The organism is Nocardiopsis mwathae (genome assembly GCF_014201195.1).
Lineage (GTDB): Bacteria > Actinomycetota > Actinomycetes > Streptosporangiales > Streptosporangiaceae > Nocardiopsis_C > Nocardiopsis_C mwathae.
Map to the genome: position 1 here is coordinate 921,058 of NZ_JACHDS010000001.1, position 57,671 is coordinate 978,728.

Annotated in this window: 50 protein-coding genes and 1 tRNA gene (2 of these 51 only partly in view); 16 read left to right on the top strand and 35 right to left on the bottom strand. The window is 69.6% G+C overall.

The features are described 5' to 3' along the window. Positions 1-403 carry the 5' portion of a hypothetical protein gene (locus HNR23_RS03575; protein ID WP_184073427.1) on the bottom strand. The gene continues 50 nt to the left of window position 1, outside the view, so 403 of the gene's 453 nt are visible here — the first part of the coding sequence; its start codon is at positions 401-403; its stop codon lies off the left edge, out of view. 188 nt (positions 404-591) lie between these two features. Between HNR23_RS03575 and HNR23_RS03580 the strand changes: the two genes are divergently transcribed. After that, positions 592-1,434, top strand: coding sequence for a helix-turn-helix domain-containing protein (locus HNR23_RS03580; protein ID WP_184073429.1), 843 nt, complete (start codon positions 592-594; stop codon positions 1,432-1,434). Between the two features lie 2 nt (positions 1,435-1,436). After that, positions 1,437-1,634, top strand: coding sequence for a DUF397 domain-containing protein (locus HNR23_RS03585; protein WP_184073431.1), 198 nt, complete (start codon positions 1,437-1,439; stop codon positions 1,632-1,634). Between the two features lie 730 nt (positions 1,635-2,364). Here HNR23_RS03585 and HNR23_RS03590 read toward each other — a convergent pair. The 18 genes from HNR23_RS03590 to HNR23_RS03675 form a co-directional block, all read right to left on the bottom strand. Continuing rightward, complete coding sequence (locus tag HNR23_RS03590) at positions 2,365-2,988, bottom strand: hypothetical protein (protein ID WP_184073433.1); 624 nt, start codon at positions 2,986-2,988, stop codon at positions 2,365-2,367. Positions 2,989-3,039: 51 nt separating this feature from the next. Further along, positions 3,040-4,515: a hypothetical protein gene (locus HNR23_RS03595; RefSeq protein ID WP_184073435.1), complete on the bottom strand. Its 1,476-nt coding sequence runs from the start codon at positions 4,513-4,515 to the stop codon at positions 3,040-3,042. Positions 4,516-4,538: 23 nt separating this feature from the next. After that, positions 4,539-5,210, bottom strand: a complete 672-nt coding sequence (locus tag HNR23_RS03600) for a hypothetical protein (protein WP_184073437.1) — start codon at positions 5,208-5,210, stop codon at positions 4,539-4,541. 305 nt (positions 5,211-5,515) lie between these two features. Beyond that, positions 5,516-6,190, bottom strand: coding sequence for a C40 family peptidase (locus HNR23_RS03605; RefSeq protein WP_343070410.1), 675 nt, complete (start codon positions 6,188-6,190; stop codon positions 5,516-5,518). A gap of 163 nt (positions 6,191-6,353) precedes the next feature. After that, the gene (locus HNR23_RS03610; protein WP_184073439.1) at positions 6,354-6,998 is read right to left on the bottom strand and encodes a M23 family metallopeptidase; all 645 of its coding nucleotides are present in this window, start codon (positions 6,996-6,998) and stop codon (positions 6,354-6,356) included. Positions 6,999-7,138: 140 nt separating this feature from the next. Next, positions 7,139-7,696 (bottom strand): hypothetical protein, encoded by a 558-nt coding sequence (locus HNR23_RS03615; RefSeq protein WP_184073440.1) that lies wholly within the window; start codon positions 7,694-7,696, stop codon positions 7,139-7,141. Positions 7,697-7,708: 12 nt separating this feature from the next. Further along, positions 7,709-8,758, bottom strand: a complete 1,050-nt coding sequence (locus tag HNR23_RS26545; protein WP_246421573.1) for an OmpA family protein — start codon at positions 8,756-8,758, stop codon at positions 7,709-7,711. A gap of 104 nt (positions 8,759-8,862) precedes the next feature. Continuing rightward, on the bottom strand, positions 8,863-9,549 hold the full coding sequence (locus HNR23_RS03625; RefSeq protein ID WP_184073442.1) for a pilus assembly protein TadG-related protein: 687 nt from the start codon (positions 9,547-9,549) through the stop codon (positions 8,863-8,865). Between the two features lie 40 nt (positions 9,550-9,589). Beyond that, the gene (locus HNR23_RS03630) at positions 9,590-9,823 is read right to left on the bottom strand and encodes a hypothetical protein (RefSeq protein ID WP_184073444.1); all 234 of its coding nucleotides are present in this window, start codon (positions 9,821-9,823) and stop codon (positions 9,590-9,592) included. 152 nt (positions 9,824-9,975) lie between these two features. Continuing rightward, the gene (locus HNR23_RS03635) at positions 9,976-10,683 is read right to left on the bottom strand and encodes a response regulator transcription factor (protein ID WP_343070411.1); all 708 of its coding nucleotides are present in this window, start codon (positions 10,681-10,683) and stop codon (positions 9,976-9,978) included. Continuing rightward, positions 10,680-12,002, bottom strand: a complete 1,323-nt coding sequence (locus tag HNR23_RS03640) for a sensor histidine kinase (RefSeq protein WP_246421577.1) — start codon at positions 12,000-12,002, stop codon at positions 10,680-10,682. The genes HNR23_RS03635 and HNR23_RS03640 overlap by 4 nt, the downstream gene beginning before the upstream one ends. After that, complete coding sequence (locus HNR23_RS03645) at positions 11,999-12,895, bottom strand: type II secretion system F family protein (protein WP_343070412.1); 897 nt, start codon at positions 12,893-12,895, stop codon at positions 11,999-12,001. The genes HNR23_RS03640 and HNR23_RS03645 overlap by 4 nt, the downstream gene beginning before the upstream one ends. Positions 12,896-12,914: 19 nt before the next feature. Beyond that, positions 12,915-13,835, bottom strand: a complete 921-nt coding sequence (locus tag HNR23_RS03650; RefSeq protein ID WP_184073446.1) for a type II secretion system F family protein — start codon at positions 13,833-13,835, stop codon at positions 12,915-12,917. Between the two features lie 16 nt (positions 13,836-13,851). Next, complete coding sequence (locus HNR23_RS03655; RefSeq protein ID WP_184073448.1) at positions 13,852-15,174, bottom strand: CpaF family protein; 1,323 nt, start codon at positions 15,172-15,174, stop codon at positions 13,852-13,854. Between the two features lie 74 nt (positions 15,175-15,248). Beyond that, positions 15,249-15,656 carry a TadE/TadG family type IV pilus assembly protein gene (locus HNR23_RS03660; protein ID WP_184073450.1) on the bottom strand — a complete coding sequence of 136 codons (408 nt, stop codon included), beginning with the start codon at positions 15,654-15,656 and terminating at the stop codon, positions 15,249-15,251. A 4-nt stretch (positions 15,657-15,660) separates the two neighbouring features. Then, positions 15,661-17,292, bottom strand: coding sequence for an AAA family ATPase (locus HNR23_RS03665; RefSeq protein ID WP_394353738.1), 1,632 nt, complete (start codon positions 17,290-17,292; stop codon positions 15,661-15,663). Beyond that, complete coding sequence (gene cpaB / locus HNR23_RS03670) at positions 17,292-18,086, bottom strand: Flp pilus assembly protein CpaB (RefSeq protein ID WP_184073453.1); 795 nt, start codon at positions 18,084-18,086, stop codon at positions 17,292-17,294. Before cpaB ends, HNR23_RS03665 begins: the two co-directional genes overlap by 1 nt. Before the next feature lie 115 nt (positions 18,087-18,201). After that, complete coding sequence (locus HNR23_RS03675) at positions 18,202-19,458, bottom strand: zinc ribbon domain-containing protein (RefSeq protein ID WP_184073455.1); 1,257 nt, start codon at positions 19,456-19,458, stop codon at positions 18,202-18,204. Positions 19,459-19,577: 119 nt separating this feature from the next. Here HNR23_RS03675 and HNR23_RS03680 point away from each other — a divergent pair, with 119 nt between their 5' ends. Then, entirely contained in the window at positions 19,578-19,742 is a 165-nt protein-coding gene (locus HNR23_RS03680) for a hypothetical protein (protein ID WP_184073457.1), read from the top strand. On the opposite strand, the gene HNR23_RS03685 is transcribed toward HNR23_RS03680, so the two are convergent. From HNR23_RS03685 to HNR23_RS03725, 9 genes are all read right to left on the bottom strand, one after another. Further along, a complete protein-coding gene (locus tag HNR23_RS03685) occupies positions 19,729-21,162 on the bottom strand; it encodes a hypothetical protein (RefSeq protein WP_184073460.1) in 1,434 nt (477 codons plus the stop codon). The two genes, HNR23_RS03680 and HNR23_RS03685, sit on opposite strands and share 14 nt — an antisense overlap. A 240-nt stretch (positions 21,163-21,402) precedes the next feature. Then, positions 21,403-22,029: a LysE family transporter gene (locus HNR23_RS03690; RefSeq protein ID WP_184073462.1), complete on the bottom strand. Its 627-nt coding sequence runs from the start codon at positions 22,027-22,029 to the stop codon at positions 21,403-21,405. A gap of 1 nt (position 22,030) precedes the next feature. After that, a complete protein-coding gene (locus HNR23_RS03695) occupies positions 22,031-23,236 on the bottom strand; it encodes a tryptophan 2,3-dioxygenase family protein (RefSeq protein ID WP_184073464.1) in 1,206 nt (401 codons plus the stop codon). Between the two features lie 645 nt (positions 23,237-23,881). Beyond that, positions 23,882-23,957, bottom strand: a tRNA-His gene (locus tag HNR23_RS03700). Positions 23,958-24,032: 75 nt separating this feature from the next. Further along, positions 24,033-24,683: an oligoribonuclease gene (orn, locus tag HNR23_RS03705; protein ID WP_184073466.1), complete on the bottom strand. Its 651-nt coding sequence runs from the start codon at positions 24,681-24,683 to the stop codon at positions 24,033-24,035. 148 nt (positions 24,684-24,831) lie between these two features. Next, positions 24,832-26,841: a DUF2510 domain-containing protein gene (locus HNR23_RS27125; RefSeq protein ID WP_184073468.1), complete on the bottom strand. Its 2,010-nt coding sequence runs from the start codon at positions 26,839-26,841 to the stop codon at positions 24,832-24,834. Positions 26,842-27,008: 167 nt separating this feature from the next. Continuing rightward, positions 27,009-27,671 (bottom strand): hypothetical protein, encoded by a 663-nt coding sequence (locus HNR23_RS03715; protein ID WP_343070413.1) that lies wholly within the window; start codon positions 27,669-27,671, stop codon positions 27,009-27,011. 313 nt (positions 27,672-27,984) lie between these two features. Continuing rightward, entirely contained in the window at positions 27,985-29,781 is a 1,797-nt protein-coding gene (locus tag HNR23_RS03720; protein WP_184073472.1) for a VWA domain-containing protein, read from the bottom strand. Between the two features lie 311 nt (positions 29,782-30,092). After that, the gene (locus HNR23_RS03725) at positions 30,093-31,823 is read right to left on the bottom strand and encodes a substrate-binding domain-containing protein (protein WP_394353739.1); all 1,731 of its coding nucleotides are present in this window, start codon (positions 31,821-31,823) and stop codon (positions 30,093-30,095) included. Between the two features lie 310 nt (positions 31,824-32,133). Here HNR23_RS03725 and HNR23_RS03730 point away from each other — a divergent pair, with 310 nt between their 5' ends. Beyond that, positions 32,134-32,652, top strand: a complete 519-nt coding sequence (locus HNR23_RS03730) for a hypothetical protein (protein ID WP_184073474.1) — start codon at positions 32,134-32,136, stop codon at positions 32,650-32,652. 125 nt (positions 32,653-32,777) lie between these two features. Continuing rightward, positions 32,778-33,596 (top strand): TrmH family RNA methyltransferase, encoded by an 819-nt coding sequence (locus HNR23_RS03735; protein WP_184073476.1) that lies wholly within the window; start codon positions 32,778-32,780, stop codon positions 33,594-33,596. Positions 33,597-33,639: 43 nt separating this feature from the next. Here HNR23_RS03735 and HNR23_RS03740 read toward each other — a convergent pair whose 3' ends face one another. After that, a complete protein-coding gene (locus HNR23_RS03740; protein WP_184073478.1) occupies positions 33,640-34,233 on the bottom strand; it encodes a PadR family transcriptional regulator in 594 nt (197 codons plus the stop codon). Between the two features lie 178 nt (positions 34,234-34,411). On the opposite strand from HNR23_RS03740, the gene HNR23_RS03745 reads away from it, so the two are divergent. The 3 genes from HNR23_RS03745 (at position 34,412) to HNR23_RS03755 (ending at position 38,466) form a co-directional block, all read left to right on the top strand. Continuing rightward, positions 34,412-35,317, top strand: a complete 906-nt coding sequence (locus HNR23_RS03745; RefSeq protein WP_184073480.1) for a 2-hydroxyacid dehydrogenase — start codon at positions 34,412-34,414, stop codon at positions 35,315-35,317. A gap of 38 nt (positions 35,318-35,355) precedes the next feature. Continuing rightward, positions 35,356-37,071: a bifunctional 3'-5' exonuclease/DNA polymerase gene (locus HNR23_RS03750; RefSeq protein WP_184073482.1), complete on the top strand. Its 1,716-nt coding sequence runs from the start codon at positions 35,356-35,358 to the stop codon at positions 37,069-37,071. A 213-nt stretch (positions 37,072-37,284) separates the two neighbouring features. Next, positions 37,285-38,466 (top strand): NlpC/P60 family protein, encoded by a 1,182-nt coding sequence (locus tag HNR23_RS03755; RefSeq protein ID WP_184073484.1) that lies wholly within the window; start codon positions 37,285-37,287, stop codon positions 38,464-38,466. 297 nt (positions 38,467-38,763) lie between these two features. Here the strand turns inward: HNR23_RS03755 and HNR23_RS03760 are convergent, their stop codons facing one another. Then, on the bottom strand, positions 38,764-39,486 hold the full coding sequence (locus HNR23_RS03760) for an IclR family transcriptional regulator (protein WP_184073486.1): 723 nt from the start codon (positions 39,484-39,486) through the stop codon (positions 38,764-38,766). Positions 39,487-39,623: 137 nt separating this feature from the next. After that, entirely contained in the window at positions 39,624-41,492 is a 1,869-nt protein-coding gene (locus HNR23_RS03765; RefSeq protein WP_184073488.1) for a gamma-glutamyltransferase family protein, read from the bottom strand. Between the two features lie 250 nt (positions 41,493-41,742). On the opposite strand from HNR23_RS03765, the gene HNR23_RS03770 reads away from it, so the two are divergent. The 5 genes from HNR23_RS03770 to fahA all read left to right on the top strand — a co-directional run bounded on the left by HNR23_RS03770 (position 41,743) and on the right by fahA (position 48,025). Beyond that, entirely contained in the window at positions 41,743-42,702 is a 960-nt protein-coding gene (locus HNR23_RS03770; protein ID WP_184073490.1) for an MBL fold metallo-hydrolase, read from the top strand. Between the two features lie 210 nt (positions 42,703-42,912). After that, positions 42,913-44,610 carry an FAD-dependent monooxygenase gene (locus HNR23_RS03775; protein ID WP_184073492.1) on the top strand — a complete coding sequence of 566 codons (1,698 nt, stop codon included), beginning with the start codon at positions 42,913-42,915 and terminating at the stop codon, positions 44,608-44,610. A 70-nt stretch (positions 44,611-44,680) separates the two neighbouring features. Continuing rightward, the gene (locus HNR23_RS03780) at positions 44,681-45,850 is read left to right on the top strand and encodes a homogentisate 1,2-dioxygenase (RefSeq protein ID WP_184073494.1); all 1,170 of its coding nucleotides are present in this window, start codon (positions 44,681-44,683) and stop codon (positions 45,848-45,850) included. Further along, complete coding sequence (locus HNR23_RS03785) at positions 45,850-46,782, top strand: hypothetical protein (protein ID WP_184073496.1); 933 nt, start codon at positions 45,850-45,852, stop codon at positions 46,780-46,782. The genes HNR23_RS03780 and HNR23_RS03785 overlap by 1 nt, the downstream gene beginning before the upstream one ends. Before the next feature lie 46 nt (positions 46,783-46,828). Beyond that, positions 46,829-48,025, top strand: a complete 1,197-nt coding sequence (gene fahA / locus HNR23_RS03790) for a fumarylacetoacetase (protein ID WP_184073498.1) — start codon at positions 46,829-46,831, stop codon at positions 48,023-48,025. Positions 48,026-48,092: 67 nt separating this feature from the next. Here fahA and HNR23_RS03795 read toward each other — a convergent pair whose 3' ends face one another. Then, a complete protein-coding gene (locus HNR23_RS03795) occupies positions 48,093-49,424 on the bottom strand; it encodes a hypothetical protein (protein WP_184073501.1) in 1,332 nt (443 codons plus the stop codon). A gap of 263 nt (positions 49,425-49,687) precedes the next feature. On the opposite strand from HNR23_RS03795, the gene HNR23_RS03800 reads away from it, so the two are divergent. Both HNR23_RS03800 and HNR23_RS03805 read left to right on the top strand, forming a co-directional pair. Next, entirely contained in the window at positions 49,688-50,626 is a 939-nt protein-coding gene (locus HNR23_RS03800) for a glycerophosphodiester phosphodiesterase (protein WP_184073503.1), read from the top strand. A 145-nt stretch (positions 50,627-50,771) separates the two neighbouring features. Beyond that, the gene (locus HNR23_RS03805; protein ID WP_184073505.1) at positions 50,772-52,028 is read left to right on the top strand and encodes a type III PLP-dependent enzyme domain-containing protein; all 1,257 of its coding nucleotides are present in this window, start codon (positions 50,772-50,774) and stop codon (positions 52,026-52,028) included. Positions 52,029-52,089: 61 nt separating this feature from the next. Here the strand turns inward: HNR23_RS03805 and HNR23_RS03810 are convergent, their stop codons facing one another. From HNR23_RS03810 to HNR23_RS03820, 3 genes are all read right to left on the bottom strand, one after another. After that, the gene (locus HNR23_RS03810; protein ID WP_394353740.1) at positions 52,090-53,679 is read right to left on the bottom strand and encodes a beta-N-acetylhexosaminidase; all 1,590 of its coding nucleotides are present in this window, start codon (positions 53,677-53,679) and stop codon (positions 52,090-52,092) included. Between the two features lie 99 nt (positions 53,680-53,778). Further along, on the bottom strand, positions 53,779-55,662 hold the full coding sequence (locus tag HNR23_RS03815) for an asparagine synthetase B family protein (protein WP_184073509.1): 1,884 nt from the start codon (positions 55,660-55,662) through the stop codon (positions 53,779-53,781). A gap of 176 nt (positions 55,663-55,838) precedes the next feature. Continuing rightward, positions 55,839-56,747 (bottom strand): Lrp/AsnC family transcriptional regulator, encoded by a 909-nt coding sequence (locus HNR23_RS03820; protein ID WP_184073511.1) that lies wholly within the window; start codon positions 56,745-56,747, stop codon positions 55,839-55,841. Between the two features lie 639 nt (positions 56,748-57,386). Here HNR23_RS03820 and HNR23_RS03825 point away from each other — a divergent pair. Further along, on the top strand, positions 57,387-57,671 hold the start of the coding sequence (locus HNR23_RS03825) for a DMT family transporter (protein ID WP_394353741.1). It continues 699 nt past the right edge of the window; the window shows 285 of its 984 coding nt (coding positions 1-285); its start codon is at positions 57,387-57,389; its stop codon lies beyond the right edge, outside the window.

Sequence of the window (57,671 nt, forward strand, 5' to 3'; positions counted from 1 at the left end):
CTCCAGCGCTCAGTGCGGGGGCTGGTGCGCGGGCCTGGTCCAGTGCGGTGTCGAAGACGGTCAGGTCGGCGCAGGTGACTACGAGGTCGTGGTGGATCCGGTGCCGCGCCTCGTAGGGGTGGTCGGCGCCGGGGTGGTAGGTGATCTCCCAGTCGGCCTCATGGCGCACGGCGACCTCGCAGAAGTCGACGTAGTCGGGAACCCGCGGGCGGGGTGCGTAGGGGCGGGTACGGGAGGCTCCGGCGGGGAGCGGAATGCGGAGGCGCCGCTGGGGGCTGAGGGTGCGGATCTCCCACGGCTCAGGCGCCGGCGGGCAGAGCCGGGCCAGCCGCAGCTGCTGCGGCGAGGGCGAGCGGCGCCGCTTGCGGCGGGACGGGATCAGGGACGAGAAGAGCTGACGCATAGGAACCCCTCCCGGAGGGGGTCTCGGGCCGGCGCAGGATGGCCGACTTCGGGTGGTGCGCTTCTAAGTATGGAACGTAGCGGCTACGTTTACAAGTGCAAGAACGTAGTCTGCTAGATGTAGAGGGTGAAATGTCCAAGTCTGAGTTGCCCCGGTACGATGAGCCAGCTCACGGGGAGGGGGTAAACATGCCGGACAGTCCGACGATCAAGCGTCGCCAGCTCTCTGACGAGCTACGCCGACTCCGGAACAGCACTGGCATGACCGTGGAGCAGGCTGCTGAACGCCTCGAATGGTCTCGGGCACGCCTCGGACATATCGAGACCGGACGTCGTAAGAAACCACTGATCACCGACATCAAGGCGCTGCTCGACCTTTACAAGGTCACTGATCCGCGTGAGCGGGAAGCGATCCTCAACCTGACCCGCCAAGCCCGCGAGACCGCTTGGTGGACCAGCTACGATGACGTGTTCACAGGACGCTTTCCAGGGTTCGAAGCCGCCGCTGCCACGATTAGCACCTACGAGCCTTCGCTCATCCCCGGCCTGCTGCAGACCTCGGAATACATCGCCGCGATCACCAAGGCCACATTGATCTACAGCGGGGACGACATCCAGCGCGTCATCGATGCTCGCCTGAAGCGGCAAGAGATCCTCACCTCCCCTGATCAGCCGGAGTTGCGGGCAGTTATCGACGAGGCCGCTCTCCTCAGGTTGGGGGACGGTCAGCTCATGGCTGGACAGGTCCAGCATTTGATCAAAGTCGCCGAAGACACCGGAAACTCCGTCACGATCCAGGTCTTGGAGATCGGAGCTGGACTACACCCAGGTGGTGAGAGCGCCTTCGTCCTCATGGATTTCGATGAGGAGACCTCCCCGGTCGTCTATCTGGAGACCAGCACAGACGGGCTCTACCTAGAGGACGCAGGCGAGGTCGAGCGCTACCGAAAACTCTTCCGGAACATTCAGGAGGCGGCGTTGACGCCCGACCGTACTCTTGCCTACCTGAAGAACATGCTCGTCAAGAGGTAACCATGGATCCGACAGCCATCTCCGGCGAGCTGGTGTTCCGTACATCCAGCTACTCGAAGACCAACAACTGTGTTGAAGTCGCGAGCTCTCCGCTCGAAACGGCCCTGCGCGATTCCAAGCACCAGGAGAAGGGTCACCTCTCCCTCTCCAGGTCCGAGTGGGCCGCGTTCCTCGGCGCTGCCAGAACCCACTCACTGTAGAAACCGGGTAGGAGTCAGGGGCGCCCTGGCTCCAACCACACCACCGAACATCCGAGTCCGCCACCGGCGGTTCGTCAGGCTGCTTGCGAGAAACGACGCCACACCTCACTTGGTCCAGCAAACCACCCGGGTCAGCCCAAGCCTCGGGAAATTGGGCATCACTGGGTGTCGCCGCCAGCTTCACGATGGTCATGCAGATTCCAAGGAAACTTCGCAAACCGCATCGAGTTCTGGATCTCCTGAGGGGTGACGCTGGGCGTCACCCCTCAGGAGAAGCTTTTGTGAAGCGCCTCCTCCGGTAGGGACTCCACTTTTGGCGGGTTCAGGAGGTGCGAGGCCGCGGAGGCCGAACCAGGAGGGAGATCCATCCGCCAAGGGCGCATCCTGCAGCTAGCGCAATGAGGATGGATACAAAGGGGATCAGATGCCGAGGGTCGTTGAGTGGGCCGGCGTAGACGAACTCGAGGATAATACCGATGAACGGAATACCTGACACCGCGAGGAGATAGCGGCCTCGGACTCGTCTCTTCGGATACGGGTGAACGAATCCGGCTGTGAATGCCACCAGGGTGTATCCGAGGAACGCCAAGGGGGTCAACCATACGAGTTGGCCCATGAGGGTGTCAGCTGCCCCCAGGGGGGCATGGGAGCTGAAGAAGCGAGCCTCAACAAAAGCCCAAGACAGCCAGGTGATAGCCCCGACGCTCCAGGACTTTGCTAGATCCACCGGTTATTCCTCTTCGACTTTCACGCTGTTGACGATGTGGTCAAGTTCCGAGGGGCGCGCTTCGTTGCTATCGACGATCATCTGAGCCCGTACATTGAGAGCTCGGAGCTCAGACGTAACTATCCCGATGTCTGTGGCATAGACGATTTCTCTATTCTCATCGTCGTTTGGCAGGGTGTAGTTCACCGCGAACGCAGACTTCGCGCCGGAGATGTCGACTTCCTCCTTGGACTTGACCTCGTATCCCCTGGTAAGGCGTAGGTCTCTGAGTGTTCCTACGGTGATCAGCTCGCCCGTAAGATTGGGGTCGTTTTCTTCTGTTAGACTTGTATAAATTCCGACCCAGCCCACAGGCTCATCACCCTCGTAGAGTATGAACCCGGGTTCCCAGCCTTCATCGGCCTGATCTTCACTCTGGGCATCCCACTCACTGGGGACTTCAAATGAGACGCCAGCTCGCTCGGCTTCGACGAACCCGGACTCTTGGGATGAATTCTCCGCGGCCTCTTGTCCGTTGTCGGTGTCTTGAGTACCGTTTTCGGTCCCACACGCGCTGAGGGACAACGCGAGTAGCAGGGATGCGGTGGCTGCTCCGGCCGATTTTGAGTAATGACTGACAATTGGCATCTGATTCCCTCGTCCTTCTGGAGGCTTATGATTGATGAGACTTGGATCTGCCTAGGACGTGCAGTCTTCGTACTCAATAAGTTCGCGCTTGCCATCTTCGTTGGGGGCGCCGAGGTAGCGTGCGTCACTAACCTCCAGTGATTCCGAGTCCCATCCAGTGCTGAGCCCAACATCCTGGCCGAACAGCGTCACACTGCCATCCCAGTCTTCACCGCCTGACTCACGGTCATATCCAACAGTACTATACGTGCCCTCTTCATGGAGAAGGCGGTCGAAGTCCGAGATTCTAGGATCATCGTCTGGATGGGAGGCGACGTCCTTCGGCTGCCCGGTCGTTGACATGAACTCCAGCACCATGAGCGGCTCGCCTTGTTCCATCCACTCCATTACGGTGTCACGATTTTCGTCCGTGACTTGGAGATCGGTGGTATTGACTCTGTAATCGTCATTGTCTTCATCAACGGCAACGATTTGGATTTCGAGGCCAACGAGCTCTTCGGTGTCTCGGTCATAGGTGGTCTTGATCTGGGTGCTGTCCAAAGTATTGGCTGCGGCATCCTCACTGATGATGGATTCCGGCATATGCTCACCGACCTCGCCGGACTGCTCAAACTTGAATCCGACGGTGTCACTTACTGTGTTGTTCTCGTTGTCGACTTCTTGGGAAGCGGTGACTTTGCCTTTGGCGTCGCCAGAAAGGAGTTCCACCAGATCGATTCCTGTGCTCGCCTTCTTTCTCGCAGCATGATCTTCTTTGCTCTCTCCTATTTTCCGTTGTGTGTTTCCGAGGCTGACTCCTGCCCCTCCCTCGACCTTACCGCCGACCTCGATGACACCGGCCTCCCGATCTGCTTTGGGAAGATCGATCTCCTCATCTTCAAAGATGCCTTTGGCAGCGCCGGACAGCTGTGAGCCGAGGCCACCGAATGCCCCACTGTCTTCGCTGATGCCTTCCATGTTCATAGCCCTGCTGACGTCGTCCTTGAAGGCGGCAGCATCGCTGGCATTATCGAACGTCCACGTTTGCTGGTACCCGCCCTCGCCTTCAAGGCCAGCCCCAATTGACGCCTCAACGTCAACCAACCCCTTGAAGTTGACGCCCCAATCAGTTGGGAGAGGAGCGTCCGCGCCAACCCCCACAGAGCGGACCAATGAGACCTCCACGGTTCCATCGGACTTCTCTTTCTCGATAATGGTGAAACCGCCGTCCACATTTACTGCGACAGCTCCGCCATGGGTGGTGGAAACCGCATTTGAACCGGTCATGCAGTGCTCAGGCTGGTAGTCTTTGTCGGCCACTTTTATGTTGTCGCAGTTGTCGCCGCCGAAGGCCTGGCAGATGGCTCTTGTGAGTCCAGATGTTACTTGATCACCCAGGTCGGTAGTGGAGATCACGGCGACAGTCATAACCGAGATCACAAGCCCGACTGCTGAATACTCGATAAATGATGCTCCGGTGTCGGAGTTGCGGGCATCAAAGTCGGATCTGGAGGAAAGTTGGGAGTATTTTTGCATAGCGGTTTCCATGTCAAGTTTGAATGGTGGGACTGTTATGGGGATTCGACTTTGTCTGCTTCATTCCAGCTGGTCAGCGTTATCGCAAACCAGCGGTCTTGCAGCCCACTCTGTTGGGGAGAAAGGTGCTGGTAGTAGACGACAGGAAGCCCCTCCGCATCGACCCAGAGTTCGACTTCCAGGACGGCTTCACCCAAGCCCATGTCAGTGAGCTGGGAGTAGTCCTGCGTAGCGAACCCGACGGAGTGCTCCTTCAAGGCACTCACTGTGGCTTCACCGCGCCAGCGGTCTGCGGGCACACCGGCGGCTTCGTGAGAGTCGACGTACTTGAGATCGGCGGTCGACAAGGCAGAGGTGATATGAGAGCAGTTCACCTGACGTGAAATCGTCGCATCGATCATGTACTCGGTCGGCGGATCATCGGTTCCGATCGCCCATGATTGGTCTCCGTCAGGAGAGTAGAGGTCATCGTCTGTAGCGATGCCTCCGGCCGCTTGAATATCGGCGGGCATGGTCTCAGAATGTTCCGCCTGACGGGTGAAATCGCTGTCAGTGGTCAGCTGGCTTTCGCCGCCGTTGATGGCATAGACACCGGACCCTTGGCCGTTGCAGCTGAGCCGACCTGTGTCGACCGCCACCATGTCCCCTCCCTCGTAGCTATCCAGCTGCCATTCGGCCGAGGTGCTGGAGTCGAGGGCTTCCGTCACAGCCAGGCGAAGCTCTTCACTGTTGGAGGACTTTCCTACGGCTTCCTCCGGGACCCCCTCACCCTTGTTGTCCGAGCTGGGACCTCCACAGGCGGAAGCTGCGAGGAGGATGACCGGGATGGGGGCCAATGAGCGAAGCAGGCGGGGCATATGAGTCCGATACTGGTTTCGGCCGGCCGCACACCGGCCAGCGAATATATGGGCTGGGGCGACGGGTGAAACACGCGATGACCATGCCGCGCGGGGCAGGAAAGAGAGGAAAGAGGGGAGGCGCTCGCGCGGGATCAGGGCGCCGAGCAGGGTCCTCATGCGGCGTGGGGAGGCCGGCCGGCGCCCCTGTAGACGCCTTCCCAATAGGGGTTGCCCTGGAACTGGTCGATGACGACTCCGCGGCGGGAGTTGGCCGCGTGCACCATCTGACCGTCCCCCATGTACATGGCCACGTGGGACGGAGGCGGCTGGGACGTGATGGTGTGGAAGAAGAGGAGGTCACCCGGCTGCAGATCACTGCGGGGGACCGCAGGGAGTGAGCCCTGCTGCGGCCAGGTGGTGCGGGGAATCTGTACACCCGCCTGCCGCCAGGCGGCTTGCACCATCGACGAGCAGTCCCAGATATCGGGGCCGTTGGCACCCAGGATGTATTGCTTGCCGACCTGGGCCAGGGAGAATTCAAGAGCCACGCGTGCGTCGCCTTCGCCCTTGACTTCCCCGTCCCACGGCACTCCGCTGAAGGACCAGACGTATTCCTCCGGCTTCTTCGGCCGCTCGTGCTCGACCCAGGTTTCGCCGTCGCATTCGGGGCCTTCCACTCGGCAGACAGCCTCACGGACGCCCTCGTTGAACTGCGAGGCGATCGGTGAAGTCACGATCACGCCGATGATGAGACCCGCTAGGGACGTCAGCAGGGCCACCTCGACCATGCTCGCGCCGCGGTCGTCACCTGGTGGCCCATGGGCTGAAGAAGCGATGAGTCTCCGCACCAGCCCTGCTCCTATTCCTTGATGGTCGGTTCTTGCGTAGCGTCCTTGGAAGAGATACACATCCGCTTACGTCTGCCTGACGACATGGTCTGTGAGGGGCATTGACGCTGTGGGAAGCGAAACGATTGCGCGTGATCGAATGTGAGGTTCGGCGTCGACAGCATCAGCCCAGCCGGACACCACCCTGCTCGAGGACGTAGACCGGGTTGAGCTTCTGCCCGTTCTGGTGGATCTCAAGGTGCAGGTGGCAACCCGTGGAGAACCCCGCGTTGCCGATCTGGGCGATCATCTGACCGGCCTTGACGGTCTCTCCGACCCGTACGTGAAGGCCGTGGCTGTACATGTGCCCGTAGACACTCACCAGCCCGGCACCGTGATCGATCCGAATCCAGTTGCCGAAGCCGCTGGCCGGCCCTGAGTCGATGACGAGCCCGTCCTGTACTGCCCAGATCGGGGTTCCGCAGGGGCCGCCGATGTCCACGCCGGCATGGGCGGTACTGGCCCCCAAGGTGGGTGCAGCCCGGTTACCGGGCATGCTGGTCACCGGACCGGCAGCAGGCAGCGCCCAACCATCGGGGCTGATGCTGCCCTCCCAGCCACCGGCCGGAATCCCGGGCAGTCCCCAGGCGAACTCCTGCGGCTCATCCGGCCGCTCGTGCTCGACCCAGGTCTCGCCATCGCATTCGGGACCTTCCACCTGGCAAACAGCTTCGCGAATGCCATCGTTGAATTTTTGAGCGATAGGCGAATTGACAACAACTCCGATGACCAGGGCTGCGAGCGATGTGAGGAGAGCGACCTCGACCATGCTCGCGCCCTGATCATCACCTGGTGGGTCGGGGGGTGAGGGGATTTTCAATCTCCGCACCAGGGCTCCTTATTCTCATTTCGGAGACAATAGGGTGCACGCACCTTCAGCGGCACCCGAAGACATCTACCGAGAGGCGGCTACCCGACCGGCACATTCGTGACAGGCTGGAAGCCAGGAATCTCGATGTCGACGCTGCTCAATCCTTCCGGGAGGTCGAATGCTGCCCAATAGGTGGCCTCGCCGTTCTCAGGGACAGTGGTGGCGTAGTCACGCGGCGTGCGAGGACCGGAGCAAAGGCATTCACCTTCATCGTCCTTGCTCGGGTAGAAGCGGATCTCATTATCGGTGTCCAGCAGGGCTACGCCGTTGGCCGGCGTGAGTCCTTGAGCCCCGTAGGGAAAGACAGTGTTCCGGAAATTGGAGACCCTGATCTTGTTTCCGCCCTGGTCATGGACAGTCCATGTCAGGGATGTGTAGCCGCCGTTGTCAGATTGAACGAGCTGATTGACAGTGACAGTCGAGTCACCCCAGTCGCTATTGCTGGCAGACGCGGTTCCCAAGTCGGGAAGCGAGGCTCCATCCCCTTCATCGGAGTTATCTGCATCGGCGCTAGCCGATGAGAGCGCGGTGAGGGAGAGTGTGAGTGCAGCCGCCGGTACGGCAATGTATCGGAAGGTCCTCTTCATGAAGGGCATCGCGACTCTCTCCTACTTAGCGAAGCTGATGGTGACGCGCCGGTTCTGCTCCCGGCCTTCTTCGTTGTCGTTGCTCGCGATCGGATCCGAGGATCCGTGTCCCTCGGCAGAGAAGTTGACATCGCGGCTGACCAGGTCTTCAAGGCGCTTCTGGACTGACTCTGCGCGGTCTTTAGACAGCGGGTTATTGATCGAGTCGTTTCCGGTGTTGTCCGTGTAGCCGTCGATCGATACCTCATCGGCAGAGGAATCATCGATCTCCTTGGCCACCTTCTTCAACGCCGTGTCGGCTTTATCGGTCAGGTCTGACTCGTTGACCTTGAAGAGTACATCTGAGGAAAGCATGATCTTCGATTCATCACCGGAATCCTCGCGTGTCTCTTCTTCGCCCATCTGAATCGAGGAGATGTCTCGAATTTCAGGATCTGCGGTTGCGGTTTGCGCAATCTCCTCTTCTTCGCCTGAAGCCTCAAGGAGGGGGATATCGACGAAGTCCGGCGAAGCGAGAGTAGCTACGGTCATCGCATCCACGTCGGCCGGAGGGGCAGGGTAAGCTACCCAAATGTCGACAGAGTCACCAGGGTCGACGCGCTCTTGGCCTTTGAAGTCAGAGCAGAGGCATTGGTCGTCCGTCTTCTGAAGTGGCATATGGCGCTTGCGATTCGCTGAGTCAATCAACGTAACGCCTTCAGCTGTGGTGGACTTCCGCATTCCGGCCAGGTTTGGAGAGAGCCTGTTAGTCTCTGTTCCCGTGTTCGTCACGGTGATGTCCAACAACGCGACATCGTCGCTGATCCGCCTGATGGGGTAGACGTCGATCTTGAAATCATCGCCGGATTCAAGGCTTGTCGTCAGCGAGGACGCAGCGACCTCGCCCTTGGAAGCTTGGTTTCCGCCGCCATTGCCGCCGTCGTCGGAACCGCCATCATTTCCTCCGTTTCCGGGGCCATCGGCATCACCCCCACCGACGCAGGCCGACAGCATCAGTACAGCAGCAGCCACGGGAACTGCCCGAAGTAGTGAGTGATTGAACAGAGACGATTCGTTGGGTCGCAGGGGCATGGGGCTCCTTAGGGGCACAGGGCAGTAGCGACGTGTCATCCTAGCGAAGAACATCGAGGCAGGTCTACAGGGGTCGTGAAGAACCTGAGTATCGCATCGGAGCGCTAGCCATCATCGTTGTTCCTGGTAGCAGGCTTGTAGAGATACTTTCCCTCCTTGTTGGTGAGCTTTACCTCGATCATGCGACGGGCGTGTTCGTACCCTCTAATAGATTGGCCGTTGCAACTGACTCCGATTATTGAGAAGTTCTCAATGTCTGGGTGGAAGATATACGAGCAGTCTGGGACGGTGACTTCCGCGATGGCGTCGGCATTTCCTGAATGGAGTGATATGCCATCGCCTTCCTCGCTTTCGGTGCCATCGCAAGGACTGTCGTTCCAGTGGCGACTTCCGCCCTCTTCTAGTTCGCGTTGGCACTGCGCGCTGCGGACTTCAACGCGGATAATGTTTCCTGTATTTCCGGTTCCATTATCGCTGGCGCGGATGTCCTCGAGGATGGAACCGTTCGCCTTCGCATAGCTCTCAGCGCGTTCCCTGCCACCTGCTGGAGAGTAGAGACCGCCATAAGGGAGACGGTGGTTGGCGAGGGTGCGTGCGGCGTCATCGGCGGCTTGCCCCGCAGCAGCAAGTGCTGCGGCGTCTGCGGCTTGCTGAGCTCGGTTGCGAAGATCATTGGCGAATCCGAGGCGCACGTAGAGCACGGTGAGTGAGAGCAGGGCTAATGACAGCGCGACAAGCAGGAACAGGCTCGCCTGTCCCTGCTCATCGGGCTTCGCCGATTTGAAAACCACGTTTGATAGCTCTCAGATCTCTTCGGCGGTAGAAGTCTTATTAGTCGAGGAAATCGAAGGCGTTGTCCACGGCAGTCTCGATGTTCTCCTTGATCGTACCGCCGATGCCGTCCTCGCCCGAGGCTGCGATTACGGCGGCCGCAATGGCACCGATGACCAGAAGGATTCCAGCGTATTCGACGAAGCCAGCGCCCTTGTCCTTCTGGGCTTCGCGGCGACGCAGCGAGATGGCGCTCTTGACCTTGTCGAGTGCGTTCGTGGTGTTGATCATCATGTCATTGCTCCAAATCTTTGGGATTCCCTGCTCGCGACAATGAAGAATCTACCGGGTTGTGAAGCTGGGAGCATAGGGCCCGAAGGCCCAAAGGGAGGCCTAAAGCAAGAAGGGAAAGTTAGCCCGGCCGCTAGGTCAAAAGACACCCACCCTCATCTTCGGGGCGCCTGCGCGGTGGGTCTGGTGGTGCAGTCGTTCCAGCGAGCTATCGCTGCGGTCCTCGTGCTCACCCCGAGCTTGTGGAAGATGCGGTTGAGGTGGTTCTTCACGGTCTTCTCGGCGAGGAAGAGCTCAGCTGCTATCTGTGCATTGGTCAGCCCCCGCGCCATGGTCTGCAGGATCTCCGCCTCGCGCGTGGACAGCCCGAGGCGTTCTGCGGGTGAATCCGTTGGAGCGGCGGCACTCTCCGGGAAGTCACGCAGGGAGTTGACCACAGCGCTTGCAGCGAGTGGAGACAAGGGAGTCCCTCTGCCCTGCACAGCATCGCTGAGTGCCCGGCGCAGCTCCTCCAGACCGAAGTTGCCGTGCACCATGTATCCGCTGGCGCCCTTACGGAGAGCAGCGTGGACGATTTCTGGATCTTCGGTGTGAGTGAGCATGATCACTTGGGTGAGGGCGCTGATTTCCTCCACCACGCTGATGCCGTCGCGGACGGGCATTCTGACATCGAGGAGGACCACGTCGGGGCGCAGGCTGTTGGTAAGGCGAAGGGCTTCGGCTCCGTCGCCGGCTTCACCTACAACAACGATGTTGTCCGTGGCTTCGAGGAGAGCTACGAGACCGGTGCGCACCACGATGTTGTCATCGACTGCAAGTACGGTGATCTGTTCTGCACTGGTGTTCTGCAGGGTGCTTATCACTGTGCTGACCTTTCGATGGTCTGGTCTGGAGCAGCTTCCTCAGCTGCCGCCGTGAGCAGGGGGAGGCGGATGGTCACCCGGGTACCCTCGCCGGGGGCAGAGGCCATGCTGAGAGATCCACCAGCACGATGAGCGCGCTCTGACATCCCGACGATCCCGAAGTGACCCTGTCGGTAGGGCAGTCCGTCCGCCCCCAACGTGATTCCTGAGGCACCGTCGGCACTGAATCCGCGTCCGTTGTCACTGATGTGCAGGACGGCGTGGTCATCGGCGGAGTACAGGCTGTCCGCTGAGCGAGGCCCTGTGCCCAGTGCGATGTCGACCCGGTCGGCCCCGGAGTGCCGTTCGACGTTGGTCAGACTTTCGCGGAGGATGGCGACTATCTCATGCCGTGCGATGACTGTGAGCTGCGGGTCTTCTGCCGAGGCAGTGAAGTGGGCAGGTACACCGGAACGCGCGGACCACGCCTCGACCTCGAAGGCGAGGATCTCCTCGATCGGCGAGTCAGGAGTGTCGTCTCTGAGGTCGGAGATGAGATCACGAGCTTCGCGTGCGGCGGTTTCAGCGGCCTTGATGACTTCGTCAGCCGTCCGTGCAGCGCGTTCAGGGTCCTTCTTCAGCCAGAGGGGCAGTGCTTGCGCGGCTAGTGCGGCACCCCTCAGCGTCTTGGCCACAGAGTCGTGCATATCGCGGGCGAGTCGGGCCCGCTCTTCTGCGGCGGCGGCCTGCGCCTCCGCTATCTCACGCCGCTGCTGCTCGGCCGCCAGCTGAAGGAAGATCCTCCGGAGTTGAAAACCTACGTATCCGGCTACGGGGTACAGCAGTGGGTGCACCGCCAGGATCTGCGCGTTGAGGAGGTCCTGCGCCCAATCCGATCGGAGCTCCGCATCCCAGGCGGAGTAGATGACCAGAGCAGCGAAGTAGCTGGTCATCTGGAAAGCCACGACCGCGATCATGCCGCGTGCACTGAAGAGAAGACCGGCCACGGTAGCCGTGAGGACTGTCGCCACAAAGAAGGGGCCGCTCGGGCCGTCGACCGTCAGGATGGTCGCGGCACAGAAGATGTCCGCGGTGACGAGGAAAGGATGGCGGAGGATGTAGGGCGTGACTCTCTCCCAGTAGTGGGCTACCAGGGCGGTCAAGGCTGCGAAGAGTATGGAGAGGAGGATGGTGGCCAATGTGAGGCGTTCCCCGGGCAGCATGAGAAGTGCTGTGAAGGTCAGCACGAATCGCAGCTGCATGAGCAGGCGAACCAGCCGCGCCATTCTCGGTAGGAGTTCCGGCGCGGTTCTGCTCGGAGAGGGGGCCATGATGGTCATCCTCCGATGGAGATTCCAGAGCCGAGAATGAGCCCGCCTCCGATGAGCAGAATGAGGCCGGGCAGCATGGTGGCGGCGGTGACTCCGGTCACCCTCGGGTTGAGTTTCTGCGCCTTCTGCCGCAGATACTGGGCATCTTCGCGGCGCATGTCACTGCTGATGGTCTGCAGGGCATCCGCGAGAGGAGCACCGAGCTCCTCGGCCTGCTGAAGGGCTGTGACGAACTTGCCCAAGGCCTCGTTGTTGTTGCGCTTGCGCAGTTGGACGAAGGCCTCCCTGCGGCTGGTGCCCATGTCCATCTGGCGCAGCGCGACTCGGAACTCGTCCGCGAGGACGCCTGGCATCGCATCACACACGCGGGAGAGCGCCTGGCGGAAGTTGAGGCCGGCGCCGACGGTCACCGCCAGGACGTCCAGGAAGTCCGGCAGCTGTGTCTGGACGTCATCCTGACGCTTTTTCGCGGCCTGATAGAGCTGCAGGTCGGTCAGGCCGATGAAAGCGAGGGCGATGAGCGCGATGATCACCGAGCCCGACGCCAGGAAGTAGGCGGATACCACCGTGTAGAGAACCACCTCGCCGATTTTTCGCCGAATATAGCGGTCCAGGTTCATGCCCTCCGGGGCGCCGGCCGCCTCGATTCGCCGCCTGATACCCGCCTTGCGTTCCTCGGGCAACGCTTCATTGACCGAGGCGAAGAAGATCTTGCCGATACGCTCGGTGATGCGGTGCAGGATGAAGGTCTGATCTTGCTTCTTCTTCGGCACGACCGGGATGAAATCCTCGTCGGCGACCTCCGTGGGCTTGGAATAGAGGTGGTAACCCCACACGGCGAGCCCGACGCAGACCATGGAGAAGAGCCCGAGGAGGATGATCAGGGGATATGAGAGTGTCACCGGTGAGCTCCGTGCAGGGTCAGTAGTTGATCTTCGTCATGCGCTGGACGGCGATGAATCCGATGGTGAACAGAACACCGACGACGGCGAGCAGGATGATCCCGAGGAGGCTGTCGAGCATCGCGCCGACGCTTCCGGGATTGAGCATGTTCAGACCGAAGAGGGACAGGACACCCATGACGAGCAGGGCCCAGGCGGTGCCCTTCGTCTCGCTGAGGATCGTCCTGATCTCCCGCCGGGTCTCCTTGCGCTGCTCCAAGGTGTCGGAGATGTTGCGCAGCGCGGTGACAAGCGCACCGCCAGACCGGGACGCGATGAGCAGGGTGGAGACCAGGACACCGATCTCCCGTGAAGGCATGCGTTCGCGCATGTCGGCGATGGCGGCGTCGAAGGACTTGCCCAGGCGCATGGTGTGTGCGGCGCGGCGCAGCTCGGATCCCGCCGGGTCGTCGAGTTCTTCCGCGGCCATGGCGATCGCGGTGGGGAGTGCCAGGCCGGCCTGAGTCGCGTTGGACAGCACGCGGGCGAGTTCGGGGAGCTGGGCGATGAACTCCTCCTTGCGGCGCTCCTCCTTGCGCTTGAGGTACTGGAGGAACAAGAAGCCGACGAGGACCGCCGCCAGGAAGCCGAACAGCGGGGCCAGGAGCTGGCCCACGAAGATGATCGCCAGCGACCCGCCGACGATGATCAGCAGGGCGAACAGGGTGACCGGCATCTTCACGCCGGCCCGCGCCAGGCGGGTCTCCAGGTTCTTACCGATGTCGGAGCGGCGCAGCCACGTGTCGAACCGGTTGAAGGGGGAGTTGGCGCGGCGCTCTACTTCCGCCAGGGCGCTGCGGGACGCCATCTGCGCGTTCTGGTCGAGGCCGGCGCCCCACTCACGTGCGGCCAGGATGAACAGGATCCCTGTGCCCGCTATGAGGACCGTGATCAGCAGCATTGGGGTCGGGTGCCTTTCAGATGGAGGAGGAGCCGTCGGCCGAGGCCGCGCCGAACACCGCAGGAATGGACTCCCCTGCGGAGATCACGCGCTGGGCGATCCGGGCCGGCAGCGGGAAGCGGTGGTGCACGCCGCGCACCCGGCGCTCGGCGTTCGGCGGTTCGGCGTCGAAGCGCAGCAGGTGCTCCAACCGGAACTCCTCGTGCCGCTCTGAGGCCACCACACCGATCTCGGACACCTTCCGGCTGCCGTCGGGGTAGCGGTTCAGCTGGACGATCACGTCCACGGCCGCGTTGATCTGGTCGCGCAGCGCCTCGAACGGGATCTTCACCTCCGACATCGAGGCCAGCGTGAGCAGCCGGTAGACCGCGTCGTGCGCGGAGTTGGCGTGCACGGTGGCCAGTGAGCCGTCGTGACCGGTGTTCATCGCCTGGAGCATGTCGAGGGTCTCGGCGCCGCGGACCTCACCGACGATGATCCGTTCGGGGCGCATACGCAGCGAGTTGCGGACGAGATCGCGGATGGTGACCTGCCCGACGCCCTCCATGTTGGGCGGACGCGACTCCAGCCGGATCACGTGCTCCTGCTGGAGCTGCAGCTCGGCCGAGTCCTCGATGGTGATGATGCGCTCGTCGTTGGGGACGAAGCCGGACAGCGCGTTGAGGAACGTGGTCTTACCGGTACCGGTACCCCCCGCCACGATGATGTTGAACCGCGCGCGGACCAGGGACGCGAGCAGGATGGCGGTATCGGTGTCCAAGCTGCCGAACTCGACCAGCTGCTGCAGGGTGAACGGCTTGGGGAACCGGCGGATGGTGATCGTGGGCCCGGTGAGGGCGAGCGGCGGGATGATCACGTTGACGCGCTCGCCCGTGGGGAGGCGGGCGTCGACCATCGGGCTCGACTCGTCGACCCGCCGGTTGACCTGGGCGACGATGCGGTCGATGGTCTGCATCAGCTGCTCTTCGCTGGCGAAGGCCATCTCCAGGCGCTCGACCTTGCCGCCGCGCTCCACGTAGACGGTGTCATGTCCGTTCACCATGATTTCGGTGACGCTCTCGTCTTCGAGCAGCGGTTCGAGGACGCCCAGGCCGAGCGCCTCGTCGACCACCCGGCGGACGAGCATGCCGCGCTCCCGGTCGGAGAGGACCGGGCCCTCCCGAGAGAGGAGGTGGCCGACGACCTTCTCCAGGCGCGTGCGGCGCTGGTGCATGTCCAGCATGGCGAGATCTTCGAGGTTGATCTCGTGGAGCAGCCGCTCCCGCCAGTGGGCGACACTGCCCAGGTCGGACCGCTGCTCAACCTTGCGGTCGGCGTCGAGCCGGTCTTTGAGTCCCATGAGTCGCTGTCCAAGGAAGGAAGTGGAAGAAAAGAAGTGGTCGGTCGGTGCGGAGACGGGAGAGGCCCGGTATGTCAGCGGGGCATTTCCACGGTCCGGGTGAGAGGCAGGTCCAAACCGGAATAGGAGAAGATCAGCGGCATGCGGACCTCGATGCGTGTGGCGTAGCCGTGCTCGACCCGGTAGACGTCGATCTTCGCCTGGTCCTGCAGGTAGCCGGGAAGCGTGTCGTGGGCGAGGCTCCTGCCGTGTTCGGCCCCGTAGCGCCCGGCCGCGTCGGCACTGACCCGTGCCGCATTGTTCATACGTTCCATGGCCGCGAAGCTGAAGAACACCTCCAGGGCGATGGTCACCACAAGGAGGAAGAACGGCAGGTAGACGGCGAACTCGACGAATTGGCTGCCCCGGTCGTCCGCCGATCTGAGGCGGTGCCGGAGCAAGCGCCCGACCCGCAAGCCGGGGGACGAGGCTTTCGCGGACACGTGATCACCTCTCGTTGGGAACCTTGGCGCCGCTGGAGATCTCCCACGGGGTCGGGGCGCCGGGTATCACCGCGGGCATGTTGACCGTGACGTTGACGGCGCGCGGGCTGTTGTTCGCCGCTCGCACCACTTCGAGGGAGAAGCGGTCCTCCTCTTTCCACGGGCCGCTGATGCGCTTGGTGGCCGCCTCGACGATCTGCTCGTCGCTGTTCGGGGTCACCACCGCCTGACGCGCGCCTTCGTTCGCGGCGTGGCTGGAGTACATGCCGGTCAGGCCGATCAGCAGCACCTGCCACACCAGCAGCGCGGCAAAGCAGATCAGCGGAACGACCAGGGCGAACTCGACGAAAGCCGCCCCGCTGTCGGACGCCTCCTTCCGACGCCGCAGCAGGCTCTTGACCGGTGACGGCTTGGCCGCCGTATCCGAGCCCGACACGCCGGCCGACTGCGACTCTTCCTGCTCGTCCTCGTCGGGGGCGGAGAACAGCCCCAGTTCCTTGGCGAGCTGGCTGTAGGCCTTCAGCAGCGACTCGTCGTTGAGCCGCCCGGGGTTGCCGGTGTTGGACGCCTCCTCCAGAGCGCGGTAGTTGGCGGGGACAGCGGCCTTGAGGAAGTCGGTGCCCAGCAGCTTGCGGGCGAAGTCCGGCTGGATCTCGTTCTTCCGGCTGTGCCTCATCAGCAGGCCGGTCACGCTGTCCTTCTCGCGGATCTGCAGCCGGTCCCACATCGCGATCAGCCGCTGCGCGCCGCGCAGCGCGGGCAGGTCGGGGGTGGTGAGAACGACCGACTTGTCCGCCAGCTCCACGGCCATGGCCGTGGACTCGGTCATGGCCGCACCGCAGTCGACGAGGACGAAGTCGTACCGCGACCTGAGCGCCCCCAGGATCAGCCGTGCCGCGCGGGCCGAGACGTCCTCGCCCCGCTCGCCCTCGTCGGGGGCGAGCAGGATGTGCAGCCCGTCCGGGTGGACGTAGAGGGTGTCGGCGAGCATCGAGGCGCTGATGTCCTCCGAGGCGTCGACCAGGTCGACGATGCTGCGCCGGTGCTTGAGGTCGAAGTAGCCGGGGATGTCGCCCGCCTGCAGGTCGAGGTCGACCAGGCAGACCAGCCGGTCGGCCTTGGCCGCGAGGCGGGCGAGGTGGATGGCGGTGGTCGTCGTCCCGACACCGCCCTTGGAGCCCACGAAGGTGATGATCGACCCCCGGCGCCCGGTGGTCGGCACGTCGAGGGCGGCACCCTCCAGGTGGCGCCGGATCGTGCGCGACCAGTCGGCCGCGGAGGCGACCCGCGCCCGCAGCTCCTCGATGGTCGCGTTGGCCGCCAGCACGCCGCGCGCGCCGGCCTCCATGGCGTCGGTGTAGGCCGCCGGCTGCACCTCGTCGACGAGGAGGATCACCGCGAGCTGCGGGTGGTTCCGGGAGATGTCCCGGATCAGGTCGAATACCGGGAGCGGGCCGAGCTCCTCGTGGATGAGCACGACATCCAGCGTGGGGATCTTGCCGACGGTCTCGCTGATCTCGTGGGACGAGCGGTGGACGCTCACGACATCGGCGTCGGAGAGCTCCTCGAATCGGGTGGTCAGCGCGGTCTCCAACTCAGCGGTCGGAGTCCCGATCATGACCTGGTAAGCGCTCACTAGTTACCCCCGGTTTGCGGAGTGTCGTTGTCGTCCTCGTCGTCTCCGTTGTCGTCGTCGGAGTCGGATCCGCTCTCGGCCTGGATCTCCTTGAACTGGTCGGCGGAGCAGTACTGCAGGTTGCCCGGGTTGCCGGCGCCCTCGGGGCTGACCAGGCCGAGCCGGACGCCGCTGGAGAAGGACTCCGCGTAGCCGAGCTGGAGGGCCTGGTGCGGGTTGAGCCGGAACGTCACCGGGACCACGCTGTTGGTGCCGCCGGTGTTCTCGTCGATCTCGGAGGCCAGTTCGCCGACGTCGAGGACCTCGATGTTGGTGAGCACCCGGATCTGGCAGGCGTCCTCCATGCGGTCGCTGGGCTGGAAGGCCGCGTACACGTCGACGCGCGACTGGCGGCTGATCTTGCCCGCGACGCCCGTCTCGGCGTTGATCATGATCGCGAGCTCACGTTCGCCCTGCTGGAGGTCGGGTGCGGCGACGACCATGGTCTTCTGCAGCAGCGCCCCTTCGTCGATGAAGGTCGCCGACACGGGGGTGCGCCCGACCTCTTCGGCCGATAGGTCGGCGAGGAAGGTCTTCTCGTCGAAGAACTTCGCCGGAACCTCGACCTCCTCGACCATGTCCTCCGTGATCTGCTGGTAGGGCTCCACGTCCTGCGTCAACTTCAACGCGGTCCGGTAGGTGCCCATCTCGGCCTGCAGAGACGCGGAGTGGGAGATGACGGCGAAGCCGACGGCGATGGCGCCGACGGCGGCGATGACCATGAGCAGAACGCCTCGCCGCTGACGGGGGTTCATGGTGCTCCATTTCTAGCCTGGCGGTTGGGGGACGTGGGCCGCAGTGCCGATGCGGGACCGTGCGGCTGACACTGCGGGCGCGGCGCCTTTGCGCCGCGCCCACGGGGGCAGGAGCCTATTCCGGTGGAGGTACCGGGCCTCCTGTTCTCGAATGTCCGGCCTCGTGCGGCGAGCGTCCGTGAGGCAGCGGAGCGGGGGGCTGGGCCGTCTGGTTTCTCGGCGGTGGCCCAGGTGGTCGGGGTGGGGCAGATGGCCCGGGTGGCCCAGCCGGCCCGGGTGGCACCTGAGGCGCCGGTGGGTGCGCGGCCGGAGCCCGCTGGGGTGGGCGCCCCGGTGCGGGCTGAGGGGGCTGCTGCGGAGCCGTGTTGCTGTGCGGCCGCGGTGCCTGCGGCGCGGTCTGCTGACGCCGGTAGCGGTCCAGGGCGGCCTGGGCCGGGCCGCTGCCCCGGCTGTGCGGCTGCGTGTTGACGGGGGGCGGGACGTTGCCCGCCCTGGAGTAGCCCGGCGGGCGGCCGACCGGCATCTGGTTGGCGGCGCCGCAGAACGGGCAGTGCCCGCCCGCGACCTGCTCACCGCACCACGAGCAGGTGACCGGCCGGATGCTGCGCGCCGGCTGGGTCAGGGCGTTGGGGTGGGCGCTGAAGGCCACGAACTCGACGTACTTCGACGAGCCCCAGTACTCCTTGCCCAGGGGCTGCGTCGGAAGCTTGCGCGTGGAGTCGGTACGGATAACCGGGATGAACTGCTGGTCGAACGTGTCGGTGTCGATGTCGTCGCCCGCCGAGTAGAGCATCTGGACGGGGTCGATTGGTCGGAAGGGGATGTTCGGGGCCGGGTCCATCCGCTTCACCCGGCCCACACGGGGAATCGGGGCGCAGAAGGCGAGGAACTTGACCTTGGGGGCGAAGGAGCCCAGGTGCTGCTTGAGGGTGATCGGGATGGTGGAGAGGTTGCCGACGCTGCGCAGCCAACCGCCGGCGAGCATGTGCTCGGGCAGCTCCTTGGCCAGCGCCGCGATGATGCCCGACGGGAGGTAGGGCGCCAGGTAGGCGAGCTGGTCCGCCATGAGCGACAGGGCCAGCGGTGAAAGGTCGGCGCTGACCGCGGCGATGTGGTCGGTGCGCAGTGCCCCTCGGGCGAACCGGATGGTGCGTACGGCCTCATCGGCCCGCCACGCCGGGTAGAGCGCCACGACCTTCCTGCCCTGGGCGATGTGGTGGGCCGTGAAGTCCAGGAACTCGGCGGATCGCGCGGCGTGGTCGTCACCGGCCAGCGCGAACCGTTGTGCCTGTGAGGACCCGAGGTGACCCGTGCTTGGGATGTCAGCCAGCAGGGCGACGACAGGCGTCGACCTGGAGGGGGCAGTGGACACTTTGGCTAGCTCCCGGGGGATGGGGTCGTACGTGGGACGAGGGCGCGGCAGGCCACTGGCGGTTCGTCCCGGGATATCGTATTGCGTCGTCACTGACAGGCGCGACACACAGCCTGTTCATGCTGCTCTCCGAGAATCGCCGCAGCCTACGCTGGGTTATGGTCTACCGGAAAATCAGCCTGTTTGCACTCGGAACAGTGACGCTCGGTGCAATTCTGGCCGATATAGGACACGAGGTCACGCTTGGGTTGCGGCAGCTTGTCCGGCTGGTCAGGGCGGTGTAACTCGACGTGCCAAGGTGCTCTCGCCGGAGGCAGGAAGATCATACGCACCCGGTGGTTCGGAATCGGCGTTCAAGGGGTGCGAACCGGGGCGGCCGTTGGGCGCCATGGGAAGTGCCGACGGTGGATTTCGGTGGTGAATTACCTGGTCGGAGCCGGTGCGCGGGGATGGGACCGGCGTCGGGTGCGGTGAATTCAGCAGTCGCTCGGGGAGTGACGGCAGGGGCGCGTGGGAGGACCGGGCGCGCAGGCGGATCGACTCCATGCGGTCGCCCAGCGTGGCTGGAACGGGTTCCTGCTGGTCGTCCGGGGCGGGGCAGGTCGGCAGCGGAGGCGGCGCCGGGGCCTCCTGGGGTTCCGGTTCCCCCGGGGTGCCGGTGGGGTCGGAACATGACGGCGCGTGATCGTCCGTCGCGCCTGTGGCACGTATGCGGGGGCGCGGCGTGACGGGCGCCGACAGGCGCGGTGGGCCCGGCGGGCGGCGTGTGAGCCGGTTGGCCGCGCCGCAGAACGGGCAGGTCGGGATGGCGACCGGCTCGCGGCACCAGGTGCACATCGTCGAGGCCAGGTCGGTGAGGACGGCGGTGAGCGCGCGCGGGTGGGCGCTGAAGGACACGAACTCGATGTGGGCCGAGGTCCCCCAGTAGTCGGCGGCCAGAGGCTGTGGTGGCAGCGCCAGGGAGCGGTCCGGGGACAGGACCGGGAGCAGGTGGTCGTCGAGGAACGAGGTGCGCAAACCCTCGGGGATCGTGTAGAGCATCTGGGTGGGTGCCTGCGGGCGGTACGGCAGCTCGTCGATGTCGGCGCCGTGGCGGATCCAGCGGACGCCGGCCTCCGGGGAGCAGTACGCGAGAAACGCGACGCCGGGGACGTAGGAGCCCACATGCTGGCCGATCGTCGTGGGCAGCGTGGCCAGCGAGCCGACCCTGCGCAGCCACGCCCCGGCCAGGATGTGTTTCGGGAGCTCGCGTGCCACCGCCGCGGTGAGCCCGGCGGGCAGGTAGGGCGCGAGGTGGGCGAGCTGGTCGGCCACCAGCGACAGGGCCAGCGGTGAGAGGTCGAGCGGGACCTGGGCGATGTGGTCGGTGCGCAGCGCGCCCCGGGCGAAGCGGATGGCCCGCAGGGCCGGCTCGGCCCGCCAGGCGGGGTAGACGGCGATGACCTTGTGCCCGTCGTCGAGCCGCCGGGCCGCGAAGTCGATGAACTCCGCGCCACCCCCGAGCGCCGCCGACCGCGACGTGAAGACGCGGCGGCCCGGATCGGGAAGGTCGAAGCGGCGGGCACACGCGTCCCCCAGCTGCCCGGTGGCCGGGATGTCGGCCATCAGGGCCACGGCCGCCGTGGGCCCACTGCGCACAGCGGTCCTGGTGAGACCGGCCGGGGCCGGTGCGGCTGCGGGCTCAGGGTGGGAGGAGGGCACCATGCAAGCTCCCCAAAGGTAGGTGCTTGGTTACGGCGAGGTCATGCGATGGTGGTTCCCGGTGCCGCGATCTCACGTGTCCCGTGCGGCGGATCGAATTCTTATCGTAATGAAAGGCCCGTGGCCCGGGGAGGGCGTCCGGTCGGCCTGTGGATAGTGGGGTGCGAGCGGTCGGCTCCTCCTCCCCCGGGGCACTGCGATTCTGCTTCGGGTGACGGGGCGTCCCGGTAGCCGGGTCGGCGGTCAGCGCAGGGCGTTGAGGAGGAGCAGCACGCCGGTGGCGATCATCAGCACGCTGGCACCCACCGCGATCATGTGGTGGGCACGGGGGCTGAGCCGTCGTCCGCTGGTGCCGACCACCGCCGCCAGGACGACCTTGCTTCCGACGAGCAGGCCGTAGAAGCCGATGACGAAGGCTGCGGCCGCAAGGAGGCTGGTCTGGGCGGCGGACACCGTCAGCGGTGCGCCGACCCCGATCCAGAAGATCCAGGGGTGCGGGCTGAGGACGTTGACGACGACACCGCGGAGCAGGTACTGCGGAGCCGACCTCCTGGCCCCGGGGCCCGACCCGTCGAGGGCCGCGGCCGCGGCCGGTTGCCGTGACTCGCGCAGCGACATCACCCCGAAGCCGATGACCACCAGGCCGCCGATGGCGGACAGGGTGGCGGCGACCGACGGGGGGAACGTCGAGAGCAGGGTGAGGGCGAGCAACGCGATCGGCAGGTCGGTGAGCAGCGGCGCGAACGCCAACCGGGACCCTGCTGCCACGCCGTCGCGCAGGCTGCTCAATACGACGAGGCTCAGCAGCGGGCCGGGGCTCAGCCCTGCGCCGAGCCCCAGCGCGATTCCGACTCCGAGGGCTTCGATCACGCTATGACCTGCCAGGTGTGTCGCCTGTATGTGCGGCGCGGGCGGGGCACCGGTCCCCGATCTCCCAGAAGAGCCGGTTGTCCAGGGTACGCCGCAGGTAGTCGACACCGTCGGTGTCCCCGGTACCGGCCGCGTCCCCGATCATCGTTCTCGCCAGGCTGAGGTGCGTGCGCTTCCACTTCTGGTGGGCCTTCTCCAGTCGGTCCAGTGCCGTGTCGACGGCCTCCTGCTGTTTCTCGCTGAGCCGGGGGTACACGCGCAGATACCAGGCTGCGAGAGAATCGGGCGGCGATGGGTCCAGTGCCCTTTCTCGGATGCCGGGTACGGATCGGAAAGCCGGTGAGTCGAGCCGCTCGGGTGTCGGCAGACCGCAGAGCAGTTCGAGGGACTTGTAGGCGCGCGACTGAATTGCGCTGGACCCATCGGTCTGTGCGCGAAACGCCTGAAACGACTCCGGCCGCATCGTGGCGAGCAGGCTGAACAGGCCTGAAGTGCGTTCCAGTTCCGTGGCCGCTGCGTTGATATGGGCGGTGGCGCCGAGAATGTCGTGGGTGTGCGATGCGTCCAGTGCGTCCTGGAGTTCGACCCCCATGGCCAGGAACGTGATCTCGTACGCCTGCAGGACACGAATGAAAAGATACTCGTCGTGCTGCGGCGACACCGGAAGAACACTACACGCGAGGATCCTTCCGGCGCGGTCGTTCGGTGGGGCGGGCAGCGGTTCCACGTCATCCCACTCGGCGCTCAGCCGCTGGGCCTTGGTGATCCTCCGGGCCGTGGTGGCCGGGGAGGGGCGCCCCAGCGGGAGCCGGTCGTCGCCGATCCCCCGCGCCGTCTCCGACTCGAAGGCCACCACGTCGGCCATGAGCAGTCGCCTCAGTCGCCGGGCGGGGAAGGGGGCGCCCGATCCGGGGAACACGGCGTTGAGGACGTCCAGTGCGAGGTAGCTGCGGTAGTCATAGCGCCCCTCGTCCTTGTCGAGTACGCAGTCCAGCAGCGCGGTGATCCACGGATCGCCGCTGTGGGCGGCACGGGCCTGCCGCAGGCTTCCCAGCAGCGGGGCGTCGAGGGCGTCTTTTCCTGTCCGGAGGATCCTGCGGACCACCCCTTCGGCGGAGAGCGGATCGCCGGGTCGGCATCCCTGAGCCGGGGACGCGTCCAGCTCGCGGTCGGATTTTGCTTCTGACGAATACGTCGCACTCATCATGAAAGTCGCCTCTGGTCTATCTCGGTGTCATGTCGATTGGTATCGACGAGAGCAGCAGAAACAGGGCAGGGGGTGACTGCCTCCGCCGGAGACATCGCCGGCGCGCGGGGCGAGGTATATCGAGGGGTCCCCCTCCGAAGATTCGCGCGGGGAGGCGTTTCCTGCGATATCGTGCGCTCGTCGGCGGAAGTTTCCTGCTTGTCCGGAAGACGGGTGGGGTTTCGTTCTTGGGGCCGTACCGGAATGTTGTCCACCCTAGGTGATGGCCCGGGAGGTGGAAACTGATGATCAGGAAGGACGCTTGAGGGGGTTGTCCGAAAACTGGACGCTAGGAAATGCCAGAACTCGGGGTGTGGACTATTCGATCATGTGCGCGGCCAGGGCAGAAAGAAGGTGGTGCGCGAAGATCATTCCCTGCGCGTCCGCTGGGGAGGTTGCGCCCGCCCTTTTGCCCGTCCGATTCCGGGGTTTTACCGGACACACATGTCCGGATGTGGCCGTGGCCGTGATCGCAGCGTGGAGGACCCGGCCGAGCGCGCCCGAACACGCCGGGGCAAGTGCCCGACGCGCCGCCCGCTCGGGCGAAGGCACCTCCTCAACGGAAAAGGCCCGGTCATCGCATCTCGATGACCAGGCCTCCCGCTCTGGGGTGAGTGAGGGGACTTGAACCCCCGACATCTTGGACCACAACCAAGTGCTCTGCCAACTGAGCTACACCCACCATGTCCGCGGGGCTGAAGTGGCTTCAGCGCCTGCGTTCATGGAAGAGTCTAGCGGACGTCAGAGGGTGCTTCGCTCACTTTTCCGGCCGGGTCGCGCCCTCGGGCTCGGTGGTGCTGAGCACACCCGTGCCGCCCGCGACGATGTCGGCCGCGATCGCGCGGGCCGTGGCGCTGTCCGGGCCGGGGGCGGGGACGAAGGCGGCGGCACGGTAGTAGCGCAGCTCCTGGATGCTCTCGGTGATGTCGGCCAGGGCGCGGTGCCCGCCGTTCTTCTCCGGGCTGGCGAAGTAGATCCGCGGGAACCAGCGGCGCAGCAGCTCCTTGATGCTGGAGACGTCCACCATGCGGTAGTGGAGGTGCTCGTCGATGCGCGGCATGTCCCTCGCGAGGAACAGGCGGTCCGTCGCGATGGAGTTGCCGCACAGCGGCGCCTTCTTCGGCTCGGGCACGTAGCGCTTGATGTGCGCGAGGACGAGGTCCTCGGCCTCCTTCAGGGTCACGCCCTTGTCGAGCACGTCGAGCAGACCGGAGGTGGTGTGCATCTGCGTGACGAACTCACCCATCTGGTCCAGCGCCTCCTGCGGCGGCTTGATGACCACGTCGATGCCCTCGTCGAGCTGGTTGAGGTCGCCGTCCGTGATACGGCAGGCCACCTCGATCAGCGCATCGCGTTCGAGGTCGAGCCCCGTCATCTCACAGTCGATCCACACCAGGCAGTCATTCATACCGGTCAGCTTAGGGCGTCTGACGAGTGGCGGTTCTCGTCACCGCTGGTGCGGGCGGGGGACCGAACGGTGCGGCCCCGGTGCCCCGGCTCGATCACGCCGGGGCACCGGGGCACCGGGGCCGCGGGAGGCGGGCCGGGTCGACCGCCTAGTAGATGTCGACGGCGAAGATCTCCCACATGACGTCGAAGGTGCCGGAGAGCTGGAGGTAGGCGGCGCCGCCCACGACGATCAGGAGGAGCAGGAGGAGGAACATGAAGCACCCCATGCAGCCCCCGCAGCCGCCCTTCTTCTTTTTCTGCGGCTGCTGCGGCTGCTGCGGGTAGGGCGCGGGGCCGCCCCAGCCCGGGGCGCCCTGCTGGGGCTGTCCCGGGTAGGGCCGACCGGGCCCCTGGGGTTGCGGCGGGTAGCCGGGTGCGCCCTGGGGGCCGGGCGGGTAGGGGCCGGGCCGCGGCCCGCCGGGGCCGCCCGGGTAGCCCTGCGCCATCGGGGGCTGCTGATGGTCCTTGTTCTTCTTGCGGCCGCCCTCCTGCTGCGGGGCGGGGGGCTGTGCCGGGTAGCCAGGGGGAGGCGCCTGCTGCCCGTGCGGCGGGTAGCCCGGGGCGCCGGGGTAGGGCCGACCGGGCTGCTGCGGGCCGGAAGGGGCGCCCGGGTAGCCGGGTGGCGGGTAGGCGCCGGGGTGGGGCTGGGCGTCGAACGCCTGGGGCCCGCCGTGGTGGCCGCCGGTGGGCGGAGTACCGTGCTGCGGCGGCTGGCCGGGGTAGCCCTGCGGGGCGCCGAAGGGCTGCTGGGGGGCCGCGGGATGGGGGCCCGACGGAGGCTGCGCGGCCGGGTATCCGCCGGAGTGCGGCTGCTGGGCGCCGGACGGGCCGCCCGACGGCTGCTGTGCGCCGTGGGGCTGCTGCGGGCCGGACGGGGGCGCGGTGTGCGGGGCGCCGGGAGGTGTGCCGAAGGGCTCGGCCGCCCCCGCCGCCCCCGCGGAGCCGGGTGCCGCCGTCGGTTCCGACGCGCGGGGCTGCGGGCGCTCGGCCGCCTCCGCGGCCGACCGCGCCTGCTCCTCGGCGTGCCGCTCGGCGGCCTCTGCGGCCTGCTTGGCCTGCTCCTCTTGGCGTTTACGCGCCTCCTCCTCGGCCTGCCTGCGCTCCTCCTCCTTCTGCTGGCGGCGCTCCTCGGCCTGCTGCTTGCGCTCTTCGGCGATCTCGGAGATGCCGTCCTTGAGGTCGCCGAGGAACCTGTTGAACTTGAAGCCCTTGTCCTCCTCTGACGCCCCGCCGTCGGTTCCGGAGCCGCCGGAGGCCGCCGCGAAGGTCGCGTCGCCGGGGTTGAAGACCGCCGTGCGGGGCGCCTCGTCGTCCGGCCGGAAGACCGCGGTCCTGGGCGCTTCGCCGCCGGAGCCGAACACGGCCGTCTTGGGGGCCTGGTCGCCCAGGTCGGCGGTGGGGCCGTCGCCGGCGGCGTAGGGCTCGACCGGCAGGGTGGATCCGGCCGCGCCGCCGGAGACGTCCACAGTGGGTTCGTCGCCGGGCTCGGGGGCGCCGGACATGTACTGCCGGGCGGCGTGGGGATCGATGCGGGCGGTGGACCCGGCGTCGCCGGAGCCGGATCGTGCGGCCTCGTCGACGGGGACGGTGGTCGAGGGGCCGGCGGGCGGGTCGACGCGCATGGTCTGCGGTTCGTCGCCGATCGGGGCGGCCGACGTGGACGGTCCGCTGAACCGGCCGGGGTCGATGCGCATGGTGCTGGGCTCCTCTGCCACCGGGGTGGCGGGAGCCGCCCGGCCGCTGAGGTCGGCGGTCGACTCGGTGTCGGCCGATCCCGCGGAGTCCGCCGCGTCGGCGCGGGGCGGAGCCTGGGCGGGGTCGACGCGCATGGTCTGGGGTTCGTCGCCCACGCCGGGGGCGCCCGGGAGGTGCGCGGCGTCGATGCGCATGGTGCTGGGCGCGTCCTGTGCCGCGGGGTCGGCGGGGGGCGTCGGCATGGCGCCGCTCAGGTCGGCGGTCGCCTCCGTGTCGCCCTGCCCGGCCGAGCCTCGGCTCGCCTGTTCCAACTCGTGCAGGGAGCGGACGTGTTGCGTCCACTCCTCGCCGTTCCACCACCGGAGCATGTCCTGTTGGCCGTGCGGATCCGCGTACCAGCCCGGCTCGATCGATCCACCCATGGCCGACAGACTAAGGGGTTATGGGACCGGCGATAACCACTGGTCCGCCAGTCGGCCCGCAGTGGCCGGGGATAGGGCGTCGTCGTAATGCGCCGGTCCTGCCGGAGGACTCGGGGAGGACGGCCGGGTGAGGGTGTCGGCGCGGTGCGTGCGGCCGAGGCGGTCGTTCAGGTGTGCGCCATGGCCGGGTGCGGCCCGGTGCTGTTGCCGCCGGGTGCGAATGTGTGCACGGGTGCGGGTGTGTGCCCATCGCCGGAGCCGCGCAGCAGCCTGGGCAGGTAGGTGCCGAGTAGCCGGTCGGGTGAGATGGCGCCGGGGCCGATGGCCTGGGAACCGGGCACTTGGGAGTGGCCGAAATGGCCGCCCAGCGCCCACAGCCGGGTGGAGTCGTTCCGGCGACACGGCGGCTTGTCGACGGGGGGCGGCGGTCCGGCGGGCCAGGCCCGGGCCACCTCCCAGGAGTCGAGCCAGGCCAGGATCGGGTCGATGCCGGTCAGCGGGCGGTCGGTGAAGGGGTCGTCGGCCTGGCCGATGACCTCGATGACCAGGCAGACGCGTCCCTCGCGGGCGGGGTCGGGGTCGCAGGCCAGGCGGCCGAGCGCCGGCACGGTGGCCGGAAGCAGCTGCACCGTCTCCCCGGACACCGGGTTCCACACCAGGTGGGCGCTGGGCTCCTTGTCGCTGTAGCGGTCGGCGATGGTGCGGGCCGAGTGGGTGGCCGGGTCGGCCTCCGCGGTCAGCCAGACGGCTCTGGGGGCGCCGCCCCGGAAGAGGCCCCCGGAGGTCGTGCAGTGGACTCGTCCGGCGCCTGGCATCCACGCGTTGGCCACGGCCGCCACCTCTCACCGATCGCACACCTGCCGCACTACTCTGAGTACGCCAAAACGACGCCCGAGTCCATAGCTTGGGCGATTATGGCGGCGAAGATTGCGTTCGCGTGGAAAACAGGTGGTTTGTGCACGGGCTTCGCCTGGTCCCCGGGTGACGCGCCAGGCCAGCGCGGGCGCACGCCCGGCCCCCGGGGGCGGGGCCGCGGACGTCGCGCGGCCGCCGCCGGTGAACCGGTCCGGCGGCCACACGCCGATGGCCGCATCCGGCCACGCACGGTGAGGAGGGCGATCCCCTGCGCGTCGGCGGCGGCCGCTACCCGTCGGCCTCTTCTCCCTCCGGCCCCTTGAGGCGCTGGGCGAAGGCCCGCAGGAAGATGTCGCCGATCTCGGTGGGGTCCTCGGTGTTGTAGGCGGCTCCTCCGGTGGCCTCGGCGACCTTCTCCATCGGCTCGGGGTCGATGCCCGGGCCGAAGGCGATGGTGAAGATGGGCACCGGACGCTCCCGTGACCCCTCCGTCTGCAGTGTCTGCAGCAGGTGCTCCAGCGAGATGCCGTCGGGGTCGTCGTTGTTGCCGTCGGTCAGCATCAGGATGGCGTTGATGCGGTCGGCCCTGTAGTTGCGCTGCATCTCGCGGAACGCGGCGAGGTAGGTGTCGTACAGCCCGGTGTCGCCGGTGGGCTTCGGCTCGATCTCGGAGAGCGTCTTGGCCAGCCGCTCCTTGTGGGTGACGCCGTCGCTCTCGGCGCTCAGCTCCCGGACCGGCAGCAGCTCCCGGTAGTCGAGCTCCTCGTTGAGGAAGGTGGAGAACTCCCACAGGCCCAGCTCCGACTCGGGCGGGAACATGTTCAGCCCCTCGGCGGCGGCCGCGGTGGTGACCTGCATCCGGTTCATCTCGGTGCCGGGCACCGGCTCCAGCATGGAACCGGAGATGTCGATGATGGTGAGCAGGCGGGTGTCCAGCTTGAGCTGGTTCCACGCCTGGCCGAGCCGCTGTACCGTTCCGGCCGAGGGGTCGGGCAGGCTGTCGGGGGCGTCCTCGGCGAAGCCGGCGGCGGTGCTCAGCACGTCGGGGTCGCCCCGGCCCTCGGCGGTCCGAAAGCCGTGGGAGAGCAGCGTGTCCTCGACACTCTGCTCGGAGAGGGCCGAGCGGAAGGCCTCGGCGGCCCGGGACAGCACCGGGTCCTCGGTGCGCACGATGTAGGGGTAGTCGAGGGTGTAGGTGCCGCCGTCGGGGTAGCTCACCCGCGTCGGGGCATCGGCGTGGTCGGCGTTGTACCGCCAGGCGGCCTGCTCGGAGAGGACCATGATCGGCGGGGCGGCGGTGTCCGCGGTGTCCGCGGTGCCGGCAGCCTCACTGAGCAGGCCGAAGGCGGCCTCCTCGTCGGGGGTCACGCCCCGCTGCAGGGTCTGCAGGGCGGCGACGAGCTGCGGCTGGTCGTCCTCCTCGCCGCCGACGGCGCCGGCGATCAGGGCGAGCGTGGCCATGCCCGAGGAGCTGCGGGTCGGGTCGACGACGCGGACCGCGTTGGCGGCCGCGCCGCCGGTGGGCGCCGCGGTGGGCACCAGCGCGTCCCAGGACGGCTCCTCGTCGGCCTTCTCGGCCGCTTCCGCGGGTTGGGCCAGGACCAGCGGCGAGTAGGCGACCGACGTCCCGGTGTCGGTGAAGGCGTTGCCGTTGCTGTGGTCCTCCACGATGTTCTGCCACAGCCGGGAGTCGGGGATCCACACGTCGGAGTCGGTGTCGCCGAGGGTCGGCCCGGCACCGGTGATGCCGTAGGCGACGTTGGCCGAGTCCTCGGCTCGCACGTCGACGCGGACGCAGCGGCCGTCGACGCCGTGTCTGGCGTCGTTGAACTCCGCGGTGGTGCGGCTGAGCGGGGGCACGAGTTCCGGGCTGGCCACGACGCTCAGCCGGATGTCCTGGCCGCCGCAGCCGTCCTGGCCGCTGAGCGTGTACCAGCCGGTGATGCCCAGGCCGAGGATGATCGCGAACGCCGCCGCGAGGGCGACGAACGCGCCGCCGCGTCCCCGGCGGCGCCGGGAGCGGCCGATGTCTGCGCGGGCCGTGCGGCCCTCGTCATCCGGGTGGTTCTCGCGGTGGCGTCCCAAGGTGTCCTCACGGGGGGTGTGATGCGAACGGGGGGTGTGGGTCGGAACGGTACTGAAGACCACATCCGGGGAGAAGGGGGGTGAAGAAGGGTGTGCGGTCGGGAACCGGGCGGGTGCGGCGGCACGTGATCCCGGTTACCCGACCGAATGCCCGGTCAGTAGCGCCGTCATGACCTGCATTTCCGTCCGGTCACGGCGGGGTCTCCGGGGTTTCGGGCGGGAATTCTGTTGTCTTATCGTGACGTATTCGGGGCTTCAGGAGTTCACATGTGCGGGGGCGCGGCCGCGGCTGCCGCTGCCCCCGTCAGGGCTCACCCGTCGCAGTCGGGTACGCACAGGCGCCGCGACACCGAGCTCAGAAAGATCTCGCCGATCTCGTCGGGGTCGTCGGTGACGAAGAGGGAGCCGCTGGTGGCGGCCGCGACCTCGGACAGCGCCCGCCGGTCGGGCTGGTCGCCGAAGGCGATGATGAACATGGTCACCGGGCGGTCCGGGTCGAAGCGGTCCTGCAGCTCGGCCACCAGTTCGCGCTGGGAGATCTCGCTGGAGCCGCCGTCCTCGCCGGCGGTGAGCAGGATGACGGTGTTGATCTTGTTCTCGTCATAGGCGTCGCCCACCTCCTCGTAGGCGGCCAGGATGTTGTCGTAAAGCCGCGGATCGCCGCCCTCCACGGAGATGTCATCGGCGATTCCGCTGAGCTCCTCGCGTCGGCTCGCCGTCGCGCCGCGGTCGGTGCCGCCCAGCTCGGCGATGTCGGTGACCTCGTCGCGGCCGCGCGGACCGAACCCGGTGGACAGCAGCCACAGCCCCATGTCGGCCTGATCGGGGAAGAGCGTCAGGCCGAGCCGTGCGGCGTCCTTGGTGACCTGCAGCCGGGACGGCCCGCCGTCGAGGTCGACGTCCATGTGCTCGGAGACGTCGGCCAGGACGAGCGCGCGGGTGGGCATGGACAGCCGGTTCCAGTCCTCCAGCGCGCCCAGCAGCGCGTCGCCGGTGAGATCGCCATGGGTCTCGGGCGGGTCGGCGGTGATGTCGTCCCGGTCGGCCAGGGGCCCGGCCGCCGCGCCGTCGGGGTCGCGGAAGCCCAGCTCGCGCAGGCGCTCGGTGTAGTCGTCGCCGCGCAGGAGCTCATAGAGGTCGTCGGCGGCCGCGCGCATCACCGGGTCGTCGCCGACCGACACGAACGGGTAGTCGAGCTCGGCCGTGCCCTCGGTGGGGTAGAGCACCGTCAGCGGGGTGTCGGGGGAGCGGTCGTTGTACCGCACCACCGCCTGCTCGGGGACGACGGCCAGCGGGTCCACGCCCAGCCGGTTGGGGTAGACGCCGCCCAGGTCGATCTCGCCGAACGCCGTGTCCATCTGCACGTCGTGCACGAAGTCGGTCATCGCGGTGTCGGCGCCGTCGCCGCGCCCCAGCAGCTGGCGCACCGCGTACATCGCCGCCATGCCGTCGACGCCGCGGTTGGGGTCGACCATCACCATGGACCGCTCGGGCTCGCGCTCGCCGGGAAGGATCTCCCTCCAGCTCGCGCGGTCCGGCGCGGGAACACCCTCGGCGTCCTCGGGGGCGGTGAGGACCACCGGTGAGGCGGCCAGGGAGCGGGGCGCGGTCTCGATGGCGCGTGCCCCCGGCTCCGAGACGCGGGTCAGCTCCACCCATGCGGAGGACTCCGGGATCCACACGTCGGGGGCGAGCGTGGAGTCGCCGGGGCCGCCGGTGGACAGTTCGGTCATGATCCGGTGCGGCGCCATCTCCTTGGCCTGGGCGTAGACGCACACCCCGTCGTAGGCGGGGTCGTCGGCGTTGAACCGGTCGGCGGCCTGCTGCAGCACCGGTGCCATGCTCAGCGTGGTGGACACCCGCAGATAGCGGGTCTCGCCGCAGCCGAGGTGGCGCAGTCCGAGGGGGACGGCGACCCCGAGCAGCACGAGGACCCCCGCCGCCACCGCGATGACTCCGAGCGGGGAGCGCAGTGCTCCTCGCCGGCCATCGGGCGCCGGGCCGCCGGGGCCGGAGGCCATGCGGTGTCGTCCAGCTGGCACATCAACTCCGAAAAGGCGCGTTACGTGCGTGAGCGTGACATTACTTGCTGGTAACGCGGGAGAAAAGGGTCGGACGCGAACGTGATCGAACTGAGGGGCGGAGGTGACCTGGCGGGTTCCGCATGGCTAGGATGCGGGTTCGGCGCACGCCGGGACGTCCGCGACGCGTGCTCCGGATCACGCGGGTGCCGCTGCGGCGGCCGGACCCGCGCGGCAGCCGGGGCCGGGGGGCGGCGCGGAGGTAACGGGCGTGTGAGAAGTTGCCCCAATCGGGACCAAAACATCTGTCCTTCTGCATAGAGTGGCGGCCATGTCCAAGCTGAACCCCCACCGCCGATCCCCCCGGTCGGCGGGCATCGCGCTGCTGGCGTCGCTGTGCGGCGCCGGAGCCGTCGGCTACCTCCTCGTCGTCGGCACCTCCCTGGTGCCCCTGGCGCCGGAGCACGCGGTGGAGTCCGAGGTCAGCACCGTGAGCGAGCTCAGCCCCGTGCCCGTGGGGCCGGTGGGCCGGATCCAGGTCCACGTCACCGACCGCGCCCAGGCCTACGTGCAGAACCTCACCTGCGAGGGGAGTTCGGAGACCGACCCCGCGGCCTGCGCCCGGCTCGGCGACCTCATCCAGGACGCCGGGGGCGAGGACAGCTCCAGCAACCCCTTCGCCGAGGTCTCCGAGGACGCCGTGTGCACGGACAAGGAGTACGGTCCGCAGGAGGCCCTGATCACCGGCGTGTGGGACGGCGTGGAGATCGAGACCACGGTCAAGCGCACCGACTCCTGCGAAGAGGCCCGCTGGGAGCGGCTGCGCCCCCTCACCGAACCCCTCGCCTAGCCCCGAGCACCCCGCTTCTCCGTTGATCTCGGAGATATCGGGGTGAAAGTCGGCGCTGAGACCCCGATATCTCCGAGATCAACGGAGGGTCCGGGGGCGTCGGCTCCGGGGCGATACTGGGAAGTATGAGCGTCATCGAGGTCGCCGATCCGGCGGATGAGCGGCTGGCCGACTACGTCCGGCTGCGCGACGTCAACCTGCGCAAGAGCCTGGAGGCCGAGCACGGCCTGTTCATGGCCGAGGGGGAGAAGGTCATCCGCCGCGCGCTGGCCGCCGGGTTCGAGCCGCGGTCGCTGCTGCTCACCGAGCGCCGCAGGGACGCGCTGAACGACGTGCTGGACCGCGTGGACGCCCCGCTGTACGTGGTCGGCGAACCCGTCGCCGAGGCCCTGGTCGGCTTCGACCTGCACCGCGGTGCGCTGGCCTCCTTCCGGCGCCGCCCGCTGCCCGGGGTCGAGGAGGTGCTGCGCGGGGCGCGGCGCGTCGTCGTGCTGGAGGACATCGTCGACCACACCAACGTCGGCGCGATCTTCCGCAGCGCCGCCGGGCTGGGCATCGACGCGATCCTGCTGGCCCCGCGCTGCGCCGACCCGTTGTACCGGCGCTCGGTCAAGGTGTCGATGGGCGCGGTGTTCACCCAGCCCTACGCCCGGCTCGACGACTGGCACGGCGGACTGGAGGCGGTGCGCGCGCTGGGCTTCCGGCTGCTGGCGCTGACGCCGGGCGCCGGGTCGGTCCCGCTGGCCGACGCGCTGGAGGACGCCGGCCCGGACCGGCCCATCGCCCTGCTGCTGGGCACGGAGGGGGACGGACTGTCCTCCCGCTGGCTGGAGTCGGCCGACGCGGCCGTGCGCATCCCGATGGCCGGGAGCGACATCGACTCCTTCAACGTCACCGCCGCGGCGGCGATCGCCTGCTACGAACTGGTCCGCACCGCGCCCTAGGTTCCCCGCCCACTTCTCCGAGATCAACGGAGAAGGGCTGGGCTCAGCCGGGGTCGAGGTCGTCGAGTTCGGTGAGCATCTGCTCGGCGATGTCGCGCTCGGCGGCGTACCGGCGCTCGGCCCAGCGGATGACCAGGTCGCCGTAGCGGTGCCGGGCGTAGGCGCGGTCGGTCTCGGTGTCGGTGCGCGTGCGGGCGGCCGAGGTGCGCAGCTCCTCGCAGCGGTCGCGGTGCTCCCGGACGATCTCGCGCAGCCGGGCGGGGTCGCCGTGCCCACCGAGCCACACCCGCAGCATGGCGCCGTTGCGGCAGGTGGCGGTCTCGACCCGGGAGGAGCGGATCCACCCCGACAGCGCCGCGCGCCCGGCGGGGGTGACCACGTATCTGCGCCGCGACCGGTGGTCGCCGACGTCGTTGTCGACCGGTCGGACGAGGCCGTGCGCTTCCAGGCGCTTGAGTTCGGTGTAGATCTGGCTCATCGCCGGGACGCTGTGGAAGTATCCGAGGATGTCTCCGGCCCACTGGCGCAGCTGGTAGCCGGACAGCCCGTGGCCGAAGGAGAGCAGCCCCAGAATGGCCCACGCGTTCACGGGAAGATCGGGATGGTCGAACCGGGATGAACCGGAATCGGTGCTCATGCCACCGCTCCCTGGGGGTCGGCATCGGTGGAAATGCCGCTCACTGTAATCCGCCCCGCCGAGCCCCCGACTTCCATTTCGGACGTCCGAATTTCGGGCGGGGGGTGCGGTGCGCGCGGTGGCGCGGGCATCTAGGGTGGTGCGCTGACCCACACCGCGACGGAGGGGAGCCTGGGCGATGGGCGATCGGGTGCTGGTGCCCTGGGAGGAGAACCTGCGCAACCTGCCGGCCGGGCTCCGCGGCGGCGTGTACGACGGGGCCGGCGAGCCCATCGGCGACCTCGCCGACGTCGTCTTCTACGTGGTCCCCTACGGCCGTACCCAGCGCGTCGACCTGATCGAGCGGATGCCGCGGCTGCGCGTCGTCCAGCTGCTCACCGCCGGGTACGAGCACGCGCTGGAGGTGCTGCCCGCCGGGGTGACCCTGGCCAACGGCCGCGGCCTGCACGACGCCAGCACCGCCGAGCACGCCCTGGCGCTCATGCTGGCCGCCCAGCGCGAACTGCCCCGGTGGGCCGCGGACCAGAAAGAGCGCGCGTGGCGGCCGCACTACACGCGCTCCCTGGCCGGATCCCGGGTCCTCATCGTCGGCTACGGCAGCATCGGCGCGGCCATCGAGGAGCGGCTGGCTCCCCACGAGTGCGAGATCCTGCGCGTCGCCCGCAATCCGCGCCCCGACATGGACGTGCACGGCGTGGCCGACCTGCACCGGCTGCTGCCCCGGGCCGACATCGTCGTCCTGGCCGCCCCGCACACCCCCCAGACCGAGGGGCTCATCGGCGCACCCGAGTTGGCGCTGCTCACCGACGGCGCGCTCGTGGTCAACGTGGGCCGCGGCCCCCTGCTGGACACCACCGCGCTGCTCGCCGAGGAGGGCCGGATCCGCGCCGCCCTGGACGTCACCGACCCCGAGCCGCTGCCCGCCGACCACCCGTTGTGGGACGCGCCCGGCGTCGACATCACCCCGCACGTGGCCGGCGGGTCGGCGACGTTCTACCCGCGCGCCAGCCGCTTCGTCGACTCCCAGCTGCGCCGCTGGGCGGCGGGCGAACCGCTGGAGAACGTCGTTCCCCTACGGCGCTGAGGCTGGGAAATGTCGCCGGGCGCGGCCAGACTGGGCCCATGCGCATAGCTGTGGTGTCGGACGGACGCGGCGGAGGGAGGCTGCGCGCGCTCGGCTCGGCCACCGAGGCCGGGGGGAGCCTGTGGCGGGTCGGCGACCTGGCCGGGGCGATCGCCGACTACGAGGAGCACACCGGGGGGCGGGCGCGCTGGGTCTGGGCGTCGACCGAGGAGTTCTACCCCGCGCTCATGGGCCACTCGCTGCGGATCTCCCGCTGCCATGACGTCGCCCTGGTGGAGAGCCTGCTGCTGGCCTACCACGGCCGGTTCGGCGAGCCGAGATCGCTGGGAGCGGCGTGGGCGCGGCTGCACGGACGTGAGGCGCCCCCCGACCCGCAGCAGCGCGCCGGCGAGGGGGCCGAGCCGCCGCCCGCGCTGTTCGAGCCCGACCTGAGCACCCTCCCGCCCGACGTGGACCGGCTCACCGCGCTCATCGAGGTCCACGCCGACCAGCAGCGCCGCATCGCCGAGCTTCCGCACCCGTCCCGATTCGCGCTGCTGTGCGCGGTGGAGTCGGCCGGTGCGCTGGCGGCGGTGGAGATGGCGCACGCGGGCGTCCCCTGGCGGGCCGACGTGCACGACGCCGTTCTCTCCGAGCAGCTCGGGCCCCGGCCGTCCGGCGGCACCCGCCCCCGGGTGCTGGCCGACCTGGCCGAGCGGATCTCCGCGGAGTTCGGCCGCGAGGTCAACCCCGACTCCCCAGCCCAGCTGCTCAAGGCGTTCGCCGGGATCGGGCACCCGGTGGAGTCCACCCGCTCGTGGGCGCTGGAGCGGGTGGACCACGCGGTCGTCCCGCTGCTGCTGCGCTACAAGGAGCTGTCCCGGCTGCACGCCGCCAACGGTTGGGCATGGCTGGACACGTGGGTGAGCCACGGCCGGTTCCGGCCCGACTACGTCGTGGGCGGGGTGGTCTCGGGGCGCTGGGCCACCCGCGGCGGCGGTGCGCTGCAGATCCCCAAGGTGGTGCGCCGGGCGGTGGTCGCCGATCCCGACTGGACCCTGGTGGCAGCCGACGCCGGGCAGCTGGAGCCGCGCATCCTCGCCGCCGTCTCCGGCGACACCGCGCTGGCCGCCGCGGCCGGGACCGACGACATGTACGCGCCGCTGGCCGAGTCGTTCGGCGGCGACCGGCAGCGCGCCAAGATCGCGATGCTCTCGGCGATGTACGGGCAGACCGGCGGCGACGCCGCCCCGCTGCTGCGCACCATGCGCCGGGTCTACCCGCGCGCCATGGCCTACGTGGACGACGCGGCGCGGGCGGGGGAGGAGGGGCGGCTGGTGCGCTCCTGGCTCGGCCGCACCTGCCCGCCCCCCTCACGGATGTGGCGGCGCATCGTGTTCGGCGACGCCGCCCCGGCCGAGGGCGGAGCCGAGACCGCGCCCGCGGCCGACCCGCGCGACGGCGAGCGCCAGGCGCGCTCGCGCGGGCGGTTCACCCGCAACTTCGTGATCCAGGCGACCGCGGCCGAGTGGGCGCTGGTGTTCATGGCGGCGGTGCGCCGCCACCTCACCGGGCTCGACACCGCCCACGGCGTCCCGCAGCTGGTCTTCTTCCAGCACGACGAGCTGGTGCTGCACGTCCCGCGGGCGATCGCCGACAGCTCCGTCGAGTGCCTGCGCGCGGCGGCCGATGAGGCCCGCACGCTGCTGTTCGGCGCCACACCGGTGCGGTTCCCGCTGGACATCGCGGTGGTGGAGTGCTACGCGGACGCCTGAGCAGCCCATTGCCCGGACATGGGCATAGGGTCGCGCGCGGCGGGGAATGGTCGGAGTCGGCGCGCGCGAAACAGGTCCATCCGCTCGTTCACCCGCAGGGCCCCAGGTCAGCAGGGCTCTGGTAAAGGGCATCTGTCACCACTCATCCTTTTACGGCATACTCTTCTACCGCTGCATACGGCATCACCCAAGGGCGCGGGAAAGAGGTTGACGGTGGGTCATCGGCTGAGATCGTGTGTGGGGACCACGGCCGCGTTCGCGGTCGCTTTCACCGCTTTCGGCGCCCCTGCCTGGGCCGCCCCCGAACCGCACGTGGACGAGCGCCCCCCGCTGGGCGCGCAGGGCACCGCGGTGCCCGGAGGCGGGGCCGAGCGCTCGGCCCACCCCACGCCGCCGGTCGCCGACGCCGCGGGTCTCGACGGGGACGTCGAGGTGGCGCCGTTCGACGAGGCGCGTCCGCGCACCTACTTCGCGGTGTCCCCCACGGCGCTGCCGGAGAAGACGGTCGCGAAGGTCGCGGAACTCGACGGTGTGGACAGCGTCGAGGTGGTCGACGCCGCCCGGGTGAACATCGACGGCGAGAGCACCTCGGTCCTCGGCGTGGACCCCTCGGAGTTCCGCAACTATGCGCCCGAGCCCTCCGCGGAGGCGGATGAGATCTGGCAGGGCGTCGCCGAAGGCCGCATCGCACTGTCCGACGACGCCGGCAAGCAGCGCAAGCTGGACGTGGGCAGCGAGGTCGATATCGCCGGGGCCAAGGGCGAGGTCACCCGCGAGGTGTGGACGCACGCCACCTCCGGTGTGGCCGGGATCGACGCCATCGTGTCCCGGGAGACCGCAGCCGGGCTGGGCTTCCCCGAGGGCAACGCGCTGGTGGTCTCCGCGCCCGACGCCGACCTGTGGGAGCTCAAGGACGACCTGGAGGAGGTGCTGGGCGAGGACGCCTCGCTGCAGCTGCTCGCCGAGGACCCGCAGCCGCGCCCGGCCGACTCCGCAGGGCGGCCGGTCGGTGCTTCCACGATGGAGAAGATCATCGCGGATGCCGAGTCCATGGTCGGTGTGCCCTACGTCTGGGGCGGCGACTCGCTCGCGGACGGCGGTTTCGACTGCTCGGGCCTGCTGCAGTGGGCGTTCGCGCGCAACGGGGTCTCGATCCCGCGCGTCACCCACGACCAGTGGTACGCCGGGCAGCACGTGGCGTTCGAGGACATGGAGCGGGGCGACCTGATCTTCTGGCGCAACGACCCGACGGCCCCCGACTACATCTCGCACGTGGCGATCTACCTGGGTGAGGGCAAGATGCTGGAGGCCCCGCGTACCGGGCTCAACGTGCGGGTCACCGACGTGCGGACGAAGAACCTGGCCGGTGTGGTGCGGGTGAGCGTCGAGGACTGACCGCGGTCGCACAGGGTGAAGGGGCGGTGCCGCGCCGGCACCGCCCCTTCGCTCCTAGCCGATGAGGCCGTCCGGGAGGGGGAGGTCGGCCTCGGCGAGGAGGGGGAGGCAGGGCGGTCACTGAGGGAGGGGGAGCCAGCGAAACGGCCCTGCATGAAGGTATTCGGATATCGGACGATCCGCTCACAATGAGAACGGTATCGGCCTACCGGACTAGGAAAGCAGCGACCGACCGATTTGGCAAGAGCGGAACGCACCTTCGCCGTAACTCCGAAAAGGACCGCGAAAGTTTCCGATCTACGGTAAATCGGCCATGATCTCCTTGGCCGCTGCACGAACCCGTTCTCCCAGTTGGCGGCGGTCCCGCTCATCCGGGCAGGCCGATTCGAGGAAGATCACCGCGACCGAGGCGACCGCGGTGGCCGAGGAGACCGGCGCCGCCACCGCCGACATGCCGGGCAGGACCTCGCTGCGGGAGTAGGCCCAGCCGCGCTCGCGCACCTCCTCCACCTCGGCGCGCTCGCCCTCGCGCGGCGGCAGTGCCGCCAGCACCGCCAGCCCGGGGGCGCCGCGGTCCAGCGGGTGGCGCACACCGGGGGCATAGGCGATGTGCGCGACCGACTGCCGCGGTTCCACCGTGGCCAGCATGATGGCCTCGTCCCCGCTCGGCACCACCAGGAACGCCGTCATCCCGGTGGAGTCGGCCAGCGTCGACAGCACGGGAAGGGCGGCCGATTGCAGGCCGCGCGACACCCCGCGGGCAAGGGCCGGCAGCCCGAGACCGAGCTCGTAGGCGCCCTCGCGGGTGCGGCTGACCAACCGGTGGTCCTCCAGCGTGCGCAGGATGCGGTAGATGATGGAGCGGTGCACCTCCAGGGCGCGGGCCAGCTCGGCGATGCTCATCGGGCCGGGGGCCTCGCGCAGTACCTCCAGTGCGCGGATGCCGCGGTCGAGCGTCTGGGAGCGTGTTCCCGGGGAATCCGCCCGCCTGCCGCCGCCCGCCGGGCCGCTCTCCGTCATCCATGCTCCCTTGTCGCCGCTGCCGTCGGTCGCGTCACGCGTGGGCGGGCGCCGCGCCCGCGGGCGCGGAGTGTCCGCCTGCTGTGAAGATGTGCCCCATGGTGGCATAACGCACCCGCGGACAGCGGGTGCGCGCCTCAGCGGCCCGCCGCATAGCACTGCGCGCCGCGCGGGTCGGCCGCGGCGCGCAGAACCCCGGTGGCGGGGTCGCGGGCGACGGCGGCCAGGCGGCCCAGGGACCACGGCGCCGACACCACGACGCGGTGGCCGCGGGCGCGCAGCGCGTCGATGACCCGCCGCCCCGCCCTCGACTCCACGACCAGCTCCCCGGGCGCCATCTCACGCGGGTGGAAGGAGGAGGGGAAGGAGTTGGTGTGGAACATCGGCGCGTCGATCGCACCCTGCAGGTCCGATCCGCCGTGGACCAGGCGCAGGAAGTAGGTGAACGACCACTGGTCCTGCTGATCGCCGCCGGGGGTGCCGAACGCCAGCACCGCTTCGCCACCGCGGGTGACCAGAGTGGGTGACAGGGTGGTGCGGGGGCGTTTGCGGGGTGCGACCACCCCGGGGGAGCGGGGGTCCAGCCAGAACATCTGGCCGCGGGTGCCCAGCGGGAAGCCGAGGCCCGCGACGGCCGGGGAGCCTGCGAGCCAGCCGCCGCTGGGGGTCGCCGAGACCATGGTGCCCCGCCGGTCCACGACGTCGAGGTGGCAGGTGTCGCCGCGCTGCTCGGCCGGGACACCGGGGGTGTCCCCGGGGAGCCGCTCCAGCTCGTGGGCGGCTCCGGCCGCGGCGGCGCCGTCGGCGGGGCGGGCCACCGGCTCGCCGGTGCGCGCCACGGTCGGCTCCCCGCCGGGGGCCGCTGCGGCGGCGGTCCGGGTGAGGCACGGATCGGGGACGAAGGGGGTGCGCCCGCCGGGGGAGCCCGGCCGCAGCGCGGCCGAGGCGGCGTCGTCGACCAGCGCGGCCCGGTGCTCGGCGTAGCCCCGGCAGAGCAGGTCGGCCAGGGGGACGTCGGTGTGGGCGGGGTCGCCGTACCAGGCCTCGCGGTCGGCGAAGGCGAGCTTGGCCGACTCGGTGACGGCGTGGGCGAAGTCGGCACCGAGCACGTCGAGCTCCCCGGTGCCCAGGGCCTCGGCCAGCCGGAGCTGCTGCAGGAACGCGGGTCCCTGCCCCCACGGCCCGGTCTTGTGCACGGTGTAGCCCGCGTATTCGGCGCTGACCGGCTCCTCGTAGGAGGCCCGCCACGCGGCGAGGTCGCCGGGGCCGAGCAGGGCGCGGTGCGGGGTGCCGGTGTGATCGGGGACCGGGGCGGCCAGGAAGGCACCGATCTCCTCGGCGACGAAGCCCTCCCGCCAGATCCGGCGGGCGGCGTCGATGCGGCCCTCGCGGGTGCGCGCGGCGCGCTCGCACTCCTCGACGACGCGCTGGTAGGTGGCGGCGAGCAGGGGATTGGCGAGGAAGGCACCGGCGCGCGGGGCCCGCCCGTCGCGCAGGTAGAGCGCGGCCGAGGTGGGCCACCAGCGGGCGAACACCTCGCGCATCCCGGTGATCTTGGCGGCGATCGCGGGCAGCACCGGGTAGCCGCGGCGGGCGTAGGCGATGGCGTGGTCGAGGACGTCGCGGGGGCCCAGCGTGCCGTGGTCGCGCAGCAGCAGCATCCAGGCGTCGAACGCACCGGGCACGCAGGCCGGGAGGACCCCGGTGCCGGGGATGCGGTCGAAGCCGTCGAACGCGGTCGGCACGGCGGCGGCCGGGGCCGGGCCCTGTCCGCACAGCACGGTGGGGGTGCCCCCGGCCGGCTGGAACAGGATGGGCACCTCGCCGCCGGGGCCGTTGAGGTGCGGCTCGACGACCTGGAGGGTGAAGCCCGCGGCCACGGCGGCGTCGACGGCGCTGCCGCCGCGCTCCAGCACCGACATCCCGGTCGCGCTGGCCAGCCAGTGGGTGGAGGACACCATGCCGAAGTCGCCGCGGAGCTCCGGCCGGGTGGTGGGGTCGGGCATGCGATGGCCTTTCCGTGGGGGACGCCGGAGGCGCCGGAGAGGTCCGGAAAGGCTATATGTCCATACCTGTCGGAGAAAGGGGGGATCTCGGCCAGTGGAAACGCGAAGGATCTACCTCGGGCTTCGTCTTCGTGGGGGTCGGCGGGTAGGAAAACCTGCGTCGGCCCCTTGTCGGTGGCGCGGGTCACACCTACGATGACTCTAAATAGGAACACACTGTTCGATAATCGATCACAAGGAGTGCGGCCGCATGGCTAAGCCGTTCGCGAGCTCCGCGGACCTGGAGGAGAAGCAGCAGACCCTGGAGGTCCTGGCCGACGGGGTGTACGCGCTCACCGCGGAGGGGGACCCCAACGTCGGCGCCATCGAAGGCGAGGACTTCCTCGTCTGCTTCGAGGCGCTGGCCACCCCCGTCGCCGCCCGCGCCTGGCTGGAGAAGCTCCGCGAGCACACCGACAAGCCCATCCGGTACCTGGTGCTGTCGCACTACCACGCCGTCCGGGTGCTGGGCGCCAGCGCCTTCGACGCCGACGTCATCATCGCCCACGAGAACACCCGCGCGCTCATCGCCGAGCGCGGCGAGCAGGACTGGGCCAGCGAGTACGGCCGGATGCCCCGCCTGTTCGCCGAACCCGACTCCATCCCCGGCCTGACCTGGCCCAGTGCGACCTTCACCGACCGCTTCACCATCGACCTCGGCGGCGACCGCGGCGACCTGGTGCTGCAGTACTGCGGGCGCGGGCACACCGAGGGCGACATCGTGGCCTGGCTGCCGCGGCACAGGATCCTGTTCACCGGCGACCTCGTCGAGGCCCAGGCCGCCCTCTACACCGGCGACGCCTTCCACCACGACTGGGCGACCGGCACGCTCGACCGCGTCGCCGCCTTCGGAGCCGAAGCCCTGGTCGGCGGGCGCGGGGCGGTGGCCCGGGGCGCCGCGGCGTGCACCGCCGCCATCGACCAGACCCGCGGCTTCCTCGACACCATGCGCGAGGAGGTCGGCGCCGTCCACCGGCGCGGCGGCACCCTCAAGGAGGCCTTCGAGGCCGCCCACACCGCGCTCGCCCCCAAGTTCGGCAAGTGGCCGATCTTCGAGCATTGCCTCCCCTTCGACGTCGCGCGACTGTGGGAGGAGTACGACGGCGTGGAGCGGCCCACCGTCTGGACCGCCGAGCGCGACCGGGAGGTATGGGCGCGGCTGCAGGACTGACCGGCGGGGAAGGAAACCATAGCGACAGGTACTTCGCACGCCCGTGGGAATCACGGGCCCCGCGGCCGGTCGGCGGACCGGCCGCGGGGGACGGCGCCGTCGGGCACACGCGGCCCGGACGGTCGGATGGCGGTCCGACCGGTCCGAGCGGATGGATGCGGTGCGCGGCGGGCGCGGCACTCCTTGAGTCAGAACCAACCAGGAGCAACCATGACGCCCATTGTCCCGTCTCCGGCGGCACCGGACGACGGACCCCCGCACCCACCCGGCACCGCGCCGCCCGTCCTCGTCGCCGGGGCCGGTCCGGTCGGCCTGTGCACCGCCCTGACCCTCGCCCGCTTCGGCGTCCCCACCCTTGTGCTGGAGGCCGCGGAGGAGCGCGGCGGCGACTACTTCAGGATGACCGGGTCCAAGGCCATCTGCTTCCAGCGCGACGTGCTCGACGCCTTCGACCGGCTCGGTGTCGCCGCCCCCCTCATCGCCGAGGGCGTCACCTGGACCACCGCGCGCACCTACTACCGGCACCACGAGGTGCGCACGGTCACCTTCCCCGCGATGGGCGGGGAGGTCCGGCTGCCCCCGTGGATCAACATCTCCCAGGCCCGCGTCGAACAGGAGCTGCTGCGCCGCGCCGCGGCCGACCCGCTGGTCGAGATCCGCTACCGGCACGAGGTCACCGGCCTGCGCCAGGACGCGGACGGCGTCACCGTCGAGGCCGCGACCCCCGACGGCGCCGTCGCCGCCCGAGGCACCCACCTCGTCGGTGCCGACGGCCCGCACAGCACGGTGCGCCGCCTGCTCGGGGTCGGATTCCCCGGCGAATCCTTCGCCGACCGGTTCCTCATCTGCGACATCCGCGCCGACCTGCCGTTCCCCAACGAGCGCCGGTTCTTCTTCGACCCGGAGTGGAACCCGGGCCGCCAGGTGCTGGTGCACCAGTGCCCCGACTCCACCTGGCGCATCGACTGGCAGGTGCCCGACGGCTACGACATCGACGCCGAGCGGGCCACCGGAGCCCTGGACACGCGCATCCGCAAGATCGTCGGGGAGCAGCCCTATGAGATCGTGTGGTCGTCGGTGTACCGGTTCCACGAGCGCTGCGCGGAGTCCTTCCGCCGGGACCGCGTCTTCCTCGCCGGGGACGCCGCCCACCTGTACGCCCCCTTCGGTGCCCGCGGGCTCAACAGCGGCGTGCACGACGCGGAGAACCTCGGCTGGAAGCTGGCGTGCGCCCGCCGGGTCTCCCCCGCCGCCGCCGAGCGCCTGCTCGGCAGCTACCACGACGAACGCTGGGCCGCCGCGCAGGAGAACCTGCGGGTCACCGGCGACACCATGCGGTTCCTGGTACCGCACGGTGAGGCCGACTCCCGGCGCCGCCGCGAGACCCTGGAGCGCGCCGTCACCGACCCCGCCGCGCGCGACCGGATCGACTCCGGCAAGCTCGCCGAGCCGTACTGGTACCCCGACTCGCCGCTGACCACGCCGCCCGAGGTCGCCGAGCCGATCCCCACCGAGGCCGGGCGCCCCCGGCCACCCGTTCCCGGGGTGATCTGCCCCGACGGCCCGGCCCGCGAGCCCGGCGGGGCGGGCGTCACCCGGCTGCGCCGCCTCCTGGGCCCCGGGTTCACCCTGCTGACGGCCGATGCCGGGCGCGCCCGAGCGCTGGCCGCGGCCGCCGAGGGGCTGCCGGTCGCGGTGGCGGCCCACGCCCTGGACGACATCGATGTCGACGGCGCCCTCGCCGAGGCCCTGCGCGCCGGGACCGGGACCGTCCACGTGGTCCGGCCCGACGCCCACCTGTGCGCGGTCCTCGACCTCGATGCCGCCGGGACCGCCGACACCGAGACGGTGCTCGCCGCCGTGCGCCGAGCCTGCGGCGAGGAGGCGCCCGCCCTCATCCAGCCGTGACCGGGCCCGGCGCGACAGCGGCGCCGGGCCGGGAGGACGCCCGAGGACAACCGAGAGAAAGGCACGGACGATGCCGTACTACCGCGCGGTCGGGGAGATCCCCCGCAAGCGCCACACCGTCTTCCGCAGGCCCGACGGGGGCATCTACGCCGAGGAGCTGATGGGGGAGGAGGGCTTCTCCTCCGACTCCTCGCTGCTCTACCACCGGTTCCTGCCCACCGCCATCGTCAAGACCGAGCCCGTGGACGTCCCGCCGGACCTGGTCGGCACCACCCCGAACATGCCGCTGGCGCCCCGGCACTTCAGGACCCAGGAGCTCACGACCAACGGCGACATGGTCGAGGGGCGCCGGCTGCTCGCCGGGAACGGCGACGTGCGCATCGGCTTCGCCCGCACCGATGTGCCCAGCGGCCTCTACCGCAACTCCGTGGGCGACGAGACCGTCTACATCCAGTCCGGGTCGGTCCGCTTCGAGTCCACCTACGGCGTGATCGAGGCGGGGGAGGGCGACTATGTCACCATCCCTACCGGGACGATCCACCGCTGGGTCCCGCACGGCACCGTCACGGCCCTGACGATCGAGGCCTCCGGGCACATCCGCCCGCCCAAGCGCTACCTGTCGTCCTACGGGCAGTACCTGGAGCACGCGCCCTACTGCGAGCGCGACCTGCGCGGCCCGTCGGGGCCGCTGGTGGTCGAGGGGGAGGAGGCCGAGACCGCCACCCCGGTGCTGGTACGCACGCGTGGCGGGCTGACCCGGATGACCTTCGCCCACCACCCGTTCGACGTCGTGGGCTGGGACGGCTACCTGTACCCCTACGCCTTCAACATCCACGACTTCGAACCGATCGTGAAGAAGACGCACGCGCCACCGCCCGTGCACCAGACCTTCGAGGGCCCCAACTTCGTGGTGTGCTCGTTCTGCCCGCGCCCGTTGGACTACCACCCCGAGGCCGTGCCCATCCCCTACAACCACCACAACGTGGACAGCGACGAGTTCATGTACTACGTCGCCGGGGACTACGCGGCCCGCGCGGGGTCGGGCATCGACATCGGGTCCATCTCGCTGCACCCCGCCGGGTTCACCCACGGGCCGCAGCCGGGCGCGGTCGAGGCGTCCCTCGGTGCGCGGGAGACCACCGAGATGGCGGTCATGATCGACACCTTCCGCCCCCTGGACATCGGCCCGGCCGGGCGGGAGTCGGAGGACCCGAACTACGCGTGGACCTGGGCGCGGTGATGACGGGCCGAACGGGGACGGCGGAGACGCCCGCGCAGACGCTGCTGCGCGGGCTGGTCGACGACGCGGGACTGTTCCCGCCCACGGCGCTGTCGATGCCGCAGGCCGTCGAGCGGCACCGGTCCGACCGGATCGTCGCCCACCCCATGCTCACCCACCGCTTCCTGTGCCCGGCGGGCCGCTGGGACGAGCTGTGCCGGCGGCTCTCCGACGTCGGCTGGCCCGAGGGCGACCCGGAGACGGACGACCGGGCGGCGGGCGGCGGGGGGCCGGGGCCGGGCGAACGCCTCGACGTGGGGCTCATCCTGCCGCCGGAAGCAGGGGCCACCGGCATGCTGCCGGAACCCGACCCGCGGATCCGGGTCACCCACTGCGAGATCCCGGCCGACGCGGCCGACATCCGCAAGGCCGCCCACCTGCTGCGGAGCGTGGAGATCGGCGCGCAGGCGCGCACGGTCTACTTCGAGCCGCGGCGCGGTCCGGGGTGGTTGGGGGCGGTGGAGGTGCTGGCCGGGGCGCGGCCGCTGGGCGTCAAGGTCCGCTGCGGCGGGGTGCGCTCCGACCTGTTCCCCAGCATTCCGGAGCTGGAGGCGTTCATCACCGCGTGCCGCGACCACGACGTGCCGTTCAAGGCGACGGCCGGGCTGCACCACGCGGCCCGGCACACCGACCCGAAGACGAGGTTCACCCACCACGGGTACCTCAACCTGCTGCTGGCCACCGCGGTGGCGGCCGACGGCGGCGGCAGCGCGGAGGTGCGCTCCGCCCTCGCCGAGACCGATGAACGGCGGCTGGCCCGCGAGATCCGCGCCCTGGATCCGGCGGTGGCCGAGCGCGCCCGGGAGCTGTTCACCGCCTACGGGTCGTGCAGCACCGGCGACCCGGTGCGGGACGCCGGGCGGCTGGGCCTGCTGGGGTCCTGGGAGATATGAGCCGGCGGCACAGGCACCGCGCCGCAGCGACCCGAAAAGGAGAAAAGTGACGACAACGTGGGTACCCGGGGCCGACGCGTCCGGGTTCGGAGCCGACAACCTGCCCTACGGCGTGTTCTCCCGAGGCGGAGCCGAGCCGAGGGTGGGTGTGCGGGTGGGCGACTACGTCCTCGACCTGGCCGGGGCCCTGGGCGATCCGGAGTTCTTCGCCGCCTCGCTCAACCCGTTCATGGCGCGCGGGTCGACGACGTGGCGGTCGGTGCGGGCCAAGCTCACCGGGATGCTGACCTCGGAGGAGGGGCGGCCGGCGGCCGAGCCGCACCTGGTGCCCCTCGCCGAGGCCGAGCTGCGCATGCCCTTCGAGGTCGCCGACTACGTCGACTTCTACTGCTCGCTGGAGCACGCCTCCAACGTCGGCCGGATCTTCCGGCCCGACGAGGCGCCGCTCAAGCCCAACTGGAAGCACCTTCCGGTCGGGTACCACGGCAGGTCCGGGACGGTGGTGAAGTCGGGGACCGACATCGTGCGGCCCACCGGGCAGCTCAAGCCCAGGGGCGCCGAGGAGCCGCTGTTCGGGCCGAGCGCGCGCCTGGACATCGAGGCCGAGCTGGGCTTCGTCGTGGGGACGCCGACCCCGCTGGGGCGCAGCGTGCCGGTCGGCGACTTCGCCGAGCACGTGTTCGGCGCGGTGCTGGTCAACGACTGGAGTGCCCGCGACATCCAGGCCTGGGAGTACGTCCCCCTGGGCCCGTTCCTCGGCAAGTCGTTCGCCACGTCGGTGGCCCCCTGGGTGGTGCCGCTGGAAGCCCTGGGGGCGGCCCGCTTCGCCGGGCGTGCCCAGGACCCCGAGCCGCTGCCCTACCTCAAGCGGGTCGCGGACTGGGGGCTCGACCTCGCTTTCGAGGTGGAGCTGAACGGCGAGGTCGTCTCGCGGCCGCCCTACGCGGCGATGTACTGGACGCCGGACCAGATGCTGGCCCACCTGACCTGCAACGGCGCCTCACTGCGCACCGGCGACCTGTACGCGTCGGGCACGGTCTCCGGTGCGGAGCGCGGCCAGCGGGGCTCCCTGCTGGAGCTCAGCTGGGGCGGCGGTGAACCGCTGGCCTTCGCGGACGGGTCCACCCGCACCTTCCTGGAGGACGGGGACACGGTCCGGATCTCGGCGACCGCCCCCGGCATGGGCGGCGGCTCCATCTCGCTGGGCGAGGTCACCGGAACGGTGCGGTCGGCCGGACGGTAGCGGAGAAGCGAAGAGGCAGAGGGGGACCGCTGAGGCGGTCCCCCTGTGTACCGCTGGGCACCAATGGTCATTCCTCTTCGCCGACGGTGATCTGGTTGCCGAGGCTGATCGACATGCCCGGCAGGGTCCACGGCATGGTGCTGATCGCGGCCAGTCCGCGCTTCTTCTTTTTCTTCACCTTCGTCTGCGTCTGCGGCGCGTGGTCGGCGTCGTCCATGAAGAAGTGGTCGCTGTCGAAATCGCCGTGGTCGACGATGAAGTCGGCGTCGTCCGTCTCCACGATGAGGGTGCCCTCAAGGGCCCAGTCGAGCGTCTCCCAGATCGCGTCGATAAGGCTGTCGAGGCGGTCACCGTCGGAGTCGGAGTCGGAGCGCCGCTCCTGGAACTGCTCGGCGCAGGCGGCGACGGCCGCGGTGCGGGCCGACTCGGTCGCCCCCTTCCAGGCGTCGGCGAAGGCCGCCCGGTCGGCGGTGCCGCGCTCGTCCTGGTCGGGGCCGAGGAACTCGTCGACCAGGCAGGTCAGCACCTTGTCCGCGGTGAGGCCGGGCGGCAGCGGCGGAATGGTGTCCGGAGCGTCGGGGAGCGGCATCCCCGGCTTGGACTCGGTGGCCTGACCCTGACCACCGGGCTGCTCAGCCGCGGGACCCTGCGACGGCTTGGGCAGCTTCGGTGCTTTGGGCGTCGTGGGCGATCCGGAGGCCTCGGGGAGCTCCGGAGCGCCGGACGCCTGGCCGGCCGGCTCCTGGGGTTGACCGGACGCGGAGGACTCGGGCGACTGTTCGGCCGCGCCGCCGAGGCCCGGCGGCGCGGCACCCTGTTCGCCGGAGGGTGCCTCCAGCGTGGGTCTGCTGCCGGACAGCTTCTGCTTCTTCACGGCGGAACCGAGCTTCATCAGCTCCGCGCGGTCCCACTTCGACGGCCGCAGGTAGGTGATGACGCCGACGCCGGGCTCCTCGATCCAGAAAAGGTCGCCCGTTTTCGCCGACAGGTAGGCCTCCCGGCCGTTATTGTCGACTTTCTCCAGCACGTCGTCGCGGAGGTGCCCGTACTCGTCCTTCCTCAGGTCGTCGAGCGTCTTCAGGGATCCCTTGCGGACGACACCGACCTTGCCGTAGAGGGCGTCGACCCCGCGGGTCCAGGCGATGAACGACGAGCGCTCACCCTTCTTCCTGATGGAGGACTTCGCGTGGATCCCGTGCCGCTCCAACCCCGGCGGCAGGTAGGTGATCTCGAATCCGTCGAGCGCGTAGTGCGACGCCTTCTGCTCGATCACCGGCCACGCGAGTCCGGCCGGGTCCTCCTCGGTGGCCGCCACGCCGCCGCCGAGGGCGCCGAAACCGGCCAGGGAGATGCTGGTGGCGCCTGCGAGCGCGATCCACCTCTTGTGGTGCTTGCGCATACTTCGACCTCTCGTTTGACTACGGAGTGTTGCAACTATGGGACACTGAGTGTGTGCAATTGTCGCCACAACCAAAAATCGCACACGACGTGTCCAATTGCTCACAATGAGTGGTACGTGTCGCGAGTTCACCCGCTGGATGCCGATACACCCTGGCGTGTTCCCGGCGGTGGCACCGCGGGCTCGCCTTGCCGACACCCATCGGTAACCACGCGTGAACATGCTGGAGCGGACAGTGAACCGGTACTTGCGGAGGGAATGGCATGATCCGACGGCTCGGAATCGTCAGCGTCGCCACGATGCTGGCGCTGGCCACCGGTGGCGGCAGCGCGGTCGCAGCCGCCGTGCCCGAGACCCTGGAGCGGCAGAGAGCACATCGCCCCGTCCTCGACGTCGCCCACCGGGGCGCATCCGGCTACGCGCCGGAGAACACCCTCGCCGCGATCGACAAGGCCGCCTCGCTCGGCGCCACCACCGTGGAGCTCGACATCCAGCGGACCAAGGACCACAAGCTCGTGGTCATCCACGACACCACCCTGCGGCGGACCACCGACGTGGCCAAGGTCTTCCCGGACCGCGCCCCCTATAACGTCGGCGACTTCACGCTGCGTGAGATCAAGCGGCTCGACGCCGGCTCCTGGTTCGACCGCTCCTTCGCCGGGGAGAAGGTGCCCACGCTGCAGGAGGCGCTCGACCGGCTCCGCCGCCACCGGGTCAACTTCCTGCTGGAGATCAAGGCCCCCGTGCTCTACCCGGGGATCGAGGACCAGATCGCGCAGACCATCAAGAGCAACCCGTACTGGCTGGTGCCCGACGGGCGCGGCGGGTACGAGAAGCTGGTCATCCAGAGCTTCGACCGGGACAGCGCCCGGCGCTCCAAGGAGCGGCTGCGTTCGATCCCGCACGGCATCCTCGGCCGGGTCGCCGAGAACGACCTCGCCCGCTACAGCTCCTGGGCCGACCAGATCAACCCCAACCACACCACCATCGACGCCGCCTACGTGCGCAGGGTGCACGCCGCCGGCATGGAGGTGCACACCTACACCATCAACGAGCCCGGCGACATGCGCCGGGCGATCGCCATGGGCGTCGACGGGATCATCTCCGACTACCCCGACAGGCTGCGCCAGGTCATCCGGGAGCAGCGGTCCGACCGGGGGCCGCAGGAGGAGCCCCGGGAGCGCACGCCTCTGCTGCCCTGACACCGGCGCCCCACCTCCCCGCGGCCCCACCACCCCCGCCGCTCCGTCCGCGGCGGGGCGGCGGTTCGGCGGCCCCCGAGCGGCACCGGGGGCCGCCGCCTGCTGGAATGGGGGCGGCAGCACAGGCACGACGACGGAGTGGGCCGTGGAACGCGTTCGGTTGGACATCCCCGAGGAACGGATCGACTGGCGGGCGAAGGGCTTCTGGTGGCCCGGCCCCGCCGTCACCACCGAGGAGTTCGCGGCCCGGCGGCCGCACCTGTTCGACGGGTCCTTCACCTGGCCCGTGATGGTGGCGCGGCGCACCGCGCTGGACGGCAACATCGCGGCGCTGGCCGACTTCGCCCGCGCCCACGGCCTGGCCTTCGCCCCGCACGGCAAGACCACCATGGCGCCCCGGCTGTTCCAGGCCCAGTTCGACGCCGGTGCCTGGGGGCTCACCGCCGCCACCGCCCACCAGGTGCTCGCCTACCGGCGCTTCGGCGTGCCGCGGGTGCTGCTCGCCAACGAACTCCTCGACCCCACCGCGCTGCGGTGGATCGTCGGCGAGCTGGACCGCGACCCCGGCTTCGACTTCCTCTGCTACGTCGACGGCGCCGAGGACGGCCCCGGCCTGCGCCGCGCCGCCGCGGCCGCCGCCGACCGCCCCGAAGGGCGTCCGCTGCGGGTGCTCGTGGAGCGCGGCTTTCCCGGGGGCCGCACCGGCTGCCGCGACCGCGGCGCCCTGCTGTCGGCCGCCGCGGCCGTCGCGGCCGCACCCGGCCTGGAACTGGCCGGGGTCGCCGCCTACGAGGGCGGGCTGGACACCCGCGACGCCGTCGGCGACCTGGTGCGCGCGCTGGTCGCCGACGCACTGGCGATGCGGGACCGGGGACTGACCGCGGACCGGCCCGTGGTGTCGGTGGGCGGCAGCGCCTGGTTCGACGTGGTCGCCGAGGAACTGGGCGGGCGCGGTGACGTGTGGCCGGTCCTGCGCAGCGGCGCCTACGTCGCCCACGACGACGGCCTCTACCGCGACACGACCCCCTTCCGCCGCACCGCCCCGGCCGACGGGCCGCTGAGCGCCGCACTGGAGATCTGGGCGCAGGTGTCCTCGGTGCCCGAGGAGGGACTGGCCATCGCGACGGTCGGCAAACGCGAGGCCAACTTCGACGCCGGGTTCCCGGCCCCCCGGCTGCTGCGCCGCGCCGACGGGCGGATCGAGGACGCGTCGGCGATCGAGGTCACCGGGCTCAACGACCACCACGCCCACCTCAGGCTGCCCGCCGACCTCCGGCCCGAGCCGGGCGACCTGGTGATGTTCGGGATCTCCCACCCCTGCACCGCGTTCGACCGCTGGCGCTTCATCCCGGTGGTCGACGACACCCACACCGTCGTCGACGTCCTGACCACCTACTTCTAGCCACGCCCCCGTTTCCCCTCCCTCCCTCGTCGATCTCCGAGATCGACGAGGGAGGGAGGGGTCAGTGGGTGTGCGCCCAGCCGGGGACGCCGGGGCGCTGCTGCCAGGGGCGGGGTCCCTGTAGGGGGCGGTACTCCACTCCGGCGGCGTCCAGGCGGGCGAGGTGGGTGCGCAGGCGGGGGAGGAACCCGGCGTAGTCGCGGTCCGGTGCGGACCACACCACCTCGGCGAAGGCCGCGAGCCGGGGAAAGGCCATGAAGTCGACCGTGCGCGGCGAGTCCATGTTCTCGGTCCAGACGTTGGCCTGCGCGCCCAGCACCCGCCCGGCGTCGGGCGTGGCGGCCAGTTCCGACGGGACCGGCTCGGCGGTGTACACGTCGGCCAGCGTCAGCACGGTACCCACGGGGATCGGCTCGGTCGGCGCGTCGGACTGGCGGTAGTCCAGGTAGGACGTCCGCGTCGGGCACATCACGACATCGTGCCCGGCACGCGCCGCCGCGATGCCGCCCTCGGTGCCCCGCCACGACGCCACCGTGGCCCCCGGCGCCAGGCCGCCCTCCAGGATCTCGTCCCAGCCGAGCAGACGGCGGCCGCGCTCGGTGAGATAGGCGTCGAACCGCCGGATGAACCAGCTCTGCAGCTCCTCCTCGTCGGCCAGGCCCTCCTCGGCGATGCGCCGCTGGGCGCTCGCGCTCGCTTTCCACGGCCCCTTGGGGCACTCGTCTCCGCCGACGCAGATGTAGCGGCTCGGGAAGAGGTCGAGGACCTCGTCGAAGACGTGGCGGTAGAAGTCCAGGGTGGCGTCGGTGACGTTGAGGACGCCCTCGGTGACCCCCCACTCCCGGCCCACCTCGACCGGTTCGCCCTCGCCCAGCTCGGGGTAGGCGGCGATGGCGGCCTGGGAGTGGCCGGGGATGTCGATCTCGGGGACCACGGTGATGTGCCGGTCGGCGGCGTAGGCCACGATCTCCCGGATGTCGTCCTGGGTGTAGAAGCCGCCGTGGGGGCGGCCGTCGAAGACGGTCGGGCGGCCGAACCCGACCTGCGTCTCCCGGCGCCACGCGCCGACCTCGGTCAGCCGCGGATAGCGCCGGATCTCGATGCGCCAGCCCTGGTCGTCGGTGAGGTGCAGGTGCAGCACGTTGAGCTTGTGCATCGCCAGCAGGTCGATGAAGCGCAGCACGTCGTGCTTGGGCAGGAAGTGCCGGGCGACGTCGAGCATGCAGCCGCGCCAGCCGAACCGCGGCCCGTCGGTGACGTGCGCGGTCGGCAGGACCCAGGAACCGGCGCCCGCGGTGGCGGCGCGGCGGTAGGCGGCCGGGGGCAGCAGCTGGCGCAGGGTCTGGGCGCCGTAGAACACCCCGGCGGGGTCGTGCCCGACGATCCGGGCGCCCGCCTCGTCGATGTCCAGCCGGTATCCCTCGGGGTCGAGCCCGGCCCCGGGGTCCACACGCAGGCCGATCTCCGCATCGCCGGGGTCTCCGGGGGGCAGCGGCAGCCCGGTCGCCGCGCCGAGCTCGGCGCGCAGCCAGGTTTCCGTGCCGCGGGAGGCGGCGTCGGAGCCGATACGGGTGGCCGTGGTGAGCTCCGGTCCGGGGCGGGGGTCGGCGGTGAGGTCGGTGGGCCGGGGCACGAGCGCGAGATCGGGCACGGGGGAGTCCCTTCCGCTGGGAACCATGGGCGGAGCCATGCTGCCACGCGGCACGGGAAAAGGACACGGGATTTCGGCCGGCGGTGGCGGCGGCCGGGCTCAGCGGATCGGGACGCCGATGCGGCCCTCGTCCGGCGCCGCCCCGCGGGACGCCAGCCACTCGCCCGAAAGTAGCAGGGCGATCGTGTAGAGGTTCCATACCTGGCCGGGCCGAGGCGTGGGGTCCTGGGTCAGGATCCGCTCCGTCGCCGCCCGATCGACCAGCCGGAACAGCTCCGGGGTGTCGAGGATGCGCTCGCGCATCGGCGCAACGTAGTCGGGGCCCGGCCGCCGCCGCCAGTCGAAGCCGCCGACCGTCGAGGCGGCGCGCAGCACCGGGCGCCGCCGCCGGGCACGGCGGTGCAGCGGGTTGAGCACGCGCCGGTGGTCGAACCGCCACGGGTGGTCGGCGACGGGCATGCGGGCCAGGGGCGGGGCCAACCGCTCCAGCAGGCGCAGGACGAGCTCTTCGGACCAGCGCCAGCGGGGGGAGAGGCGGTGCACCGCACCGAGCACCCGGTGGTCCAGGAACGGGTGGTAGTAGCGGTAGCCGCAGAGGGTCGCGGTGCGCGACCCGGTCAGCCAGCGGCCGGTGCGGTACCGGAGGTAGAGGTGGTCCAGGGCGAGCGCGGGGTCGTCGGCGTAGGCCGTGCGGAAGGATTCGAACAGCGCCTCTCCGTCGGCCTCGGCCTCGGGCGTCATCATCGGGGACTGCGCCAGCGTGATGGTGCGCAGCCGGTCGATGAGCGCGGGATGGGAGAGGTCGGCCTGGTCCTTGAGCCAGCCGCCGCGCAGCGCCTCACCGCCGGAGCCCGACAGCCGGGCCTCCGGGACGAAGGCGTGCGGGGCGATGACGTCCTCGAAGGCCGAGTTCATCCCCTCGGTCATCCGCAGCAGCCGCAGCGTGCGCGGGCGCGGATGCTCGGCCAGGACGAACGCCGGATCGGCCGCCTGCTCCGGCGGGATCCGGGGCCGCAGCACCCGATGGTCGCCGACCCCCAGGGCGGCGCAGATCCGCCTGGCCAGCACCACGTCGGGGTGGTCGTCGACGCCGCGGGTGGTGGCCCGGAAGCCGATGCCGGCGGCGTGCAGTGCGGCGGCGATCACCCGGCTGTCCCGGCCGCCGGTGAGCGACAGCGACACGCCCTCGGGGTGTCGGCGTACCGGTTCCACCGCGGCGACCAGGGCATCGGCCAGCTCGTCGACGGTCCGCGCGCGCCGCCTGCGGCCGGGGCGCGCGGGTTCGGGGGTCGGCAGGTCGCGGCTGATCACCTGGGCCTTGCCGTCGCGGACCTCCAGCGCGGCCCGTTCACCGAGTGCGCGAATCCCGGCGAAGGGGGTGTCGTCGGTGATGTAGAAGCCGTGGCGGACGAGGGCCTGCATCGGCGGAACGTCGTAGACGGGCGCGGGCGGGAGGGGGGCTCCCTCGCCGTTCTCGGCGGCGCGCAGGACCAGGTGGGCGAGCAGGGCACGGTTGGCCGCCACGTGCAGGCCGCCGCCCTCACCGTGGTAGACGGGGTCGGTCCTGCTGATGGACGTGACCGCGTCGAACCCGTGCGGGAGGGCGCGGAAGACGCCGAAGGCGCCGCCGGTGCGGTCCAGGAGCGGGCCGATTCCGGTGGTCGTGCGCAGCGCTTCGAGGTCGCCGGGGTCGGCCAGGTATCCGGTGTGGCCCAGCACTCCGCCGGTCCCGCCGGGGGTGGCGGCGCGGGCCGCGCCGGCGAGGTCGGTCAGCGGTTCCGGGAGGTCGGGGTGCTCGGGCTCGTTGGTCCAGCAGAGCAGCGCGGCGGTGCCGTCGGGCGAGGTCCAGGCGCGGTGGCGCAGGCTCGCCTCGGGTACGGGGAGGGCGAGGTCGGCCAGGATGCGGGCCGCGGCCGTCACGTGCCGGGGGATCGGTGCCCGTTCGCGGGGGGCCGCCGCGGCGAGCGCGAGGTAGAAGCGCATGGTGCGTGCCTCCGTTCGTCGGCGAAGGTGCGTGGTACCTCACCAGATGTCCGGATCGGTGTGTGTACACCAGCACACACCACGAAGCGGAGCGCGGTCGCCGCGACACGGCGGCACGGGCGAGATCATCACCGGACGTCGCCGAGTGTTCACCGGGGTGTCACGAAGAACGGCCACTATCGGCCAACCGGTGGGGCGCCGTCCTGTCCCAGGGGCGGCTTCACGTCGTCGAGGTGGATCCAGGTCTCGGTCACCTGCACGCCGGGCAGGGCCCGCAGGCGCTCGTAGACGGTGTGCAGGGTGGACACGGACTCGGCCGCCACCGTGCCCATCAGGTCGGAGTGGCCCAGGCAGCGGGTGAGGAAGCGGGTGTGCTCCCAGGAGGACAGCTCCTTGACCGCCTCGCCGCCGTCGGAGGCCAGGCGTAGCGCGAACCCGCCCTGCCGGACCAGGCCGATCGCGGCGGGGTCGAGGAGGGCCGTCACGCGCAGCACGCGCTCGCGCAGCATCCGCATCACCCGGCCCCGCACCGCGCCGGGGGACAGGCCCACGTGTCCCGCGAGCTCGGCGAACGACAGCCGGCCGTTGCGTTCCAGCAGGCCGATCAGCGACCGGTCGACCTCGTCGGGCTCGGCGCCGGGGGGCTGGGCGGCGGCGAGGACGGGGTCCTTGACCACGTGGGTGTAGACCGTGGTGTCGATCTCGCGGACGCCGGGCAGCGAGCGGATCCGGTCGATGACGCCGCTGAGTCGGGGCAGGTCGCCGCCTTGGGCCTCGACGGAGAGCGGGAAGCGGCCGGAGGTCAGCCGAACCGCGCGTACCTCGGGCAGCCGGGCCACCGCCTCGGCGACCGGGGTGGCGCCGCCGCCGACGCGGATCGCCAGGTGGGCGAGGGTGCCGATGTCGCGCACGGTCGGATGGGCGACGCCGACGATGCGCAGGCTCCCGGAGTCGAGGAGGCGGCGTACCCGCAGCCGGGCGGCCGCGCGGGACAGCCCGATGCGTCCCGCCAGGGTCTCGAAGGGCAGCCGCCCGTCGACCCGCAGTTCACGCACGATCGCCGCATCGATGGCGTCGAGCTCCATCGTCACCTACCTCGTTCGGGGGGATTTCGGCTCATTCTGCCCAATATCGTTTTCGTCCTCTTCTGTGTCGCTGCGCCGTGGACTTGACAATCGGCGCAGCACTGCTCCGACGTATCCGCTGCCTCATACCCGCGGAGGATTCCCCGATCAGAGCCCTCGGCACCGTCGGCGGCCGCACCCCGCACTCCGGATTCCCGGTTCATCCACTGTGACGTGGGGGTTTGATGGGGTATGCCGCACCTGTGGCGAGTGAGCGGTGATCGATTCGGGTCGCGCGAAACGCACTCGAAGGTCGGTCTGCGGCACCGACTTTTGACCAAAGGTTTCCGCGAAGTCCTCGGTCTTCCGGCGGACGCGAAGTGAGGGGCGCGTTATCTACGGTGGGAGTGGTAGCCCGGGGGCCGCCCCCGGGTACGGAGGAGGGCGGACAGCGGACGCCGCGTCTCGGAGGTGACGGCCACCGGCGGGGGTGGGGTCGGCACCACCGCCATCCGGGTGGTGACCATATCGCCCGGGTGAGTGGCCTGTCCGTATCGTCCACAACACGGCATGCAGGCGTCGCCTCGGGCGCCCGGACGACCTGAAGGGGGGATGCGTCGTGCCGGATCACCGAAGACCGGTCCGCCGACCCCAGGGGACGTGGTCGCCGTGATCTACCTGTCCGTCGCCGTCGCGATCGCCGGAGCCTTCTGCCTGGCACTCGGGTCCGCCCTGCAGGAGCGCGACGCCGTCCGAGCCCCCGGCCGCGGCGTCGCCCGGGTGGGCTTCCTGGTCCACCTGGCCCAGCGGCCGCGCTGGCTGATCGGCACGGTGGCGGCGGGAGCGGGAGCGACCCTGCACCTGATCGCGCTGAGCGGCGCCCCGCTGACGATCATCCAGCCGATCGGCGTGACCGGCCTCCTCTTCGCGATCGTCCTGTCCGCG

Bases quoted from the DNA above. Each gene is read 5' to 3' on its own strand.
- HNR23_RS03580 (WP_184073429.1), top strand. From the start codon at position 592: ATGCCGGACAGTCCGACGATCAAGCGTCGCCAGCTCTCTGACGAGCTA.
- HNR23_RS03585 (WP_184073431.1), top strand. From the start codon at position 1,437: ATGGATCCGACAGCCATCTCCGGCGAGCTGGTGTTCCGTACATCCAGC.
- HNR23_RS03590 (WP_184073433.1), bottom strand. From the start codon at position 2,988: ATGCCAATTGTCAGTCATTACTCAAAATCGGCCGGAGCAGCCACCGCA.
- HNR23_RS03595 (WP_184073435.1), bottom strand. From the start codon at position 4,515: ATGGAAACCGCTATGCAAAAATACTCCCAACTTTCCTCCAGATCCGAC.
- HNR23_RS03610 (WP_184073439.1), bottom strand. From the start codon at position 6,998: ATGGTCGAGGTCGCTCTCCTCACATCGCTCGCAGCCCTGGTCATCGGA.
- HNR23_RS03615 (WP_184073440.1), bottom strand. From the start codon at position 7,696: ATGCCCTTCATGAAGAGGACCTTCCGATACATTGCCGTACCGGCGGCT.
- HNR23_RS26545 (WP_246421573.1), bottom strand. From the start codon at position 8,758: ATGCCCCTGCGACCCAACGAATCGTCTCTGTTCAATCACTCACTACTT.
- HNR23_RS03630 (WP_184073444.1), bottom strand. From the start codon at position 9,823: ATGATGATCAACACCACGAACGCACTCGACAAGGTCAAGAGCGCCATC.
- HNR23_RS03640 (WP_246421577.1), bottom strand. From the start codon at position 12,002: ATGACCATCATGGCCCCCTCTCCGAGCAGAACCGCGCCGGAACTCCTA.
- HNR23_RS03650 (WP_184073446.1), bottom strand. From the start codon at position 13,835: ATGCTGCTGATCACGGTCCTCATAGCGGGCACAGGGATCCTGTTCATC.
- HNR23_RS03655 (WP_184073448.1), bottom strand. From the start codon at position 15,174: ATGGGACTCAAAGACCGGCTCGACGCCGACCGCAAGGTTGAGCAGCGG.
- cpaB (WP_184073453.1), bottom strand. From the start codon at position 18,086: ATGAACCCCCGTCAGCGGCGAGGCGTTCTGCTCATGGTCATCGCCGCC.
- HNR23_RS03680 (WP_184073457.1), top strand. From the start codon at position 19,578: ATGCTGCTCTCCGAGAATCGCCGCAGCCTACGCTGGGTTATGGTCTAC.
- HNR23_RS03685 (WP_184073460.1), bottom strand. From the start codon at position 21,162: ATGGTGCCCTCCTCCCACCCTGAGCCCGCAGCCGCACCGGCCCCGGCC.
- HNR23_RS03695 (WP_184073464.1), bottom strand. From the start codon at position 23,236: ATGATGAGTGCGACGTATTCGTCAGAAGCAAAATCCGACCGCGAGCTG.
- orn (WP_184073466.1), bottom strand. From the start codon at position 24,683: ATGAATGACTGCCTGGTGTGGATCGACTGTGAGATGACGGGGCTCGAC.
- HNR23_RS27125 (WP_184073468.1), bottom strand. From the start codon at position 26,841: ATGGGTGGATCGATCGAGCCGGGCTGGTACGCGGATCCGCACGGCCAA.
- HNR23_RS03730 (WP_184073474.1), top strand. From the start codon at position 32,134: ATGTCCAAGCTGAACCCCCACCGCCGATCCCCCCGGTCGGCGGGCATC.
- HNR23_RS03735 (WP_184073476.1), top strand. From the start codon at position 32,778: ATGAGCGTCATCGAGGTCGCCGATCCGGCGGATGAGCGGCTGGCCGAC.
- HNR23_RS03740 (WP_184073478.1), bottom strand. From the start codon at position 34,233: ATGAGCACCGATTCCGGTTCATCCCGGTTCGACCATCCCGATCTTCCC.
- HNR23_RS03745 (WP_184073480.1), top strand. From the start codon at position 34,412: ATGGGCGATCGGGTGCTGGTGCCCTGGGAGGAGAACCTGCGCAACCTG.
- HNR23_RS03750 (WP_184073482.1), top strand. From the start codon at position 35,356: ATGCGCATAGCTGTGGTGTCGGACGGACGCGGCGGAGGGAGGCTGCGC.
- HNR23_RS03760 (WP_184073486.1), bottom strand. From the start codon at position 39,486: ATGACGGAGAGCGGCCCGGCGGGCGGCGGCAGGCGGGCGGATTCCCCG.
- HNR23_RS03765 (WP_184073488.1), bottom strand. From the start codon at position 41,492: ATGCCCGACCCCACCACCCGGCCGGAGCTCCGCGGCGACTTCGGCATG.
- HNR23_RS03770 (WP_184073490.1), top strand. From the start codon at position 41,743: ATGGCTAAGCCGTTCGCGAGCTCCGCGGACCTGGAGGAGAAGCAGCAG.
- HNR23_RS03775 (WP_184073492.1), top strand. From the start codon at position 42,913: ATGACGCCCATTGTCCCGTCTCCGGCGGCACCGGACGACGGACCCCCG.
- HNR23_RS03780 (WP_184073494.1), top strand. From the start codon at position 44,681: ATGCCGTACTACCGCGCGGTCGGGGAGATCCCCCGCAAGCGCCACACC.
- HNR23_RS03785 (WP_184073496.1), top strand. From the start codon at position 45,850: ATGACGGGCCGAACGGGGACGGCGGAGACGCCCGCGCAGACGCTGCTG.
- HNR23_RS03795 (WP_184073501.1), bottom strand. From the start codon at position 49,424: ATGCGCAAGCACCACAAGAGGTGGATCGCGCTCGCAGGCGCCACCAGC.
- HNR23_RS03800 (WP_184073503.1), top strand. From the start codon at position 49,688: ATGATCCGACGGCTCGGAATCGTCAGCGTCGCCACGATGCTGGCGCTG.
- HNR23_RS03815 (WP_184073509.1), bottom strand. From the start codon at position 55,662: ATGCGCTTCTACCTCGCGCTCGCCGCGGCGGCCCCCCGCGAACGGGCA.
- HNR23_RS03820 (WP_184073511.1), bottom strand. From the start codon at position 56,747: ATGGAGCTCGACGCCATCGATGCGGCGATCGTGCGTGAACTGCGGGTC.